Annotated in this window: 55 protein-coding genes (2 of these 55 cut by a window edge); 33 read left to right on the forward strand and 22 right to left on the reverse strand. The window is 69.2% G+C overall.

The annotated features are described in order from the left end of the window. Both flgG and flgF read right to left on the reverse strand, forming a co-directional pair. Window positions 1-305 carry the start of a flagellar basal-body rod protein FlgG gene (flgG, locus tag C8P69_RS17080; protein ID WP_108178648.1) on the reverse strand. 484 nt of this gene lie to the left of the window's left edge, so only the first 305 of its 789 coding nucleotides appear in the window; the start codon lies at window positions 303-305; its stop codon lies off the left edge, out of view. A gap of 12 nt (window positions 306-317) precedes the next feature. After that, window positions 318-1,067 (reverse strand): flagellar basal-body rod protein FlgF, encoded by a 750-nt coding sequence (gene flgF, locus C8P69_RS17085; protein ID WP_108178649.1) that lies wholly within the window; start codon window positions 1,065-1,067, stop codon window positions 318-320. Window positions 1,068-1,388: 321 nt separating this feature from the next. On the opposite strand from flgF, the gene fliL reads away from it, so the two are divergent. From fliL to C8P69_RS23925, 5 genes are all read left to right on the forward strand, one after another. Then, complete coding sequence (gene fliL, locus C8P69_RS17090) at window positions 1,389-1,901, forward strand: flagellar basal body-associated protein FliL (protein ID WP_108178650.1); 513 nt, start codon at window positions 1,389-1,391, stop codon at window positions 1,899-1,901. Between the two features lie 56 nt (window positions 1,902-1,957). Next, on the forward strand, window positions 1,958-3,070 hold the full coding sequence (gene fliM / locus C8P69_RS17095) for a flagellar motor switch protein FliM (RefSeq protein ID WP_420541484.1): 1,113 nt from the start codon (window positions 1,958-1,960) through the stop codon (window positions 3,068-3,070). Beyond that, the gene (locus C8P69_RS17100) at window positions 3,070-3,552 is read left to right on the forward strand and encodes a DUF6468 domain-containing protein (protein WP_211353840.1); all 483 of its coding nucleotides are present in this window, start codon (window positions 3,070-3,072) and stop codon (window positions 3,550-3,552) included. Before fliM ends, C8P69_RS17100 begins: the two co-directional genes overlap by 1 nt. 10 nt (window positions 3,553-3,562) lie before the next feature. Further along, window positions 3,563-4,285, forward strand: a complete 723-nt coding sequence (locus C8P69_RS17105) for a MotE family protein (RefSeq protein WP_108178652.1) — start codon at window positions 3,563-3,565, stop codon at window positions 4,283-4,285. 129 nt (window positions 4,286-4,414) lie between these two features. Beyond that, window positions 4,415-8,035 (forward strand): hypothetical protein, encoded by a 3,621-nt coding sequence (locus C8P69_RS23925; RefSeq protein WP_170118282.1) that lies wholly within the window; start codon window positions 4,415-4,417, stop codon window positions 8,033-8,035. Between the two features lie 9 nt (window positions 8,036-8,044). On the opposite strand, the gene fliP is transcribed toward C8P69_RS23925, so the two are convergent. Together fliP and C8P69_RS17120 are read right to left on the reverse strand one after the other, a co-directional pair. After that, window positions 8,045-8,818, reverse strand: a complete 774-nt coding sequence (fliP, locus tag C8P69_RS17115) for a flagellar type III secretion system pore protein FliP (protein WP_108178653.1) — start codon at window positions 8,816-8,818, stop codon at window positions 8,045-8,047. A gap of 144 nt (window positions 8,819-8,962) precedes the next feature. Further along, window positions 8,963-9,937: a flagellar biosynthetic protein FliO gene (locus C8P69_RS17120; RefSeq protein WP_108178654.1), complete on the reverse strand. Its 975-nt coding sequence runs from the start codon at window positions 9,935-9,937 to the stop codon at window positions 8,963-8,965. A gap of 214 nt (window positions 9,938-10,151) precedes the next feature. On the opposite strand from C8P69_RS17120, the gene flgB reads away from it, so the two are divergent. The 7 genes from flgB to cckA all read left to right on the forward strand — a co-directional run bounded on the left by flgB (window position 10,152) and on the right by cckA (window position 16,385). Then, entirely contained in the window at window positions 10,152-10,586 is a 435-nt protein-coding gene (flgB, locus tag C8P69_RS17125) for a flagellar basal body rod protein FlgB (protein WP_108178655.1), read from the forward strand. Window positions 10,587-10,597: 11 nt separating this feature from the next. Beyond that, window positions 10,598-11,014 carry a flagellar basal body rod protein FlgC gene (gene flgC, locus C8P69_RS17130; RefSeq protein WP_108178656.1) on the forward strand — a complete coding sequence of 139 codons (417 nt, stop codon included), beginning with the start codon at window positions 10,598-10,600 and terminating at the stop codon, window positions 11,012-11,014. A 4-nt stretch (window positions 11,015-11,018) separates the two neighbouring features. After that, window positions 11,019-11,327: a flagellar hook-basal body complex protein FliE gene (fliE, locus tag C8P69_RS17135; RefSeq protein ID WP_108178657.1), complete on the forward strand. Its 309-nt coding sequence runs from the start codon at window positions 11,019-11,021 to the stop codon at window positions 11,325-11,327. Between the two features lie 9 nt (window positions 11,328-11,336). Continuing rightward, on the forward strand, window positions 11,337-11,603 hold the full coding sequence (fliQ, locus tag C8P69_RS17140) for a flagellar biosynthesis protein FliQ (RefSeq protein WP_108178658.1): 267 nt from the start codon (window positions 11,337-11,339) through the stop codon (window positions 11,601-11,603). A 91-nt stretch (window positions 11,604-11,694) separates the two neighbouring features. Then, window positions 11,695-12,438 (forward strand): flagellar biosynthetic protein FliR, encoded by a 744-nt coding sequence (fliR, locus tag C8P69_RS17145; RefSeq protein WP_108178807.1) that lies wholly within the window; start codon window positions 11,695-11,697, stop codon window positions 12,436-12,438. A gap of 4 nt (window positions 12,439-12,442) precedes the next feature. Further along, complete coding sequence (flhB, locus tag C8P69_RS17150) at window positions 12,443-13,513, forward strand: flagellar biosynthesis protein FlhB (protein ID WP_108178659.1); 1,071 nt, start codon at window positions 12,443-12,445, stop codon at window positions 13,511-13,513. Window positions 13,514-13,664: 151 nt separating this feature from the next. Next, the gene (gene cckA, locus C8P69_RS17155) at window positions 13,665-16,385 is read left to right on the forward strand and encodes a cell cycle histidine kinase CckA (RefSeq protein WP_245902103.1); all 2,721 of its coding nucleotides are present in this window, start codon (window positions 13,665-13,667) and stop codon (window positions 16,383-16,385) included. Between the two features lie 4 nt (window positions 16,386-16,389). Here cckA and C8P69_RS17160 read toward each other — a convergent pair whose 3' ends face one another. The 4 genes from C8P69_RS17160 to C8P69_RS17175 form a co-directional block, all read right to left on the reverse strand. Next, complete coding sequence (locus C8P69_RS17160; RefSeq protein WP_108178660.1) at window positions 16,390-16,728, reverse strand: hypothetical protein; 339 nt, start codon at window positions 16,726-16,728, stop codon at window positions 16,390-16,392. Continuing rightward, complete coding sequence (locus C8P69_RS17165) at window positions 16,715-17,143, reverse strand: hypothetical protein (protein ID WP_108178661.1); 429 nt, start codon at window positions 17,141-17,143, stop codon at window positions 16,715-16,717. The genes C8P69_RS17160 and C8P69_RS17165 overlap by 14 nt, the downstream gene beginning before the upstream one ends. A gap of 443 nt (window positions 17,144-17,586) precedes the next feature. Continuing rightward, entirely contained in the window at window positions 17,587-19,215 is a 1,629-nt protein-coding gene (locus C8P69_RS17170; RefSeq protein WP_108178662.1) for a fumarate hydratase, read from the reverse strand. Window positions 19,216-19,336: 121 nt separating this feature from the next. After that, complete coding sequence (locus C8P69_RS17175; RefSeq protein WP_245902104.1) at window positions 19,337-19,798, reverse strand: cupin domain-containing protein; 462 nt, start codon at window positions 19,796-19,798, stop codon at window positions 19,337-19,339. A 213-nt stretch (window positions 19,799-20,011) separates the two neighbouring features. Here C8P69_RS17175 and recA point away from each other — a divergent pair, with 213 nt between their 5' ends. From recA to C8P69_RS17190, 3 genes are all read left to right on the forward strand, one after another. Further along, entirely contained in the window at window positions 20,012-21,091 is a 1,080-nt protein-coding gene (recA, locus tag C8P69_RS17180) for a recombinase RecA (RefSeq protein ID WP_108178663.1), read from the forward strand. A gap of 291 nt (window positions 21,092-21,382) precedes the next feature. Further along, complete coding sequence (alaS, locus tag C8P69_RS17185; RefSeq protein ID WP_108178664.1) at window positions 21,383-24,040, forward strand: alanine--tRNA ligase; 2,658 nt, start codon at window positions 21,383-21,385, stop codon at window positions 24,038-24,040. A gap of 50 nt (window positions 24,041-24,090) precedes the next feature. Further along, a complete protein-coding gene (locus C8P69_RS17190; RefSeq protein ID WP_108178665.1) occupies window positions 24,091-25,329 on the forward strand; it encodes an APC family permease in 1,239 nt (412 codons plus the stop codon). 13 nt (window positions 25,330-25,342) lie between these two features. Here C8P69_RS17190 and C8P69_RS17195 read toward each other — a convergent pair whose 3' ends face one another. Next, window positions 25,343-25,786, reverse strand: a complete 444-nt coding sequence (locus C8P69_RS17195) for a GNAT family N-acetyltransferase (RefSeq protein ID WP_108178666.1) — start codon at window positions 25,784-25,786, stop codon at window positions 25,343-25,345. A gap of 155 nt (window positions 25,787-25,941) precedes the next feature. Between C8P69_RS17195 and C8P69_RS17200 the strand changes: the two genes are divergently transcribed. After that, complete coding sequence (locus C8P69_RS17200) at window positions 25,942-26,280, forward strand: hypothetical protein (protein WP_108178667.1); 339 nt, start codon at window positions 25,942-25,944, stop codon at window positions 26,278-26,280. 423 nt (window positions 26,281-26,703) lie between these two features. On the opposite strand, the gene C8P69_RS17210 is transcribed toward C8P69_RS17200, so the two are convergent. After that, window positions 26,704-27,924, reverse strand: coding sequence for an NADP-dependent isocitrate dehydrogenase (locus C8P69_RS17210; protein WP_108178669.1), 1,221 nt, complete (start codon window positions 27,922-27,924; stop codon window positions 26,704-26,706). 291 nt (window positions 27,925-28,215) lie between these two features. Here C8P69_RS17210 and C8P69_RS17215 point away from each other — a divergent pair, with 291 nt between their 5' ends. After that, window positions 28,216-29,406, forward strand: coding sequence for an MFS transporter (locus tag C8P69_RS17215; protein WP_108178670.1), 1,191 nt, complete (start codon window positions 28,216-28,218; stop codon window positions 29,404-29,406). A gap of 4 nt (window positions 29,407-29,410) precedes the next feature. Here the strand turns inward: C8P69_RS17215 and C8P69_RS17220 are convergent, their stop codons facing one another. Both C8P69_RS17220 and C8P69_RS17225 read right to left on the reverse strand, forming a co-directional pair. Continuing rightward, window positions 29,411-30,916 (reverse strand): serine protease, encoded by a 1,506-nt coding sequence (locus tag C8P69_RS17220; RefSeq protein WP_108178671.1) that lies wholly within the window; start codon window positions 30,914-30,916, stop codon window positions 29,411-29,413. A 112-nt stretch (window positions 30,917-31,028) separates the two neighbouring features. Then, entirely contained in the window at window positions 31,029-32,309 is a 1,281-nt protein-coding gene (locus C8P69_RS17225) for an MFS transporter (protein WP_108178672.1), read from the reverse strand. A 134-nt stretch (window positions 32,310-32,443) separates the two neighbouring features. Here C8P69_RS17225 and C8P69_RS17230 point away from each other — a divergent pair, with 134 nt between their 5' ends. Further along, on the forward strand, window positions 32,444-33,679 hold the full coding sequence (locus C8P69_RS17230; protein WP_108178673.1) for a TrmJ/YjtD family RNA methyltransferase: 1,236 nt from the start codon (window positions 32,444-32,446) through the stop codon (window positions 33,677-33,679). Window positions 33,680-33,818: 139 nt separating this feature from the next. Further along, on the forward strand, window positions 33,819-35,126 hold the full coding sequence (locus C8P69_RS17235) for a TadE/TadG family type IV pilus assembly protein (RefSeq protein ID WP_108178674.1): 1,308 nt from the start codon (window positions 33,819-33,821) through the stop codon (window positions 35,124-35,126). Between the two features lie 4 nt (window positions 35,127-35,130). Here C8P69_RS17235 and C8P69_RS17240 read toward each other — a convergent pair whose 3' ends face one another. Further along, window positions 35,131-36,033: a DMT family transporter gene (locus tag C8P69_RS17240; protein ID WP_170118283.1), complete on the reverse strand. Its 903-nt coding sequence runs from the start codon at window positions 36,031-36,033 to the stop codon at window positions 35,131-35,133. A gap of 177 nt (window positions 36,034-36,210) precedes the next feature. Between C8P69_RS17240 and C8P69_RS17245 the strand changes: the two genes are divergently transcribed. Beyond that, window positions 36,211-37,716, forward strand: coding sequence for a flavin-containing monooxygenase (locus tag C8P69_RS17245; RefSeq protein ID WP_245902105.1), 1,506 nt, complete (start codon window positions 36,211-36,213; stop codon window positions 37,714-37,716). 71 nt (window positions 37,717-37,787) lie between these two features. Here C8P69_RS17245 and C8P69_RS17250 read toward each other — a convergent pair whose 3' ends face one another. Next, window positions 37,788-38,108: a DUF1476 domain-containing protein gene (locus tag C8P69_RS17250; protein ID WP_108178676.1), complete on the reverse strand. Its 321-nt coding sequence runs from the start codon at window positions 38,106-38,108 to the stop codon at window positions 37,788-37,790. A gap of 294 nt (window positions 38,109-38,402) precedes the next feature. On the opposite strand from C8P69_RS17250, the gene purC reads away from it, so the two are divergent. The 6 genes from purC to purQ all read left to right on the forward strand — a co-directional run bounded on the left by purC (window position 38,403) and on the right by purQ (window position 42,461). Beyond that, window positions 38,403-39,191, forward strand: coding sequence for a phosphoribosylaminoimidazolesuccinocarboxamide synthase (purC, locus tag C8P69_RS17255; protein WP_108178677.1), 789 nt, complete (start codon window positions 38,403-38,405; stop codon window positions 39,189-39,191). A gap of 7 nt (window positions 39,192-39,198) precedes the next feature. Then, window positions 39,199-39,885, forward strand: coding sequence for a hypothetical protein (locus C8P69_RS17260; protein WP_108178678.1), 687 nt, complete (start codon window positions 39,199-39,201; stop codon window positions 39,883-39,885). 88 nt (window positions 39,886-39,973) lie between these two features. Further along, window positions 39,974-40,567: a hypothetical protein gene (locus tag C8P69_RS17265; protein ID WP_108178679.1), complete on the forward strand. Its 594-nt coding sequence runs from the start codon at window positions 39,974-39,976 to the stop codon at window positions 40,565-40,567. Between the two features lie 106 nt (window positions 40,568-40,673). Then, a complete protein-coding gene (purS, locus tag C8P69_RS17270; RefSeq protein ID WP_108178680.1) occupies window positions 40,674-40,913 on the forward strand; it encodes a phosphoribosylformylglycinamidine synthase subunit PurS in 240 nt (79 codons plus the stop codon). Between the two features lie 95 nt (window positions 40,914-41,008). Then, window positions 41,009-41,713, forward strand: a complete 705-nt coding sequence (locus C8P69_RS17275) for a hypothetical protein (protein ID WP_108178681.1) — start codon at window positions 41,009-41,011, stop codon at window positions 41,711-41,713. 49 nt (window positions 41,714-41,762) lie between these two features. Next, window positions 41,763-42,461 (forward strand): phosphoribosylformylglycinamidine synthase subunit PurQ, encoded by a 699-nt coding sequence (gene purQ / locus C8P69_RS17280; RefSeq protein WP_108178682.1) that lies wholly within the window; start codon window positions 41,763-41,765, stop codon window positions 42,459-42,461. A 229-nt stretch (window positions 42,462-42,690) separates the two neighbouring features. Here purQ and C8P69_RS17285 read toward each other — a convergent pair whose 3' ends face one another. Next, window positions 42,691-43,899, reverse strand: coding sequence for a vWA domain-containing protein (locus tag C8P69_RS17285; RefSeq protein ID WP_108178683.1), 1,209 nt, complete (start codon window positions 43,897-43,899; stop codon window positions 42,691-42,693). Between the two features lie 173 nt (window positions 43,900-44,072). Between C8P69_RS17285 and purL the strand changes: the two genes are divergently transcribed. The 5 genes from purL to C8P69_RS17310 all read left to right on the forward strand — a co-directional run bounded on the left by purL (window position 44,073) and on the right by C8P69_RS17310 (window position 49,283). After that, entirely contained in the window at window positions 44,073-46,283 is a 2,211-nt protein-coding gene (gene purL / locus C8P69_RS17290) for a phosphoribosylformylglycinamidine synthase subunit PurL (protein ID WP_211353841.1), read from the forward strand. Window positions 46,284-46,297: 14 nt separating this feature from the next. Next, window positions 46,298-46,531 carry a BolA family protein gene (locus C8P69_RS17295; protein ID WP_108178684.1) on the forward strand — a complete coding sequence of 78 codons (234 nt, stop codon included), beginning with the start codon at window positions 46,298-46,300 and terminating at the stop codon, window positions 46,529-46,531. A gap of 173 nt (window positions 46,532-46,704) precedes the next feature. Further along, window positions 46,705-47,046, forward strand: a complete 342-nt coding sequence (gene grxD / locus C8P69_RS17300; protein ID WP_108178685.1) for a Grx4 family monothiol glutaredoxin — start codon at window positions 46,705-46,707, stop codon at window positions 47,044-47,046. 197 nt (window positions 47,047-47,243) lie between these two features. After that, complete coding sequence (locus C8P69_RS17305) at window positions 47,244-48,557, forward strand: D-Ala-D-Ala carboxypeptidase family metallohydrolase (RefSeq protein ID WP_146167370.1); 1,314 nt, start codon at window positions 47,244-47,246, stop codon at window positions 48,555-48,557. 111 nt (window positions 48,558-48,668) lie between these two features. Then, on the forward strand, window positions 48,669-49,283 hold the full coding sequence (locus C8P69_RS17310; RefSeq protein WP_108178687.1) for a glutathione S-transferase family protein: 615 nt from the start codon (window positions 48,669-48,671) through the stop codon (window positions 49,281-49,283). A gap of 233 nt (window positions 49,284-49,516) precedes the next feature. Here the strand turns inward: C8P69_RS17310 and rpsD are convergent, their stop codons facing one another. Continuing rightward, window positions 49,517-50,134: a 30S ribosomal protein S4 gene (rpsD, locus tag C8P69_RS17315; protein ID WP_108178688.1), complete on the reverse strand. Its 618-nt coding sequence runs from the start codon at window positions 50,132-50,134 to the stop codon at window positions 49,517-49,519. Window positions 50,135-50,427: 293 nt separating this feature from the next. Continuing rightward, window positions 50,428-51,294 carry a glutamate racemase gene (gene murI, locus C8P69_RS17320; protein WP_425440767.1) on the reverse strand — a complete coding sequence of 289 codons (867 nt, stop codon included), beginning with the start codon at window positions 51,292-51,294 and terminating at the stop codon, window positions 50,428-50,430. A gap of 191 nt (window positions 51,295-51,485) precedes the next feature. Here murI and C8P69_RS17325 point away from each other — a divergent pair, with 191 nt between their 5' ends. Together C8P69_RS17325 and C8P69_RS23580 are read left to right on the forward strand one after the other, a co-directional pair. Continuing rightward, window positions 51,486-52,265 carry an HpcH/HpaI aldolase family protein gene (locus tag C8P69_RS17325; RefSeq protein WP_108178690.1) on the forward strand — a complete coding sequence of 260 codons (780 nt, stop codon included), beginning with the start codon at window positions 51,486-51,488 and terminating at the stop codon, window positions 52,263-52,265. 143 nt (window positions 52,266-52,408) lie between these two features. Beyond that, on the forward strand, window positions 52,409-52,696 hold the full coding sequence (locus C8P69_RS23580) for a hypothetical protein (protein ID WP_146167371.1): 288 nt from the start codon (window positions 52,409-52,411) through the stop codon (window positions 52,694-52,696). 38 nt (window positions 52,697-52,734) lie between these two features. Here C8P69_RS23580 and C8P69_RS17330 read toward each other — a convergent pair whose 3' ends face one another. From C8P69_RS17330 to C8P69_RS17350, 5 genes are all read right to left on the reverse strand, one after another. After that, on the reverse strand, window positions 52,735-53,289 hold the full coding sequence (locus C8P69_RS17330; RefSeq protein ID WP_108178691.1) for an RBBP9/YdeN family alpha/beta hydrolase: 555 nt from the start codon (window positions 53,287-53,289) through the stop codon (window positions 52,735-52,737). A 3-nt stretch (window positions 53,290-53,292) separates the two neighbouring features. Then, entirely contained in the window at window positions 53,293-53,703 is a 411-nt protein-coding gene (locus C8P69_RS17335) for a type II toxin-antitoxin system VapC family toxin (RefSeq protein WP_108178692.1), read from the reverse strand. Then, window positions 53,700-53,957, reverse strand: coding sequence for a type II toxin-antitoxin system Phd/YefM family antitoxin (locus C8P69_RS17340; protein ID WP_108178693.1), 258 nt, complete (start codon window positions 53,955-53,957; stop codon window positions 53,700-53,702). The genes C8P69_RS17335 and C8P69_RS17340 overlap by 4 nt, the downstream gene beginning before the upstream one ends. 51 nt (window positions 53,958-54,008) lie before the next feature. Continuing rightward, complete coding sequence (purB, locus tag C8P69_RS17345; RefSeq protein WP_108178694.1) at window positions 54,009-55,316, reverse strand: adenylosuccinate lyase; 1,308 nt, start codon at window positions 55,314-55,316, stop codon at window positions 54,009-54,011. 68 nt (window positions 55,317-55,384) lie between these two features. After that, window positions 55,385-55,682, reverse strand: partial view of a hypothetical protein gene (locus tag C8P69_RS17350; protein WP_108178695.1) — the 3' portion only. 290 nt of this gene lie beyond the right edge of the window; the window shows 298 of its 588 coding nt (coding positions 291-588); the start codon falls outside the window, past its right edge — the gene reads right to left on this strand; its stop codon occupies window positions 55,385-55,387.

Consider the following 55,682-nt stretch of genomic DNA (forward strand, 5'->3'; position numbering starts at 1 on the left):
AAGCCCTCACCGCGGATGGCGACGTCGTAGTCCTTCTCCGTCGCCAGCACGTTGCCCTGGGTCATGATGCGCGAGGTGCCGGCGGGTTTGACGCCGGAGCCGATGGAGATGCCGACCGGCAGGAGGTTGCCCTGCTGCGAGTTCTGCGTGCCGGCGCGGCGCTGGTGGTCGTAGAGCATGTCCTGGAACTCGGCCCGCTGGCGCTTGAAGCCGGTGGTCCGCATGTTCGCGATGTTGTTGGAGATCACCTCGACGGTGAGCTCCTGGGCCTTCATGCCGCTGGCGGCGGTGTGGAGCGCGCGCATGGGTCAGGTTCCTCAGGAGGTGGGGTTGCCGAGGGAGCGGATCGCATCCCGGCGCATCTGGTCGTGCCGCTCGAGATTGGAGGCGAGCGACTGGTAGGCGCGGGTGACCTCGATCATCCGCGACAGGGCAAGGACGGGAACGACGTTCGAGCTTTCGAGCGCGCCCTGGCGCACGTCGGTCAGCGCGACCGTCTCGGCGCGGCGGCCCTCGCGGAGGCGGAAGAGGTTGTCGCCCTCCTTCTCCATGGCGCGCGGCTGGTCGCCGTCGACGATGCGCAGGCGGCCACGGATGCCGCCGGAGGAGGAGACCGAGCCGTCGCGGCCGATGGTGATGCCGACGTCGCGGGCCTCGAAGACGATGGGGCCGCCTTCGCCCATGACGAGCTGGCCCTGCTTGGTGACGAGCTGGTTCTGGGCGTTCAGCTCGAAGGAGCCGTTGCGGGTGAAGCGCTCGCCCTCGGGCGTCTGGACGACGAAATAGCCGCGGCCGTTGATGGCGACGTCGAGCGCGTTACCGGTCTGGGTGATGCCGCCCTGGCCGAGATTGGTCGCCGTGGCGCGATCCCAGACGAAGGACATGCGCCGGTCGGCACCGCGCTGGAACGTTTCGTCCCGCGCGACAGGCATCAGGTATTCTTCGAAGACAACGTCGTCCTGCTTGAACCCGGTGGTGTTCAAGTTGGCGAGGTTGTTCGCAATGACGTCGAGCTCGCGCTGCAGGGCGACCTGCCGCGAAAGACCGACCAGACCAATGTTCTCCATCGGACCGATCCCCTGATATCCCGGCCTTGATGGACCATCTCTCCCAAGATGATCCGGGGCCGGTGCTCCCCAGCTGGACCGCCTTGCCGTTCTCCCAAACGGGTCCGGCGATCCGCAAAGGTCTTCGCAGGAGCCGTGCCAAAGGGTCGAGTAAAGGAAAATCAACCACTTAAGTCAGGAAAGCGGTAACCTCCCACTAGGCACGAACGACCAAGGGGGCGCATTCGTCCCGGCAAATCTTGCCGGTCCTTAACGGTCGTAAACGGGCCGTTAACCATTTTGGCGCCACTGTCCCAACATGAGAATCCGGGGCGCTAAGTGATGGCGAAGAAACCCAAAAAGGCCGAAGGCGAAGCCGAGGACGGCGAAGAGGGCGAAGCCCCGGCCGAAGGTGGTGGCAAGAAGAAGCTCATCATGATGGGCGGGGCCGCCGTGCTCGTGCTGGCCCTCGGTGGTGGCGGCTGGTTCTTCTTCCTGCGCAAGAAGCCGCAGCAGGTCGCGGCGCCGGCGCCCGTCGAGGTCGCCAAGCCCGTGGCCTTCGTCGACCTGCCGGACATGACCGTGAACCTGTCGGTCGGCCAGGACCGCCCGCAATATCTGCGGGTGAAGGTCGCCCTCGAGGTTTCCGACACCAAGGTCGCCGACCAGATCAAGCCGATCATGCCGCGCGTGGTGGATGCCTTCCAGCTGTACCTTAGGGAAATGCGCCCCTCGGACATCGAGGGCTCGGCCGGCATCTTCCGCCTGCGCGACGAGCTCACCCGGCGCGTCAACACCGCCGTCCATCCGGCACGGGTGAACGCCGTGCTGTTCCGCGAAATCGTCGTGCAGTGACGGGCTGATCGATGGCAGGCGATATCGACCAGGACGCCCTTGCCGCCGAATGGGGCATGGCGCTCGAAGAGCAGGGCGCCACCGGCAACGACGCCGCCCAGTCCTGGGAGACCGTCGGCGAAGACGGCATGGCCCATGTCGGTGTCGGCTCCAAGGGCGGCGCCGAGCGCATCCTCAACCAGGAGGAAATCGACAACCTCCTCGGTTTCTCCATCGAGGACCTGGCGCTTTCCGACAATGGCGGCATCCGCGCCATCATCGACTCGGCGATGGTCGCCTACGAGCGCCTGCCGATGCTCGACATCGTGTTCGACCGCCTGGTGCGGTTGCTCACGACCAGCCTTCGCAACTTCACCTCCGACAACGTCGAGGTCTCGCTCGACCGCATCCACGCGGTGCGCTTCGCCGATTACCTGAACTCGATCCCGCTGCCGGCCATCCTCTCCATCTTCAAGGCGGAGGAATGGGACAATTTCGGCATCGCCACGGTCGATTCGAGCCTCATCTACTCGATCATCGACGTGCTCCTGGGCGGCCGCCGCGGCGTCACGGCCATCCGCGTCGAGGGCCGTCCCTACACGACCATCGAGATGGGCCTCGTCAAGCGCATGGTCGAGGTGATCCTCGCCGATGCCGAGGCCGCCTTCCGTCCGATCTCGCCGGTCAACTTCAAGATCGACCGGCTGGAGACCAACCCGCGCTTCGCGGCGATCTCGCGCCCCAATAACGCGGCGATCCTCGTCCGCTTCCGCATCGACATGGAGGAGCGTGGCGGCTCCATCGAGATGCTGCTGCCCTATGCGACGCTGGAGCCGATCCGCGATCGCCTGATGCAGACCTTCGTCGGCGAGAAGCTCGGCCGCGATCCGGTCTGGGAGGGGCATCTCTCCACCGAAATCTTCCAGGCCCGCACCCATGTCGAGGCCGTGCTCTACGAGAGCGAATTCCCGCTGCGCAAGCTGATGAACCTCAAGGTGGGGGACACGCTCGTCCTCGACATGAAGCCGGACGCCCTGGTGAAGGTGCGCTGCGGCGACGAGACCCTCACCGAGGGACGCATGGGCCGGGTCGGCGACAAGGTCGCGGTGCGCATCCAGAAGCCGCTGCGGCGGGGCCGAACCACCATGGCGCAGTTCGAGCAGGTGTCCTCGGGCGGACAGGAGACGTGATGAGCAGCTTCACCGTGTCCATGATGATCGAGTTGCTGGTGGCGGGCCTGCTGGTGGCCACCATCGCCTACTGCGTGGCCCTCAACCGGCGGCTCATGCGGCTGCGCTCCGACGAGCAGTCGCTGAAGGCGACCATCGCCGAGCTGATCACCGCCACGGAGATCGCCGAGCGGGCGATCCAGGGCCTCAAGGTCACGGTGCGCGAATGCGACGGCACGCTCGGCGAGCGGCTGCGCACCGCCGAGCGCTTCCTCGTCGACATCGAGCGCGAGGTGAAGGCCGGCCAGGTGGTCGTCGACCGCATCAGCCGCATCACCGAGGCCGCCCGGGACGCCGGCAAGGCCCGCTCGCCCATCCCGGCGGTGGAGCCCATCGTGCCGGTCCTGGTCCGCGAGCCGGTGGACGGGCAGGGCGCGAGCGCCGCCTCGACCCTCGCCGCCGCCAAGGCCTTCGCCGCCCGCGTCCAGACGCGCGCTGCCTGAGGAGGGCTCCATGCGGGACCTGCGCCTTCTGCCGATCGTCACCTTCGCCGCCGGCGGCCTGCTCTTCCTGAAGGCCGTCGGGCTGCTCAGTGGCGACATGGCCGGTCCCCGCACGGTGAGGGCGCAGGACACCTCGATCCCGGGCATCGAGTCGCCGGCCGACGCCAATCTGGTGACCGGCGCGACGCCAGCCGCCGCACCGGCTGCAGCCGCGCCGCCCCCGCCGCCGCCCCAGGCCGTCCCGGCCAATCAGCCGCCGGCCATCTCCTCGTCCGAGCGCGCCATCCTCGAGCGCCTGCAGGAGCGCCGCCAGGAGCTGGACACCCGCCAGCGCGAACTGGAAATGCGCGAGAACCTGCTGCGCGCCACCGAGCGGCGCATGGAGCAGCGGATCAACGAGCTGCGCGAGCTGGAATCCCGCATCACCGGGCTGGAGCAGCGCCGCGACGAGGCCGAGCAGGCCCGCTTTCGCGGCGTCGTCAGCATGTACGAATCCATGCGGCCGAAGGACGCGGCGCGCATCTTCGACAGCCTCGACATGAGCGTCCTGATCGAGGTGGCCCGCGCCATGCGTCCGCCGAAGCTCGCCGACGTCATCGCCCAGATGCAGCCGGAGCCGGCCAAGCGCCTGACCACCGAGCTTGCCCGCCGGCCGCAGCAGCAGGCCGCCGCCGACCCGCGCTCGGTCTCGCCGGACACGCTGCCGAAGATCGAAGGCCGCCCTACCCGGTGACCGCAACGCGGTGTTAATCACGCCTGTCCATGATGCGCCGACAGCGGGGGCATGGAGCGCCTGCAAGCCTGTTCCCCGGAACAGGCGGAAGGGTCGAGTGGCGATCCCATGGACGGGAACGCATGGTGCGTGAGGCGTTTGACGCGGGCCGGCCTGACAGCCGCCCTGTTTTGTCATGTCTCCGTCGCCGCCGTCGAAGCCCAGACCGCCCGGCCCGCGCCGCCTGCGGCAGCCCCTGTCGCGCCCGCCGCTTCTGCCGCGCCGACCCCGCCTGCCGCCAAGGCTGACGTTGCTGCCTCGACCTCCGGCGGCCATGCCCGCCTGGTCTTCTCCTTCGACCAGCCGCTCTCCGCCGAGGTGAAGGTCACCGGCGGCGTGCTGGTGATCAGCTTTCCCCGCGCCGTGGAGATGCAAGTCAACCAGCTGACCACGCAGCTCAGCGACTATGTCACCGCCGTCCGGCGCGATCCCGACGGCAAGTCGCTGCGCTTCGCCCTGTCCCAGCGCGTCACCGTGAATTCCATGGAGGCCGGCGAGCGGCTCTTCGTCGACCTGCTGCCCGACAGCTGGCGCGGCGGCCCGCCCGGCCTGCCCAACGAGATCGTCGAGGAGCTCACCCGCCGCGCCCGTGATGCCGAGCGCCGCGCCCGCCTGGCCGAGGCCCAGCGGGTGGCGCGGGCCCTGCCGCCCGTCACGGTGCGGGTCGGCAACCATCCGACCTTCTCGCGTTTCGTCTTCTCGCTGCCCGAGCCGGTGGGCGTCGCCATCGACCGCGCCGGCGACCGGCTGACTCTGCGTATCGCCAAGCCCTTCACCGCCGAACTGAAGCATGTGCGCGACGCGCTGCCGCCCTTCGTGAGCGAGATTGAGGCCGATACCGGCGCCGACGAGCTGGTGTTCCGCATGGCGGTCTCGCCGCAGGCGGATGTGCGCGCCTTCCGGGAGGAGGGGACCTATGTCCTCGACCTGACCATGCGGGGCGGCCAGCCGACGCCCGGCGGCCGTTCGTCTGCGGCGGCCCCCGCCGCCCGCGCGCCCAGCGCCGCGCCGCCCTCGGCCATGGTCCTGCCTGGCAACGTGCCGACCCCGCCGCTTGCCCCGCCGCCGGTTCCGCCGATGGCGATGCCGATGCCAGCGCCGCCTCCCGCGCCGCGCCTTGCGAGTGCACCTCCCGCTCCGCCCGCCGCCCCGGCGGTGATGGCGCCGGCCGCTTCCGCGCCCGTTGCGGCCGCACCGCTCCCCGTCGAGCGCTCGCCGGCGCCCGCGCCCGAGCATCCGCCGGTCGAGACGGCCGAGCCCGCGCCTCGCCCCGCCGCTACCCCGGGTCCGGCCGGTCCCGTCGCCGTCCAGGCGCGCCGCGCGGGTGGCACGATCCGCATCCTCGTGCCCTTCACCAAGGAGACGCCCGGCGCGGTGTTCCAGCGCGGCGACACGCTGTGGCTGGTCTTCGACACGCTGGAGGACGTGGCGCTGGCCGGCCTGCAGGCCGAGGCCGCCGGGATCTTCTCCTCCGTCGACGCCTCGCGCTCGCGCTCCGGCATCGCGGTACGGATCGGCCTCGAGCGCGCCAGCCTCGCCTCTGCCGGCCGCGACGGACTGGCCTGGATCGTGACGCTGGCGGACACCGTGCTGGAGCCGCCTCGGCCGGTGCATCTCACCCGCGCCAGCGACCAGGGCGACCGCCTCATCGCGACCGTCGACTTCCCCAATGCCGGCTCGGTCCATCGCCTCACCGATCCGCTGGCCGGCGACACGCTGCTCGTCGTCACCGGCGCGGGACCGGCCCGCTCCTTCGTCCAGCAGCGCGACTTCGTCGAGTTCTCGGCGCTCGCCGGCAGCCATGGCCTCGTCGTCCAGCCGATCGCCGACGACCTGCAGGTGACCATTTCCGGTGACAGCGTCGCCATCGGCCGGCCCTTCGGCCTGCAACTGAGCGCCGGCCTTGCCCGCCCGCCCTCCGTGCAGCGCATGGTGCGCCGTCCGCGCACCATCGCCTTCGATCTCGAACTCTGGGCCGCCGACGAGCGCGCCGCCTTCCGCGACCGCGAGAGCGACCTTCTCGCCAATGCCGCCGCCGTCCACGAGACCCAGCGTACCGCCAAGCGGCTGGAACTCGTGCGCTTCTACATGGCGCAGCAGCGCTGGGCCGAGGCCAAGTCCGTCCTCGACGCCATCGTCCGCCAGGATCGCCGCATCGCCGAGGACGGCACGATCCAGGGCCTGCGCGGCGTCGTCGCCATCATGATGCACCGGCCGGCCGATGCGCTGCGCGAGTTCTCCCATCCGGCCATGTCGGCAGCGCCCGATATCGCGATGTGGCGGGCGACGGCGCTGGCCATGGACGGACGGTCGAAGGAAGCGCACGATGCCTTCGAGGCGGCCGACGTGTCGCCTGCGACGCTGCCGAATCCGCTCGCCCGTGCGGTTCTCACCCGCGCAGTCTCGGCGGCGCTCGATTCCGGTGCGGTCGACCGCGCCGACAAGCATCTCGCCGAGCTCCAGGAGATCGGCGTGCCGCCGGAGGCCGAGCAGCAGTTCGCCCTGCTGCGTGGCCGCCTCCTCGAAGCCAGGGGCCAGGAGCGCGATGCGCTCATCGCCTATGCCCGCGCCGCCAACGGCCCGGACCTGCCCTCGCGCGCCGATGCCGACCAGCGCCACCTCGCCGTGCGCCACAAGCTCGGCGACATCGACCGCAAGGCGGCGATCGAGGAGCTGGAGGCGCAGAGCTATGCCTGGCGCGGCGACGACATCGAGGCGCGCACGCTCGCCCTGCTCGCCAAGCTCTATGCCGACCAGGGCCAGTTCCGCGATGCCTTCACGACGATGCGGCTCGCCATGCGCGTCCATCCGCGTTCGGAATCGGTGCGCGGCATGCAGGACGATGTCGCCCGCCATTTCGAGCGGCTGTTCCTCGAGGGCAGCGCCGACCAGATGAAGGCGGTCGATGCGCTGGCGCTCTACTACGACTTCCGCGACATGACCCCGCAGGGCCGCCGCGGCGACGAGATCATCCGCCGCCTCGCCGACCGGCTCGCGGGCATGGACCTGCTCGACCAGGCGGCCTCGCTGCTGCAGCACCAGATCGACCGCCGCCTCACCGGCGCGGCACGCTCGCAGGTCGCCGCGCGCCTTGCCCTCGTCCATCTGATGAACCGCAAGCCGGCCGCAGCGCTCCAGGTGCTGCGCACGACGCGCCTGTCCGAACTGCCCGAGGAGCTGCGCAACCAGCGCTACCTGCTCGAAGCCCGCGCCCATGCCGACATGAACCGGCCGGAGCAGGCCATGGAGATGATCGCCGGCATCCGCACGCCCGAGGCGGAGATGCTGCGCGCCGACATCCTGTGGGGCGCCCAGCGCCATCGCGAATCGGCCGAGCAGAGCGAGCGCTGGGTCGCCTCGCGCAGCGCCGGGGCCCTCGGCGACGAGGAACGCCGCCACATCCTGCGCGCTGCCATCGGCTATGCGCTGGTGGACGACACGCTCGGTCTCGACCGGCTGCGCGGCCGCTATCGCGCCGCCATGCGCGGCACGCCGGACGAGCGCGCCTTCGACGTGGTGACCTCGCCGATCGAGGCGCGCGGGGTGGAATATCGCGAGATCGCCAAGTCGATCGCCGACCGCGACACGCTCGACGCCTTTCTCAAGAACTACCGCGAGCGCTATCCGACCGAGACGCCGGGCGCCTCGCAGCCCACCGCCTCGACGCCGCAGCAGCAGTCGGGCGCCGGCGGCGCGCCGCGGCCGGGCTGAGGCAAGCCTCTAGGGTCCGAAACTTCGGACCAGGCTTCCCGCGACGAGGTTCCACCCGTCGACGAGGACGAAGAAGATCAGCTTGAAGGGCAGCGACACCGTCACCGGGGGCAGCATCATCATGCCCATGGACATGAGGACCGAGGCGACGACGAGGTCGATCACCAGGAAGGGCACGAAGAGCAGGAAGGCGATCTCGAAGGCCCGGCGCAGCTCGGAGATCATAAAGGCGGGCACGAGCACGCGGAAGGACACCTCCTGCGGTGTTGCAGGAACGGCCTCGCGGGAGAGTTCCTGGAACAGGGCGAGGTCCTTCTCGCGGACATGCTTCAGCATGAACTCGCGGAAGGGGCCGGAGGCGCGCTCGAAGGCCTGCGGCGCGTCGATCTGGTTCTCGATGAGCGGGCGGATGCCGAGGTCGTAGCTCTGCTGGAGCGTCGGCGCCATGACGAAGCCGGTGAGGAACAGCGACAGGCCGACGATGACAGCGTTGGGCGGCGCGGTCTGGGTGCCGATGGCGGTGCGCAGCAGCGACAGCACCACGGCGATCCGCACGAAGCTCGTCACCATGATGAGGATGGAGGGCGCCACCGACAGGACGGTGATGAGCGCGATGAGCTGGATGACGCGCTCGTTCACGCCGGCGCCCTGGCCGAGATTGATCGAGACGTCCTGCGCGACAGCCGGCCCCGCGACGAGCGCCGACGCGGCGAGCAGGGCAAGGCCGGCCAGCCGGCGTGCCGGGCGGGCGTCGGTCCTGCGGGGAGGGGTTTCTGCGGCCATGGCCGTCCTGCGTCGGGGCGAATCGTCGCCGGAGTCTAGCAGGTCGCGGCGGGTGGGCCTGTGGACGGCCACGCGGCGGCAGGTCGCGGAACGACAAAGGGCTCCCGGTGGGGAGCCCTCGCGTCATCGGCGCTGTGGTGTGCCTCAGCTCTTCGGCGGCGTCGGGCCGCGGCCGAGCAGGGCGGCCATTTCCTCTTCCAGGCTGTCGAAGACCGATTTCTCGTCGGGTGACAGGCTCTTCGGCGCCGTGGCGGGCGACGGAGATGCGCCCGGCCGCGGCGCGGGAGCCGGCGGGGCCGCCGGGCGGGCCGGGGCGGGGCTCGCGGCGGCGGGCGTCGCACCGATCGGCTTCTTCAGCGCCGCCTCGAGACGGGCCGCGACATCATCCGGGACGGCGCCGGCGGCAGGGGCGGGGCTCGCCGGACGGGCGGGCGCGGCGGGCGGCGGGGTCGGCGTTGCCGGCCGCACGGGCTGGGTGACGACGGGCGTGATCTTCGGCACGTCGGGACGGGCGACTTCAGGCCGCGCCACGGGCGGTGCCGGCGGCGGAGGCGGCGGGGCCCGCGTCGGCTCGGGTCGCATGGTCGGCTGCGGCGCGGGCTGTGCGGCCGGGCGGGCCGGTTCGGGACGGGCCGGCTCGGGCATCCGCAGCGAGGCTTCGGGGCGCAGCGCCGGGGCGGGGGCCGGCAATTCGCCGGCTGCCTGGCGCGCAGCCTCGCGCAGGGACGCCCGCTGCGGCGGCATGGGCGGGTCAGGCTCGACATAGACGGGGGCCTGGGCCGCCGCGACCTCGCGCAGGGCAGCGGCCTGGACCGGGGCGCCACGGACGATCGAGGTCTCGACCACGACATCGGTCGGGCCGCCGAGAAGCAGCAGATGCTCCACATTGTCGCGGCGGATCAGCACCAGCTTGCGGCGCTGGTCGACGTCGGCATAGTCGAGCACGGCAAGGCGCGGCTGGCGGCCACGGCCGCCAGAGCCAATGCCGAGGCCACGGCCGCGGACAATGCGGAAGATCCACGCCGTCAGTCCGATCAGCACCAGAACGGCGGCGAAAGCGACGATGAACGTCGCGGCCAGCGGCGCGTTCGGGCCGAGCAGATTGGTGATATAATTCATCGAGACCGATCCCGTGGCATTCCCGACGCCCGCCCCCGAGAGCAGGCCTTAAAACTATGTTGAGGTTAACAGACCCGGCAAGCCTTGCCGATCTCGACCTCGCCGGATGGTTAACCCGCCGGGCCAGAGGTTGAAAGTCCCTTAACGGTTAACCGGTCGTTAACCATGTGGTGGGCATCCTTTGCCTACCACAGGGGCGGGGACATCGGCTGCCATGGCCACCAGCGACGTGCCGATCTTCTCCATGCTCCGCAACCGGATGCGGTGGCACCAGGACCGGCAGAAGCTGCTGGCCGAGAACGTCGCCAATGCTGACACACCGAACTACCGGGCCCGCGACCTCGCGCCCCCGAACTTCGATTCCATGCTGCGGGGCGGGGTGCGCGCCGCGGCCTCCGCCGGCGCCAGCACGGGTGTCGGGCCGGTGAGGACCGATCCGGGCCATATCGGCGCGACCGGCTCCACCGTGCAGAACCGCTTCGAGGTCCGGCGCAATACCGGCCTCGTCGCCACCCCCGACGGCAACCGCGTCAACCTCGAGGACGAGATGCTCAAGGTCGCGCAGAACCAGATGGACTACCAGGCCGTCGCCGGCCTCTACCAGCGCTCGCTGGGCCTGATCCGCACCGCTATCGGCAAGAAAGCCTGAGGAGACGACGCATGTCCGAGGATTTCCTCAAGTCGATCCGCATCGCCGCCGGCGGCATGCGCGCGCAGGCCGGGCGCATGCGCGTGTCGGCGGAAAACATCGCCAACGCCAATTCGACCGCGGGGACGCCGGGCGGCGATCCCTACCGCCGCAAGATCCCGACCTTCCGCACCACCTTCGACCGCGAATTGCAGGCGACCACGGTGCAGCTCGGCCCGGTCCGGCAGGACCAGAGCGAGTTCCGCACCCGCTACGACCCCAACCATCCGGCAGCCGACCCGCGCGGCTACGTCAAGGTGCCCAACGTCAATTCGCTGGTGGAGAGCATGGACCTCCGCGAGGCCCAGCGCAGCTACGAGGCCAACCTCAACGTCGTCACCTCCACCCGGCGCATGATCCAGCGCACGATCGAACTCCTGAGGTCGTAAGGCCATGTCCTCCTCCTCGATTGCCGCCAATGCCTATGCAACAGCGGCCCGGCTTTTCGCCCCCAACACCTCCGCGACGCGCCCGACAGGGCAGGGCGGCAGCTTCGGCGACCTCCTGCGGGGCGCCGTGCAGAACCTCGACCAGACGGCGCGCCAGACCGACCAGCGCACCGCCGCCATGGCCGCCGGCCGCGCCGACCTCATCGACGTGGTCACCGCGGTCGCCGAGACCGAGGTCGCCGTCGAGGCGCTCGTCTCGGTGCGCGACAAGGTCGTGCAGGCCTACGAAGAAATCATGCGGATGCAGATCTAGGAGAGATCGATGAGCCCTGCCGACATTCTCGACGTCGCCCGCGACGGCATCCTCACCGTCATCCTGGTCTCTGCTCCGCTGATGGTCGTCGGCCTCGTGGTCGGCGTGATCGTCTCGCTGATCCAGGCGCTGACGCAGATCCAGGAGCAGACCCTGGTCTTCGTGCCGAAGATCCTCGCCATCTTCGCCACCATGATCATCGCTCTGCCGTTCATGGGCGACATGATGAACGGCGTCACCGCGCGCATCATGGCGAAGGTGGTCTCCGGCGGGTGAATCAGCTTGGATCCGGCGCGTCCGCGTAGTGCGGGCGCCGCCGGCCGCTCCAGGAGGGGCGATTCCCGTGACCCTGCCGCTCTCGCCCGAGATGGTCGTCGTCTTCCTGCTCGTCTTCGCGCGGGTCGGGACGATGATGGCGCTGATGCCGGGCCTCGGCGAGAGGTCGCTTCCCGTGCGCGTGCGCCTAGGCGTCGCCCTCCTCCTCACCCTCGTGCTCTTTCCCCTCCACCGCCCGCTCTACGAGGTCGACCTGGCGCGCCCGGCCGGCGTCTTCATGGTGCTTTTCATGGAGATCGCGGTCGGCTTCACGCTGGGCATGGCCGGCCGCATCGCGGTCTCGGCGCTGCTGACCGCGGGTGTCGTCATCGCCCAGGCCATGGGCATCGGCTTTGCCATGCAGGTGGACCCCACCCAGGGCCAGCAGGGCGCCGTCATCGGCACGTTCCTGTCGCTGGTCGGCGTGGCGCTGGTCTTCGCCACCGACCTGCACCACCTCGTCATCGCCGCCATTTCCGACAGCTTCACCATCATCCGGCCGGGCGTGCTGCCGGCCTCGGGCGATGCGGCGCAGTTCCTGACCATGGTCATGGCCAAGGCCTTCGTCATCGCCATCCAGCTCTCGGCCCCCTTCCTCGTCTTCGCCCTGGTCTTCAACATCGGCCTCGGCGTGCTGTCCAAGCTCATGCCGCAGATGCAGGTCTTCTTCATCGCCATGCCGGTCACCATCGGCGTCGGCTTCCTCATCCTCCTCCTCGTCCTCTCGGTGATGATGGCCCACTACATGGGCTCGCTCGAGGGCGTGCTGGGGGAGATGGCGGTCAACCGGAGGTGATGCGGTGGCCGAGGGCGATGACGACAAGGACCAGAAAACACACGACCCCACACAGAAGAAGCTCGACGACGCTCTGAAAAAGGGCGACGTCGCGAAAAGCCAGGACCTCGTCGCCTGGTTCCTGCTGTTCATCTCCACCCTCGTCATCGCCACCATGGGGGCGAGCAGCGCCGGCAGCCTTGCCGTCCCCATGAAGAACCTGCTCGCCAATGCCGACCTGCTGCAGGTCGACCGGTCGGCGCTGATGCAGCTTCTCATCTCGATCATCATCGCCATCGTCGTCGCGGTGGGCCTGCCGATGCTGGCGCTGTTCCTGACCGGCGTCGGCGCCAATCTGATGCAGCACCGCCTGGTCTTCTCGACCGAGAGCCTGAAGCCGAAAATGTCCAAGATCTCGCCGCTGGCGGGGTTCAAGCGGATCTTCGGGCTGGATGCGATCGTCAACTTCGCCAAGGGCGTCGCCAAGATCAGCATCGTCGGCACGGTGATCTTCGTCGTCCTCTGGCCGCAGCGATCCAGCGTCGACGCCATGGTCCGCATGGACGTGGAGATGCTGCTGCCCCACACGTTCGCGCTGGTCATGAACGTGCTGATGGCGGTCGTGGCGATCCTCGCCATCATCGCCATTGCCGACTACGTCTACCAGTACCAGCGCTGGTACACGCGGCAGAAAATGTCGATCCAGGAGCTCAAGGAGGAGTTCAAGCAGTCCGACGGTAACCCGGAGATCAAGGCGAAGATCAAGCAGATCCGCCGCGAACGCTCCCGCAAGCGGATGATGGCCAACGTTCCCAACGCCACCGTGGTCGTCACCAACCCGACCCACTTCGCCGTGGCGCTGAAATACGAGCCCGGCATGGCCGCGCCGGTCTGCGTCGCCAAGGGCATGGACCTCGTCGCCCTGAAGATCCGCGAGATCGCCACCGCCAACGACGTGCCCATCGTCGAGAACGTGCCGCTCGCCCGCGCCCTGCACGCCAGCGTCGAGATCGACCAGCCGATCGAGGAAGAGCACTACCGCGCCGTCGCCGAGGTCATCGGCTACGTCATGCGGCTCAAGGGGACGCTCCGCTGAGGCCAGCCGCCCCGGCGCTCCCGGCGCAATTTGCCCCTCGCCGTGGCCCTGCCGCCCTTGCCTCGGGGGCGGCGAAGCGGCACCACTAGAGTTGAGAATCACTCGCCGGGATTCTCGCGTCCGATCCAGCAACAGCGGCACACCCGACGCCATGGCCTTCGCCGAAAAGACCGCCCGTGCCGATGCCGCCGCCCGCGCCGGCGGACGCCGTTCCGTGGACCGGTCGGATCAGGCCGGCTCGACCGCCATGGTGCTCGTCGTCGCGGTGGTGCTGGTCGGCGCGGCCCTGTTCTTCCTAATGATCGGCCGCGACAATGCCTATCCCTATGTGATCGGCCTTCTGGCGACGCTTGCGGTCTGCGGCGTCTTCTCGCTCTTCGCCTATGCCTCGGGCATCCTGCGCTTCGCCACCGAGGACGGGCGCAACGACGTGACCAAGGCGATCGCCGCCAGCGCCGGCGAGGCGCTGGTGGTCAGCGAGCCCTCGGGCCGCGTCCTCTATGCCAACCCCGCCTATCTCGCCATGACCGGGGCGACCGGCGAGGACGACGTGCGCGGCGTCGAGCGCGCCTTCACCGGGGCACCGGAAATCTCCGAGGCCATCTACCGCCTGTCGCAGGCCGCCCGCGAGGGCCGCCGCCACCAGGAGGAGGTCCGCCGCGCCGACGGCCCCGAGCCACGCTGGCTGCGCCTCAAGGTCCGTCCCCTGAGCGGGGAAGGCGCCGAGCGCGTCCGCGGCGCCGCCCGCGCCAGCGTCTGGACGGTCGAGGACATCACCCGCGACCGCGCCAGCGCCGAGAGCGCCTTCGAGACGCTGCAAAAGGCCATCGACTTCCTCGACCACGCGCCCGCCGGCTTCTTCTCCATGGAGCCGGATGGCGAGATCGGCTACATGAACGCCACGCTCGCCGGCTGGCTCGACCACGACCTGACCGAGGTCGGCCCGGGGGGCCTGGCGCTGGCCGACATCCTCGCCGCCGATGCGGCGGCGCTGTTGCGCACCGTTCCGGCCAAGCCCTCCGACGTCACCACGGCGACCTTCGACATCGACATGAAGCGCCGCTCCGGCGAGGCCCTGCCGGTGCGCCTGCTCCACAAGGTCGCCTTCTCCGCCGACGGCACGCCCGGCGCCTCACGGACCCTCGTCATCAACCGCGGCCGCGGCACCGACAGCGGCGACAGCCTGCGCGCGGCGGAAGTACGCTTCGCCCGCTTCTTCAACTCCTCGCCGCTGGGCATCGCCACCGTCGACCGCGACGGCCATGTGGGCCGCGCCAACCCGATCTTCGCGCGAATGCTGGCCGAGGTCGCGCCGACCACCGAGGTCGGGCCGCGGTCGATCCTGTCGCTGGTCAAGGAGAGCTCGCGCCCGCTCCTCATCCAGGCCATCGGCGAGGCCGCCGCCGGCAAGGGCGACCTGGCCCCGGTCGATGCCGCCTTCCAGGGCGACGGCAACCGCTTCTGCCATTTCTTCGTGGCGCCGGTGGACGATCCGGAGCAGCCCGGCGAGGCGGCCATCGTCTATGCCGTGGAGACCACCGAGCTGCGCCAGCTGCAGGAGCAGTTCGCCCAGTCGCAGAAGATGAACGCGGTCGGCCAGCTTGCCGGCGGCGTGGCGCATGACTTCAACAACGTGCTGCAGGCCATCATCGGCCATGCCGACCTGCTGCTGATGGACCACAAGCCGGCGGACCCGTCGTTCAACGACGTCATGCAGATCAAGCAGAACGCTAACCGCGCGGCGAGCCTGGTGCGCCAGCTGCTGGCCTTCTCGCGCAAGCAGACGCTGCGGCCGCAGGTCGTGCAGCTCGGCGACGTGCTCTCCGACATTTCCATGCTGCTGCGGCGCTCGCTCGGCGAGCGGGTTGGCCTCGACATGGTCCATGGCCGCGACCTCTGGCCGATCCGCGCCGACGTAACCCAGCTCGAGCAGGTGATCCTGAACCTTGCGGTGAACGCCCGCGACGCCATGCCCGATGGCGGCAAGCTGACCATCCGCACCGCCAATGTCCCGGCGGGCGAGGTGGCGCGCCACCGGTCCAAGGACGATCCGGTGGAGATGCCGGAGACGGATTCGGTGATGATCGAGGTGACCGACACCGGCACCGGCATTCCCGACGACATCAAGCAGAAGATCTTCGACCCGTTCTTCTCTACCAAGGATGTCGGCAAGGGCACCGGCCTCGGCCTCTCCACGGTCTATGGCATCGTCAAGCAGTCCGGCGGCTACATCTTCGTCGACAGCCAGGTCGGCCGCGGCACGATCTTCCGGATCTTCCTGCCGCGCCATGTCGAGGGCGAGGAGCCGGTCGTGGTCGCGCCGCCGGTGGCGCCCGAGCGCACGCCGGCCGCCCCCGCCGCCATGCTCGTCTCGGGCGGCGACGAGGCCGCCCCGGCGGCCCCGCCTATCGCTCCGGCGGAGCCGGCTCCGGCCGCCGAGGCCTCCGCCGCGCCCTCCGAGGCCGCCGCGCCGCCGCCGCCACCCGCTGCCCGCGAAGAGACGGGTCCCGGCACGATCCTGTTGGTCGAGGACGAGGAGGCGGTGCGCGCCTTCGCCTCGCGCGCCCTCATCTCCCGCGGCTACACCGTGCTGGAGGCCGGTTCCGGCGTCGAGGCGCTGGAGGTCATGGCCGAGCATGGCGGCACGGTGGACCTCGTCGTCTCCGACGTGGTCATGCCGGAAATGAACGGCCCGACCCTGCTCGGCGAGCTGCGCAAGTCCAATCCGGACATCAAGGTGATCTTCGTCTCCGGCTATGCCGAAGAGGCATTCAAGAACGACCTGCCGGAGGGTCAGTCCTTCGCCTTCCTGCCGAAGCCCTTCTCGCTCAAGCAGCTGATCGAGGCGGTGAAGGAGCAGACCCGCGCCTGACGGATCAGCGGCAGTTGCGGGCGATGATCTCGTTCCAGTCGGCGATCGAGCCCTGCATCTGCCCGATGTTCTCGCGGGCGGCGAAGCCGGTCAGGCAGCGTCGGAACGTGTCGCTCGCCGCCTGCATCACCCGGACATGATCGCGGAAGACGAGGCAGCGCTGCGGCATGGGCCGGTTGGCGCTGGCCTCGAGCCTTGAGAGGGCCTGCCGCAGCTGGCCGTCGGTTGCGGCAAGGTCGGTGTTGCACTGGCCGGCGGCCTGCGCTGGCGCGCCAGCGGCGAGGATGGCGATGATCAGCAGGGCCGGGCGCATGAGGATCGATGGCCGCTCAGCGGCATCCATGGGCTACGACGCCCTGCCATTCCATGCGGGACTGGCGTAGGAGGCCGATCTTGGCGGTCCGCTCGGCGCCGGAGGTGCAGGCGTCGATGGCGCCGGTCGCCAGGGTGAGCGAGGCGAGATGCGCCTTGGCGGCGGTGCAATGGTCGGCGGCCGTGGCATCGCCGAGGCTCTCCGCGGCGGTGAGGCTGCGGTGCATCTCGGTCTCGACCGCGGCGAGCCGCTCGCCGCAGGGTAGCGTCGAGGCCTGCGAGGGCCAGGCGGTGAAGACCATGGCGAGGAAGGCGACGGCGGTGGCGGCCACCAGGGCGGCGGCGATTAGGGCGAGGCCATGGGCGTCGGCGCTCTGGGCGCGGGCCTTGGCGAAGGTCGGCTTGCCGAAAGCCTGATGGGCGATGGCGGTCTGGGCGATGCGCATGGCGTGTCCCTCCGGGTCTGGCGTCATGCATGAACCCGTGCCGTTTCTCCGATGTTCCGGGCCGGCGACGGCATGTTTCGCAACGGAAACGCAACGGATGAGCGCCTGGCGGCCGAACAGCCGTCTCCTGCCCGCCGCTCGGCCGCCAGGGGGCGGCCTGCGGTGACGCTGCGCAGCCGCGCAGGGATCGCCACGATGGGCGGTCTGAACGCCGTCGCGCGCGGCGAGATGGGAAGGCTCAGTCTGTGCGCCGGCATGGCTCCCGCACGGGGCGGGAGATCGGCCGATGGCATGATGCGCTGCTGCGGCACTGCCTGGAGGACACTGACCAGGACCAGGAGAGGATGCGCCTGCCGCGATCCTCCCGTCACCCGGCCGAATCAGGCCTCAGCATCAACAGTATTCCCTCGCTCATGCGCTGTGTATTCGGAATTGTCCGCGGGTCAGCCGAGGTTCAGCTCCTTGAAGAAGTCATTGCCCTTGTCGTCGACGACGATGAAGGCGGGGAAGTCCTCCACCTCGATGCGCCAGATCGCCTCCATGCCGAGCTCGGGATACTCAAGGACTTCCACCTTCTTGATGCAGTCCTGGGCGAGGCGGGCGGCCGGGCCGCCGATGGAGCCGAGATAGAAGCCGCCATGCTTGGCGCAGGCCTCGCGCACCTCGCGGGAGCGGTTGCCCTTGGCGAGCATGACCATGGAGCCGCCGGCGGCCTGGAACTGGTCGACGAAGCCGTCCATGCGGCCGGCCGTCGTCGGGCCGAAGGAGCCGGAGGCATAGCCCTCCGGCGTCTTGGCGGGGCCGGCATAATAGACCGGGTGGTTCTTGAAATAGTCCGGCATGGGCTCGCCGCGGTCGAGCCGCTCGCGGATCTTGGCATGGGCGGCGTCGCGGGCGACGATCATCGGGCCGGTGAGCGAGACGCGCGTCTTGATCGGATGCTGCGACAGCGTGCCGAGGATCTCGGACATCGGCCGGGTCAGGTCGATCTTGACGACATCGCCGCCGAGCGCGGCCTCGTCGACCTCGGGGAGGTACTGGGCGGGATGATGCTCCAGCTCCTCGAGGAAGACGCCGTCGCGGGTGATCTTGCCCAACGCCTGGCGGTCGGCCGAGCAGGAGACGGCGATGGCGATGGGCAGCGAGGCGCCATGGCGCGGCATGCGGATGACGCGGACGTCGTGGCAGAAATACTTGCCGCCGAACTGCGCACCGACGCCCATGGCCTGCGTCAGCTTGTGGACCTCGGCCTCCATGGCGAGGTCGCGGAAGGCATGGGCGAATTCCGACCCTTGAGTCGGCAGGGCGTCGAGATAGCGGGCCGAGGCGAGCTTCGCCGTCTTCATCGTGTGCTCGGCGGAGAGGCCGCCGATGACGATGGCGAGGTGATAGGGCGGGCAGGCGGCCGTGCCGAGCGTCAGGATCTTCTCGTGGAGGAACTTGATCATCCGGTCATGGGTGAGGATGGACGGCGGGGCCTGGAAGAGGAAGCTCTTGTTGGCGGAACCGCCGCCCTTGGCCATGAACAGGAACTTGTAGGCGTCCTCGCCCTCCGCATAGATCTCGATCTGGGCGGGCAGGTTGTTGCGGGTGTTCTTCTCCTCGAACATGGAGATCGGCGCCACCTGCGAGTAGCGCAGGTTCTTCTTGGCATAGGCGTCCAGCACGCCCTGGCCGAGCGCCGCCTCGTCCTCGCCCTCGGTCCAGACCAGCCGGCCCTTCTTGCCCATGATGATGGCGGTGCCGGTGTCCTGGCACATGGGCAGCACGCCGCCGGCGGCGATGTTGGCGTTCTTCAGGAGGTCATAGGCGACGAACTTGTCGTTGGCGGTCGCCTCGGGGTCGTCGAGGATGCGGCGGAGCTGCGCGAGATGGCCGGGGCGCAGCAGGTGGTTGATGTCGATGAAGGCCTGCTCGGACAGAAGCCGGATCGCCTCGCGCTCCACCACCAGCACCTCCTTGCCGAGGACGGTCTCGACCCGCACGCCCTCCGAGGTCAGCTTGCGGTAGGGGGTCTCGTCCTTGCCGAGGGGGAAGAGCGAGTAGGAGCCGGCGGCGAGCGGAGCGTTCATGGGCGGAGCCTCTGCAGGAGGTGCCGCGGCCAGCGCTCGGCGGGCGGTCGGCGGCCCGGCACCGCGGCTTCTCTAGCCCAGCGCCGGACCGAATTGAAGTCGTTCCAAAGTGCGTACGAGGTCAGGCCGGGGAGGCGAGGGGCTTGGCCTTCTCCACCACGAAGGTGCTGACGATCTTGACCTTGGCCGCGCTGGCCTTGCCGCCGCCATGGACCGTGCCGGGCGGGATCTGGAAGGCATCGCCGGCCTTGAGGTTGCGCGTGCCGACGCCCTGGATCGGCAGCTCGACCTCGCCCTCCAGCACATAGCCGGTCTCGATGCCGGGATGGGTGTGGGGCGCGACCACCGCGCCGGGGCTGATCTCGACCTCGGCGATGATGGTGACATAGCCCGGCGCCGGGCCATCGGTCTGCGACAGGACCTTGCGGGTGAGGCCGCCGGCGGGCGGCGCGCCCTGGGCTGAGGCCGATGTGGCGAGGCCGGTGGCGGCGAAGCCGGCGACGGCGCAGAGGGCGCAGCCGGTGAAGACGCGGCGGTTCAGTCGGGGCCGGCGCGCGGCCTTCGGTTCGGTCATGTCGGTCATGGGTTCCTCCGGTCGGGCCGGCCTCTTGAGGGGCCGCCTCGGCGACGAGAATGGCACCTGCGGCAGCCCGCCGCATCAGGGCTGCCGGGACCGGCGGATCGGCCGTTCGGACGAGAACGAAAAAAGAACTTGCGAACGAGAACAAAGCATGTACATTGTGGGGTATCAGAGGTTTTGGGCCGAAGGCCTTGCCAGCGGAGGGGAACGACAGCCATGAGTCAGGCCGCACTGCGACTCGTCGAAGGTTCATCCATGGACAAGACCAAGGCGCTGGACGCCGCTCTCTCCCAGATTGAGCGCGCCTTCGGCAAAGGCTCGATCATGCGGCTCGGCAAGAGCGACAAGTCGATCGAGATCGAAACGGTCTCGACCGGCTCGCTCGGTCTCGACATCGCGGTCGGCATCGGCGGCCTGCCGCGCGGCCGCATCGTCGAGATCTACGGGCCGGAATCCTCGGGCAAGACGACGCTGGCGCTGCACACCATCGCCGAGGCGCAGAAGAAGGGCGGCATCTGCGCCTTCATCGATGCCGAGCATGCGCTCGACCCGGTCTATGCCCGCAAGCTCGGGGTGAACCTCGACGAGCTCCTCATCTCCCAGCCCGATGCCGGCGAGCAGGCGCTGGAGATCTGCGACACGCTGGTGCGCTCCGGCGCGGTGGACGTGGTGGTGGTCGATTCGGTCGCGGCCCTCACCCCGCGGGCCGAGCTCGAGGGCGAGATGGGCGAGAACCAGCCGGGCATGCAGGCCCGTCTGATGAGTCAGGCGCTGCGCAAGCTCACCGCCTCGATCTCCAAGTCGAACACGATGGTGATCTTCATCAACCAGATCCGCATGAAGATCGGCGTCATGTACGGCTCGCCGGAGGTGACCACCGGCGGCAACGCGCTGAAGTTCTACGCCTCCGTGCGCCTCGACATCCGCCGCATCGGCGCGATCAAGGATCGCGAGGAGGTGGTCGGCAACCAGACCCGCGTGAAGGTGGTGAAGAACAAGCTGGCGCCGCCCTTCAAGCAGGTCGAGTTCGACATCATGTACGGCGAGGGCGTCTCGAAGATGGGCGAGCTCATCGACCTCGGCGTCAAGGCCGGCGTGGTCGAGAAGTCCGGCGCCTGGTTCTCCTATGACAGCCAGCGCGTCGGCCAGGGCCGCGAGAACGCCAAGGCCTTCCTCAAGCAGAACCCGGACATGGCCGCCAAGATCGAGGCCGCGATCCGCCAGAATGCCGGCCTCATCGCCGAGAAGATCCTCGGCGAGGTCGATCCGGACGGCGACGCCGACAGCCCGGATTGAGGCTGTTCCCGTCCGTCCAGTCCCCCTGTGGGGCATGGCGACAGCGTTATGAGGCAAGGCCGGGTTAGTCCCGGCCTTCGTCGTTTTCGGGACCGGCGAGGGGGCCTTGGGGCGCGACCCGCGCGCTCCCGCTCACCAGGCTGGCCTCGGCCCGTCCCTTCCGAGGGCGATGCGCTGCGACGCCGTCCCCCGCGATAAGCGGTTCCGTTTCGAAAAAAATGCTCTAGAACACCCGCCGACCTTTTTTCTCAGGCGGCCCCCGATCGGGGCGGCCCAACCAGCGTTTCGGCCATGACCGGCGTCAACCAGATCCGCAAGACCTTCCTCGATTTCTTCGGCAAGAACGGCCATTCCGTCGTCGAGTCCTCGCCGCTCGTGCCGCGCAACGACCCGACGCTGATGTTCGCCAATTCCGGCATGGTGCAGTTCAAGAACGTCTTCACCGGCGTCGAGAGGCGGCCCTATTCCACCGCGACCACCGCGCAGAAATGCGTGCGCGCCGGCGGCAAGCACAACGATCTCGACAATGTCGGCTACACCGCCCGGCACCACACCTTCTTCGAGATGCTCGGAAATTTCTCGTTCGGCGACTATTTCAAGGATCGCGCCATCGAGCTCGCCTGGAACCTCATCACCAAGGAGTACGAGCTTCCCGTCTCGCGCCTGCTCGTCACCGTCTTCTCCGAGGACGACGAGGCGTTCGGCCTGTGGAAGAAGATCGCCGGCCTTCCCGATTCCAAGATCATCCGCATCCCGACCTCCGACAATTTCTGGCGGATGGGCGACACGGGTCCCTGCGGCCCCTGCTCGGAGATCTTCTACGACCACGGCGACAAGATCTGGGGCGGCCCGCCCGGCTCGGCCGAGGCCGACGGCGACCGCTTCATCGAGATCTGGAACCTCGTCTTCATGCAGTACGAGGAGCAGGCCGGCGGCATCCGCACCAACCTGCCGCGTCCCTCCATCGACACCGGCATGGGCCTGGAGCGCATCTCCGCCGTCCTGCAGGGCACCCACGACAATTACGAGATCGACCTGATGCGGGCGCTGATCGGCGCCTCGGCGGTGGAGACCGGCGTCGAGCCGGACGGCGCCCAGAAGGTCTCGCACCGGGTCATCGCCGACCACCTGCGCGCCTCCTCCTTCCTCGTCGCCGATGGTGTGCTGCCCTCCAACGAGGGCCGTGGCTACGTGCTCCGCCGCATCATGCGACGCGCCATGCGCCATGCCTCGCTGCTGGGCGCCAAGGATCCGCTGATGCACAAGCTCGTGCCGACGCTGGTGCGCGAGATGGGCCAGGCCTATCCCGAGCTGGTTCGCGCCGAGGCGCTGATCACCGAGACCCTGAAGCTCGAAGAGACCCGCTTCCGCAAGACGCTGGAGCGCGGCCTCACCATCCTCGACACCGAGTCGGCCGGCCTTTCGGAGGGCGCGACCTTCTCCGGCGAGACCGCCTTCACCCTCTACGACACCTACGGCTTCCCGCTCGACCTGACGCAGGACGCGCTGCGCCCGCGCGGCATCGTCGTCGATACCGGCGCCTTCGACGCCGCCATGCAGCTGCAGAAGCAGAAGGCGCGTGCCGCCTGGGCGGGCTCCGGCGAGGCCGCCACCGACACGGTCTGGTTCTCCGTCAAGGAAAAGACCGGCGCCACCGAGTTCCTCGGCTATGACACGGAAACCGCCGAGGGCCAGATCCTCGCCGTGCTGAAGGACGGCGCCGAGGTTGCCGCGCTCGCCGCCGGCGAGACCGGCCTCGTCGTCGTCAACCAGACGCCCTTCTATGGCGAATCCGGTGGCCAGCAGGGCGATCGCGGCACCATGGCCGGCGAGGGCTTCCGCGCCGAGGTCACCGACACCCAGAAGAAGCTCGGCGATCTCTTCGTCCATGTGGTTTCCGTCACCGAGGGGCGCCTCGCCCCCGGCCAGCCTGTGCTGCTCAGCGTCGACCATGCTCGCCGCTCCGCCATCCGCTCGAACCACTCGGCCACGCACCTCCTGCACGAGGCGCTGCGCCAGGTGCTCGGTGACCATGTCGCGCAGAAGGGCTCGCTGGTCTCGCCCGACCGGCTGCGCTTCGACTTCTCCCACAACAAGCCGATCGGCGATGATGAGCTCGCCGCGGTCGAGGACCTCGCCAACCGCGTGCTCCTCGCCAACACCCCCGTCGTCACCCGCCTGATGGGCCAGGAGGAGGCGGTGGCCTCCGGCGCCCGCGCGCTCTTCGGCGAGAAGTACGGCGACGAGGTTCGCGTCGTCTCCATGGGCCCGACGCCGGAAGGCTCCAACGCCTCCGGCTGGTCGGTCGAACTCTGCGGCGGCACCCATGTCGCCCGCACCGGCGATATCGGCCTCGTCACCGTGGTGGGTGAGGGCGCGGTTGCGGCCGGCGTGCGCCGCATCGAGGCCATGACGGGCGATGCCGCGCGCCGCCACCTTGCCGAGCAGGCCCGCAAGCTCGAGGCCGTCGCCGCGCTGGTGAAGACCTCCGTCGGCGATGTCGAGGCGCGCGTCGAGGCCCTGGTCGAGGATCGCCGCCGGCTCGAGCGCGAACTCGCCGAGGCCAAGAAGAAGCTCGCCATGGGCGGCGGCGCGGCCGGCGCCGATCCGATCAAGACCGTCGGCAGCCTCAAGCTGCTGGCCAAGAGCGTCACCGGCATCGACATGCGCGACCTCAAGGGCCTCGCCGATGCCGGCAAGGCGCAGGTCGGCTCCGGCGTCGTCGCGATTGTCGGCGTCACCGAGGATGGCAAGGCCGGCATCGTCGTCGGCGTGACCCCGGATCTCGCCGGCCGCGTCAACGCCGTGGACCTCGTGCGCCTCGGCTCGGAGGCGCTGGGCGGCAAGGGCGGCGGTGGTCGCCCGGACATGGCCCAGGCCGGTGGTCCGGACGGCAGCAAGGCCGACGAGGCGCTGGCCGCCATCGAGAAGGCGCTCGCCGCCGCCTGACCTTGCGGGGCGTCAATCGACGCCGCCATCGTTTTGCGCCAAGGTGGGTGATGATCCACCCATCCCCGCCTGCGCCCCCCGGTCCGCCGGCCCTCAAGCGGCGGCTGGGCCTCACGCTCCTCGTTCTCTATGGCGTCGGCATCACCGTCGGCGCCGGCATCTATGTCCTGGTCGGCGCGGTTGCCGGACGGGCAGGGCCCCATGCGCCCTGGGCCTTCGCCATGGCCGCCATCGTCATGGCGCTGACGGTGGCCTCCTATGCCGAACTCTGCACCCGCTTCCCCGTCAGCGCTGGCGAAGCCGCCTATCTGCGCGAGGCCTTCGGGTCGCGGCTGGTCTCGATCCTGACCGGGCTCATGACGCTGCTCGTCGGCATCGTCTCATCGGCCGCGGTGACCCTCGGGGCTGCCGGCTACATCCACGCGCTCACCGGATGGCCGCGGGAGGCGATCATCGTCGTGGTGGTGCTTGGCCTTGGCCTCGTCGCGGCCTGGGGCATCCTCGAATCGGTCGTGGTGGCGGCGGTCTTCACCGTGCTGGAGGTGGGCGGCCTGCTGATGGTCATCCTCGCCGCCGCGGGCGCAGGCGTTCCCTTCGGCGCCGCGATCGTCACGCTGCCACCGGCCGATCTCTCCATCCTCTCGGGCATTGCCGCCGCCAGCCTGATCGCCTTCTTCGCCTTCATCGGCTTCGAGGACCTCGCCAACGTGGCGGAGGAGGCGCAGGAGCCGCACCGCACCCTGCCGCTTGCCATGGTTCTGACCCTCATCATCGCCACGGTGCTCTATGTGGTCGTCGCCGCCGTCGCGGTGACCGCCGTCCCGCCGACGGAACTCGCCGCCTCCGAGGCGCCGCTCAGCCTCGTCTTCCAGCGCCTTGCCGGGACCGGACCGGTGACGCTCGGCCTCATCGCCATCGTCGCGACGCTCAACACCGTCCTCGCCCAGATGACCATGGCGACGCGGGTGGTCTATGGTATGGCGCGGCAGGGCGACCTGCCGGCACCGCTCGCCGCGGTCCATGCCGGCACGGGAACGCCGCTGCGGGCGACGGCGCTGGTCGCGCTGGCGGTCCTGATCCTGGCCCTCGGCGTCGGGCTGGAGCGCCTTGCCGCCGGCACGTCCTTCGCGACGCTGCTGATCTTCGCGCTGGTCAATGTCGCGCTGCTGCGCCTCAAATGGCGCGGCGTCATCACCGCCGCGCCCCATGTCACCGTGCCTGCCGTGGTGCCGGCGGCGGGGCTCGCGACCTGCCTCGCCATGGCGGCGATGGCGCTGCTGCTCGGCTGAGCGCCGCGCCGCCTCAGAAGATCTTGCGGTACTGCACGAAGCCCGAGCGGTCGGCGATGCGGTCGTAGAGCAGCATGGCGTGGCTGTTGGTCTCGTGCGTCAGCCAGTGGACGCGGCCGGCGCCCTTCTCCCGGGCGATGGCATAGACCTTTTCGATGAGGGCGCGTCCGGCGCCGGTGCCGCGCAGCTCGGGATCGACGAAGAGGTCCTGCAGGTAGCAATAGTCCTCCACCGTCCAGCAGGAGCGATGGAGAATGGCGTGGACGATGCCGACCATGCGCTCGCCGTCGAAGGCGCCATAGGCCCACATGGGCTCGGCCGGATCGTGGAAGCGCGCCCAGGTCACGTCGGTGACGCTCGTGGGAATGTCGACCTTGTAGAAGGCCTGGTAGCCACGCCAGAGCGGCTCCCACTGGGCGCGGTCGGCGGGCGTGAGCTCGCGGGTGGTGACGGTCATGGCAGGCCTCCTCCGGCCTGAGTGTGCCGATGGCGCGAGGAGCGTCCAGCGCGCTTTTCTCATCGCGGCCATCAGCGGCGGCGATGGGCGCGGCCCCGGCAAGGGTCCGTTAAGGGCTCTTGGGCATGAATGGGGGCGAGGAAAGGATTTCCGCCATGGTCTCCAGTCTCGGCCCGAGTGCCTGGGACACGATGCAGTCCTACAGCACCCGCCGCAGCTATGGCGCGGCGCAGGGGTTGGCGAACTCGTCCGCCATGGCCAGCCAGCTCTTCGGCGCCGATCCCTCCACCAATGCCGCCCTCGCTATTTTCGGCGTCGATACGGGCTCGTCCGATGCCCTTTTCGCCTCCACCAACGAGGGCCGCGAGGCCTCGATGACCATCGCCATGGCTCGGGCCGCCTGGGCCAAGGACACGCCGACCAAGGCGGACGAGGTCACGGCCAAGGCGCTCGCCGGCGACGGGCTCGGCGACATTTTCGACTTCTTCGCCTGAGGGGCAGGGGCGGCCTGTAACGGGCTGAGGCCGTCATGCATGGGCGTGGCGGGTCCTGACGACTGCCGCCCTGCAAATCCCAAGTGCGTCCTTCGAGGCTCGGGCTAACCGCCCTCGCACCTCAGGATGAGGATGGTGGCGCCTGGCATCAAGGACAGGCCGAGGGGCCGTCGCTGCCTTCATCAGACCCTCGTGCCATCCGCCACTGTCCTCATCCTGAGGTGCGAGCGCATCGCGAGAGGCGAACGCATCTCGCGTTCGCTCGATGCTATGGCGAGCCTCGAAGGACGCACTTGGGTCATGCAGGGCATGGAGCCCCGCTTTTCGGCCACAGGGATCGGCCCCCCAAACGACTAGGGCCGCCCGGATCGCTCCGGACGGCCCTGTCACACAGCGGCCGGACCGCTGGTCAGTTCAGACGTGTCAGTTCCACTTGCCCATGGCGGCCGAGAGATTCTCGGACACCTTGTCGAGGAAGCCGGTGGTGGAGAGCCACTTCTGGTCGGCGCCGACGAGGAGGGCGAGGTCCTTGGTCATGTAGCCGGCCTCGACGGTGTCGATGCAGACCTTCTCCAGCTCCTCGGCGAAGCGCTTCAGCTGCGCGTTGTCGTCGAGCTTGGCGCGATGGGCGAGGCCGCGCGACCAGGCGAAGATGGAGGCGATCGAGTTGGTCGAGGTCTCCTTGCCCTTCTGGTGCTCGCGGTAGTGACGGGTGACGGTGCCGTGGGCGGCCTCGGCCTCGACGGTCTTGCCGTCGGGGGTCAGCAGCACGGAGGTCATCAGGCCGAGCGAGCCGAAGCCCTGGGCGACGATGTCCGACTGCACGTCGCCGTCGTAGTTCTTGCACGCCCAGACATAGCCGCCGGACCACTTGAGCGCCGAGGCGACCATGTCGTCGATGAGGCGGTGCTCGTAGTGGATCTTCTTCTTCTCGAACTCCGCCTTGAACTCGGCGTCGAAGATCTGCTGGAAGATCTCCATGAAGCGGCCGTCATACTGCTTCAGGATGGTATTCTTGGTCGACAGGTAGACCGGATAGCTGCGGGCCAGGCCGTAGTTGAACGAGGCGCGGGCGAAGTCCTTGATCGACTCGTCGAGGTTGTACATGGCCATGGCGACGCCGGAGCCGGGGGCCTTGAAGACCTCGCGCTCGATGACCTGGCCGTCCTCGCCGACGAACTTGATGGTCAGCGTGCCCTTGCCGGGGAACTTGAAGTCGGTGGCGCGGTACTGGTCGCCAAAGGCGTGGCGGCCGACGACGATCGGCTGGGTCCAGCCGGGGACGAGGCGCGGCACGTTCTTGCAGATGATCGGCTCGCGGAAGATGACGCCGCCGAGGATGTTGCGGATGGTGCCGTTCGGCGACTTCCACATCTCCTTCAGGCCGAATTCCTTCACGCGGCCCTCGTCGGGGGTGATGGTGGCGCACTTCACGCCGACGCCGTGCTTCTTGATCGCGTTGGCAGCGTCGATCGTCACCTGGTCATTGGTGGCGTCGCGGTGCTCCACGCCGAGATCGTAGTACTCGAGGTTCACGTCCAGATAGGGATGGATCAGCTTCTTCTTGATCAGATCCCAGATGATGCGGGTCATTTCATCGCCGTCGAGCTCGACGACGGTGCCCGTGACCTTGATCTTCGACATGGGTCGGCCTTGCAGGGGCGCTACGGATCGTGAGGACTCAGCGTCGGGGCATCCGGTCGCGCGCCCTCCGACGTCCGGCGCCGCCGCCACTGGCGCGGGCCTCTTAGCAGAGGCAAGGGCCGGGGGACAGGGAGAAGAAAGGAGGGGAGGGGGCTGTTTTGCCCGAAAAATCCCGCTTCCGATCTGTTCATTCGCGCTTGTCCGGATAACAGCCTCCCGAAAGACCCGCTGACCGGCCGCGGCGCGATCGGCTAAGTCCAACGCCCCGTCCGGCGCGATCCCCTGGCCCCCATGCAAACCTTCGCCGCCCTGCTCTTCGCCTACGTGCTCTCCATCTTCTTCCGCTCGTTCCTGTCGGTGCTGGCGACGAAGATCATGGCGGATATGGGCATCGGCGCCACCGAGCTCGCCGCCATGAGCTCGGCCTGGTTCATCGTCTTCGCGGTGATGCAGTTCCCCGTCGGCTGGGCGCTCGACGCGCTGGGACCGCGGCGGACCGTCATTCCGCTGATGCTGGTCGGCGGCATCGGCGTCGTGCTCTTCCCCTTCGCACCCGACGCCACCACCGGCGCGTTCGCCATGGGGCTCATCGGGGTTGGCTGCGCGCCGGTCTTCATGGGGGCGCTCTACATCTTCGCCCGCACCGCCGAGCCGAGCCGCTTCGGCCTCCTCGCCTCGCTGCTGCTCGGCTTCGGCTCCATCGGCAACCTCATCGGCACGACGCCGCTGGCGCTGGCCGCGGAGGCCTGGGGCTGGCGGCAGGCGATGATGGGCCTTGCCGTGCTCTATGGCCTTGCCTTCGTCATGGCCGTGCTCTTCCTGAAGGACCCGCCGCGCATCGCCGCGCAGGCGGGGTCCGGCGTCCTTGCCGGGCTCGGCGAGATCCTCCGCCAGCGCGTCATCTGGCTATTCATGCCCATCGTGCTGTTCAGCTACGCCATCACCGTGACGCTGCGCGGCCTGTGGGTCGCGCCCTTCCTCGAGAAGGTGGTCGGCCTCGACACGCTGGCGCAGGGCGATGTCGCCCTCGCCATGGCCATCGCCATGACGCTGAGCGCCTTCCTCTTCGGCGCCATCGAGAGCCGCATCGGCCGCGCCAAGGCGCTGGCGCTGGGCGGCAACCTCGTCATGGTCGGCGTGCTCGCCGCCCTCGCGGCCGTGGGCAAGCCGACCGTCCCGGCGGCAACGCTGGCCTTCATCGTGCTGGGCTTCTGCGGCTTCGGCTACACGATCCTCATGGCCCACATGCGACCGCTCTTCCCCGACCATCTCGTCGGGCGCGGCATGACGCTGATGAACTTCCTCTTCATCGGCGGCGCCGCGCTGGTGCAGACCGGCTCCGGCTGGCTCATCGACCAGGGCCGCACCGCCGGGATCGGCGAGGTCGAGACCTTCGCGCGGATGCATCTGGTGCTCGCCGCGGTGCTGTTCGCGGCGACGCTCGTGTACCTGCTGACGCCGCCGGGACCGAAGCGGCGCTGAGGCGTCACTTCTTGATGCAGGCGACCTGGTGGACGGCGTCCTTGGTCGCGGCGACGATCTCCGCCGCCTCGCGCTTGGCTCCCTCGGTGGAGGCCACGGTGAAGGCGATCCCATGGCGGCGCAGGAAGAGCTCCGCCAGTTCCGAGCGGATGGCGAAGTTCACGGATTGCGGAATGTCGCCCGTGGAGCGCGCCACCCGCGTGGCGTTGAGCTTGCCGGTGACGATGCCGACGAGGCGGCCGGAGCGATCGAGCAGCGGGCCGCCGGAATTGCCCGGCTGGACCGCTGCGCTGATCTGCAGGAAGCGCGTGTCGCCGCCGATCCCCGCCAGCGCCGACACATCGCCGCGGGTCATGTTGAGGCCATTGGCCAGGATGTTCTGCAGCGGGAACCCGAGGGCAATGATCTCCTCGCCGATGGTCGGCGAGCGTGGCGCGAAGGTGAGCGGCGTTGCCGGCACGACGGCTCCGACCTGGAGCAGCGCAATGTCGTTGGTGGCATCGGCATCGACGAGGCGGGCCGGACCGAAGACGCCGATGGCGATCGAGGCGCAGTCCGTCACCCCATGGGCGTTGGTCAGAAAATAGCCGGAAGAGCTGACGAGGAAGCCGGTGCCCGTCGACAGGCCCTGACGGATCGGTTCGGACGGGCCGCCGACGCCGGACGGGGTGCCCGCGGGCGCCGCCGGCTGCGGTTCGGAGGCTACCGGAGGCAGGGGCTGCAGGTTCTGGCTCGGCGGCAGCGAGGCCTGCCGGCTGCGCAGGTTACCGACATCGGCCTGGGATTCCGCCACGCTCATGCCGTTGGCGTCGGGACGGAAGTCGCTCGACATGGCGGAGACCACCGGCCCGAGGATCGGCGTCAGCATGGGATCGTAGCTGATGGCGAACCCGCGCAGCGCGCCGCCGGTGTCGTGCATCCGGACGTAGTAGGAGCGCCCCGAGGCTTCGGCGCCGGCGATGACGAACCAGTTGCCGCGGAAGACCTTGTAGTGCGCCGGCGGCCGGTTGCGCAGCGTCATGTCGTAGTGCTCGCCAAGGCTGCGCTCGGCCCGCGGGATCTCCATGGTGACGATGTCGATGTCGCCGTTCGGCGAGCGCAGGCGGGTGCCGCGGCGCACGCGTTCGGTCGTGGCGATGAGGTTGGCGGGCACGCCGACGACGGTGCCGGTGGCATCATCGCGCAGCGTCCGATAGCCGACCCCGTCCCGCACCCGCTTGGCGTCGGCGAGCAGGCGGTCGAGCTCATCGGCGCGCAGGATGCCGGTCTGCGGCCGGCCGAGCCGGGCCTGGTATTCCCGAATGGCGTTGATGGTGCGCGGGGTGATGTTGCCGTCGGCGATGGCGGGGAAGGTATTCACCCAGATGAGGGAGCGCTGCAGGCCGATCCGCGCCGAGAGGTCCATGCCGCCATAGAAGCGGATGGCCTCCTCGTTGGCCTGCGCAGGCAGGGCCGCAAGCCCGAGAAGCAAGCCCACCACGGCCGCGATGCGTTGGATGTGCCGGATCATGTCGCGCCCCGTCCCAGAGGCCACGATTATTCGAAAGTTCCCTGCGGGAAGACAAGGGGAAATCCTGCCGTCCACAACCGGGACGCGCTGCGGTACTGGGTTCTTCCTTGTCTCACGCCGGCTTCACACGCCCCGCCACGGCGCGGATCTGCCGCGGCCCGGCCATCCAGATGGCGGCGGCGGAGGCAAGGCTCACCGCGATGCCGATGAGGAAGGCGAGGCGGTAGCTGCCGGTGAGGTCGTGGATGAGGCCGGTGACATAGGGCCCGGCGGCGCCGCCTGAAAGCGCCACGAACATGACCGTGCCGAAGATCGTGCCGAAATGCCGGCCCTGGAAGATCTCGGCCACCACGGCGCCCATGATCGAGGTGAGGCCGTAGCCGAAGAAGCCCTGCACCGCGACCATGGCATAGACGAGGACGAGGGAGGGGGCGCTCTCCAGCGCCACCAGGGCGACGAAGCAGAGGGCGAAGCCGCCGACCGCGATGGTCCAGATCCATTCGCGGCCGATGCGGTCGGAGAGCGCGCCGAGCGCAATGCCGCCGGGCACGCCGAGCAGGCTGACGATGCCGAGGGCCCAGGCCGCGGCCGTCGAGCCGAAGCCGATCTCGACGAGATACTTGGTCTGGTGGACCTGCACGGCGTACCAGACATAGAGCCCGCCGAAATAGCCAAGCGACAGCCACCAGAACCGGGCTGTCCTGAGCGCCCGGGCGAGCGTCCAGTCGGTGGCTGCCCAGGCCGTGTCGATGATGTTGGAGGGCGGCGGGGTGGCGCCGGCGAGCGGCCGCGCGTCGCCGTCCGGCTCGAGGCCCATATCCTGCGGGCGCTTGCGCAGGAGCAGGTTCAGCGGCGCGAGGACGACAAGGATCAGGATGCCCATGGCAAGGCTCGCCTGACGCCAACCGGCGCCGTCGATCATGGTCTGCACCCAGGGCAGCAGCGTCACCGAGCCGAGGCCGACGCCGGCGAAGGCCATGCCGATGGCAAGGCCGCGGTTGCGGACGAACCAGTTGGGCAGGAACAGGGACTGGCCAGAATAGCCGAGGCAGACGGAGCCCGAGCCGACGAGGACGCCGATGGTGAGGTAGAGGTGCCAGGGCTGCGAGGTGAGCGGGGCGAGCAGCAGCCCCGCGCCCATGAGCATCACGCCGAGCTCCATGACCGTGCGCGGGCCGGTGCGGTCCATGAGCTTGCCCATGAGCGGCGAGAGCACGGCCGAGACGAGGAAGCCGAAGGAGAAGGCGCCGGCGGTGAGGCCGCGGTCCCAGCCGAACTCGTCGATGATCGGCGCATAGAGCAGGGAGAAGGAGGTGCGGGCGTTGACGCCGATGCCCATGGTGACGAAGGTCACCGCGACGATGACCCAGCCGTAATAGAAGGGCAGGCGCATGGGTCTCTCCCCGGCGCCCGTGATGTTCTGTCCTTGGCGGGCACCGTCGGCATCATGGCCCGGGGCCTGCCTGAGGCCAATTCCCTCGAAGGTCATTGGCGAGGTTCATTTGCGGGCCGGACAGCTTTGCGGCTATGAGGCCGCCTGCCTCCACCACTGACGAGCCCGATCCCGCCGTGACCCTGCCGCCCGCGCCCGCCGCGACGCCCGTCGTCGTCCTCGTCGAGCCGCAGATGGCGGAGAATATCGGCACGACCGCCCGGGCCATGGCGAATTTCGGCCTGTCGCGGCTGCGCCTCGTCGCCCCCCGCGACGGCTGGCCCAATGCCAAGGCCTATCCGGCCGCCTCGGGCGCGAACCGGGTGCTCGACGAGGCCGAGCTCTTCGATACGCTGGAGGAGGCAATCGGCGACCTGACCTATGTGCTCGCCACCACCGCCCGCCAGCACGACCAGGCCAAGCCCGTGCTCGGCCCGCGCGAGGCGGTCGGCGAACTGGTGACGCGCATCGGCGGCGGCGCCGAGGTCGGGGTGATCTTCGGCCGCGAGCGCAATGGCCTTCTCAATGGCGAGGTGGCGCTGGCCGATGCCATCCTCACCTATCCGGTGAACCCGGATTTCTCCTCGCTGAACCTCGCCCAGGCCGTCCTGGTGCTCGGCTATGAATGGTTCACCCAGGCGCGCGGCGGCGTGCTGCCCTATGGCGCGCCGCATGGCTCGGAACCGGCCACCAAGGCGCAGATGCTGGCCTTCTTCCGTTCGCTGGAGACCTCCCTCCACCGGGTGGAGTTCTTCCGCCCGCCGGAGAAGCGCGAGGGCATGGTCATCAACCTGCGCAACATCTTCCAGCGCATGGCGCTGACCCGGCAGGACGTGGCGACGCTGCACGGCGTCGTCACGGCGCTTGCCGAGGGTGCGCAGGGGCCGGCCCGCGGCGGTACGCTCACCCCGGACGGGGCGGAGGCGCTGCGCAACTTCCTCGCCGATTCCACCCGCGGCCTCACCGGCGGCACCGCGCCCATCCGCGGCATTTCCCGCCTCATCCGCCGCAATCCCACCGAGGCCGAGAAGGCGCTGTGGGAGGTGCTGGTGAAGGACCGGGGCTTTGCCGGCCGCGGCTTCAAGCGGGCGGTGCCGATCGGCCCGCATGTCGCCGACCTCGTCTCCTTCGACGAGCGGGTGGTCGTCGATTTCGAGCCGCACACGCAGGGCGATGCGGCCGCCGGCCGGCGCGAGGAGAAGCGTGTCTGGCTCGCCGAGCGCGGCTATCGCATCATCATCATGGAGGCGCGGGTGGTGGAGGCCGATCCGCCGGCAGCGCTCGAGGACCTGCGGGCGCGCCTCGCGGTGCTGCCGCCCCCGTCGCGCTAAGGAACCGTTCACCCTCGATTGTAACTCTGCGTTGCAAAGAGGGCCTGAACACCGTTGCAACCGCTTTTGGCGGTTTCGTTTTACCAATCATCAGCCCTGATCGGCGCAAGACTCCGTTTAAGTCGATGGAGTTTTTGCGATGTTGGGTCCTGTTGCCAGCACAGTCGCCGGCCTTTTCGGTCGCGTGGTCGGGTTCGCCGGGCGCTTTCGCGCCTCCCGGTCGGGCGGCGTCGCCATTCTCTTCGCCGTCGCCCTGCCGCCGCTGCTCGGCGTGGTCGGTTCGGCCGTCGACTACACCTTCACCTCGCGCGCCAAGGCCAAGCTCGACGGCGTCGCCGACATGGCGGCGCTCACTGGCGTGAAGATTTCCGCCAGCCTGCCGACGGCCACCGTGGCGAAGGCCAATGCCATCGCCTCCTTCAACGCCAACAACGACGCCATGTCGCGGGTGACTCTGACCAGCCTCGACATCACCGTCGTCGACAATGGCCTGGTGCGGACCGCGACGGTCACCTACACGGCCAGCGTCCAGACCGCCTTCATGGGCCTGTTCGGCTTCAACACCATGCAGATCGGCGGCACGGCCAAGGCCTCGTCGAACCTGCCGACCTATATCGACTTCTACCTGCTGCTCGACAATTCGCCGTCCATGGGCATCGGCGCCACCAATGCCGACATCTCCACGATGATGGCGAACACCCCGGACAAGTGCGGCTTCGCCTGCCACGACCTCTCCGATCCGTCCGGCAACTATTACAAGCTGGCGAAGAAGCTGAACGTCACCATGCGCATCGACGTGGTGCGGCAGGCGACCCAGCAGCTCATGGACACGGCGCAGACCGCCCAGGTCGTCAGCGGCCAGTTCCGCTCGGCCATCTACACCTATGGGGAATCCTGCACGACCATCGGCCTGACGCAGATCTCGGCGCTGACGGCGAACCTGTCCAACGCCAAGGCGAAGGCCAATGCCATCGACCTGATGACGATCCCCAAGCAGAACTACAACAACGACCAGTGCACCGATAACACCGGCAACCTCACGGCCATCAACCAGCTCATCGCCACGCCCGGTGACGGCTCGACCTCCGGGGCGCCCCAGAAGGTGCTGATGCTGGTGGCCGACGGCGTGACCGACGCCAACTATTCCTCGACCTGCACCCGCCCGACGGCGAGCGGCGGCCGCTGCCAGGAGCCGCTCAATCCGGCTGTCTGCGAAGCCATCAAGGCCCGCGGCATCCGCATTGCCGTGCTCTACACGACCTATCTGCCGCTGGACAATGACTGGTACCGGAACTGGATCGCGCCGTTCCAGCCGACCATCGGCACGAAGATGCAGAGCTGCGCCTCGCCGGGCCTCTATTTCGAGGTGAGCCCGACGCAGGGCATCTCCACGGCCATGACGGCGCTGTTCCAGAAGGCCGTCGCCACCGCCCGCCTGACCCAGTGAGGCGTCACGCCCGGATGGCGATGGTCATGCCGGTCATGACCACCGCCATGCCGATGAGCTCGGAGGCCGAGGGCCATTCGCCCAGCAGGATGGCGCTCGCGACCGCCGTGATGGCCGGCACCAGCGGCAGGAAGAGCGAGGCGCGGGCTGCGCCCAGCCGCTGGTTGGCCGTGGCATAGAGGAAGACCGAGGCGATGCCGACCAGCAGGCCCTGGTAGATCGCCTGCAGCGCGATGGCGCCCATCCCCGCCGAGGCGATCTTCAGCGGCACGGCCAGCGCGAGGAGCGGCAGCACCGCCAGCGACAGGATCGACAGGGTGATGGTGATGTCGAGCGCATCCGCCTGCCAGCGCTTGGCGAGGATGCCGAAGATCGCCCACATGGTCGAGGCGAGGACGAAGAGCAGGTCGCCGCGCCAGGCGCCGTCCGAGGCCCCGGCAATGAGCCCCTGGCCGGCGACAAGGGCGATGCCCGTGACGATGAGCACGAGGCCGAGAATGCGCGCGGGCGGGCTCGTCTCGCGATAGGCGGCATAGGCGATGAGCGCCGTCACCACGGGAATGAGGCTCGGCGCGATGACTGCCGTGTGCAGGGCGGGCGCGAAGGTCGAGCCGCCGACGAGCACGGTCGAGAAGGGCGCGCCGGCGAAGAGGGTGAGGACGAGCGAGCGCTTCCAGCCGAGCCGGCCGACGGGGAAGGGCTTCAGCCGCATCAGCCCGAAGGGGATCAGCACCGCCGCGGCGGTGAGGAAGCGCAGCAGCGTCACGTCGACGGGCCCGAGGCCGTCCCCCACGGAACGGCGCGAGACGACCGCCTGGATGCCCCAGATCAGCGCCGCGCCGGCGCCGCAGGCGAGCCCCATGAGGGCGTCGCGGGAGGCGGGGGCTGCGGGTCGGGTCTCGGCCATGGGACGGGTCGCCTTGCGCCATCGGGCGCGGAGGATGGTCATGGCCCGGGGGGCTGCACGTCGGCAACCCGACTGACAGCAGGGCAGGGGCGCGACGGCCCCCGCCGTTCCGCCGATGTTGACCCGTCACGGGCGACCGATAGGCTTCCTCCCCGGTACCCGCGAGGTGGCACGCCCATGGACGCGACGGCCCTTCCCGAGATGAGCGTGCCCGCGTCGGCGCCCGACGAGATCCTCGACGTGCTGATCGTCGGTGCCGGCATGTCCGGCATCGGCAGCGCCTATCACCTGTCGAAGAGGCTGCCGCACCTGACCTTCGCCGTGCTGGAGGCGCAGGACGGCTTCGGCGGCACCTGGCGCACCCATCGCTTTCCCGGCATCCGCTCCGACAGCGACCTGCACACCTTCGGCTACAGCTTCAAGCCCTGGACCGGGCCGCCCATCGCCACGGCGGCCGAGATCAAGGCCTATCTCGAGGGCATCATCGCCGAGAACGGCCTCGACCGATTCATCCGCTATGGCCGCCAGGTGCTGGCGGCGGACTGGTCGGAGGCCGATCGCCGCTGGACCGTGACGGTGCGCGAGCGCGCAACGGGCGCCACGCGGCGGATCGCGACGCGCTTCCTGTGGATGTGCCAGGGCTATTATCGCCACGATGCCGGCCATGTGCCGGACTGGCCGGGCATGGCCGATTTCGCCGGCACCATCGTCCATCCGCAGAGCTGGCCGGAGGATCTCGACACCACGGGCAAGCGGGTCGTGGTCATCGGCTCGGGCGCAACAGCGGCGACGCTGGTCCCGGCGCTCGCCGGGCGCTCGGCCCATGTCACCATGCTGCAGCGCTCGCCCACCTATTTCCGCACCGGGCGCAACGCCATCGAGCTTGCCGAGACGCTGCGCCAGTTGCAGGTCGACGAAAGCTGGATCCACGAGATCGTCCGGCGGAAGATCCTCTTCGACCAGGACGCCTTCACCCGGCAGACCTATGAGCAGCCGGAGCGCGTGAAGGCCGAGCTGATCGGCGCCATCCGCGCCATTCTCGGGCCTGACTACGACGTCGAGACCCATTTCACCCCGCGCTACCGGCCCTGGCGCCAGCGCATCGCCTTCGTGCCGGACGCCGACCTGTTCCACGCCATCCGCCGTGGCGAGGCCTCGGTCGTCACCGGCGAGATCGAGCGGTTCACCCCAGGCGGGATCAGGCTGCGGTCGGGCGAGGAGATCGACGCCGACATCGTCGCCACCGCCACCGGCTTCCGCCTCAGCGTCATGGGCGACATCCCCTTCAGCCGCGACGGCGTGCCCATCGACTTTGCCGAGACCGTGACCTGGCGGGGGACGATGTTCACGGGCGTGCCGAACCTCGTCTGGGTCTTCGGCTATTTCCGCGCCAGCTGGACGCTGCGTACCGATCTCGTCGCCGATCTCGTCTGCCGCCTCCTGCCGCACATGGCGGCGCGGGGCGCGGATGTCGTCGAGCCGGTACTGGCCGAGGGCGATGCGGGAGCCCGCGGGCCGTGGACCGACCCGGAGGACTTCAACCCGGGCTATCTCCTGCGCGACCTCGACCGCCTGCCGAAGACGGGCCCGGGCGAGGCCTGGCGGCACAGCCAGAACTACTGGGCCGACAAGGACGCCTTTCCGGCCATCGACCTCGACGATCCGGCCTTCCGATACACCTGACGGGTCCCCGGAATGACGAAGGCCGCCGGACATGAGCCCGGCGGCCTTGATGTCTCCGAGAGTCGGAAAGCTCAGCCGGCCTGGATCTGGGCGATGGCGGTGGCCATCAGCTCGTCCATGGTGCGGCGAATCTGGTGCTCGGACTGGCCGGCATTGGCGGCGTCGAGGTCGGCCTTCACCTTACGGAACACGTCGTCGTCGCCCGCCTCCTCGAAATCCGACATGACGACGGACTTGGCATAGGTCTCGGCGTCGGCGCCGGTCTTGCCCAGGAGCTCCGCAGCCCAGAGGCCGAGCAGCTTGTTGCGGCGGGCGGTGGCCTTGAACCGCAGCTCCTCGTCATGGGCGAACTTCTTTTCGAAGCCTTCCTGGCGCTGGTCGAAGGTGCTCATCGGTGGCTCCTGGCTCGTCTGTCATCAGCATGGCGGATCGCCGATCCGCCGGGAAGGGGTCGTCCCCGCCGGCCTTGCATATAGTCGTCCGATCCCCACCTTGGCGAGAGCCTTGGCGTCGCATCACGCCGCTTTGCCGTCCCATCCGGGCGCGTCCTGCACCGATTCATTGTGCAATGGCGAACGATCGGATAGGAAGGCAAGGCGGGCAAAGGCGTCAGCGCGCCCGATTCTGCGGGTCGCGCGCCCAATGCTTCGTCGCCGGAGACCGGCAAACCGGAAACCTGGTGAGAGATGGATTTCCTCAAGACACGGTATGTCCCTATGAGCCGCCGTCGCCGCATTTATGAAGGCAAGGCCAAGGTTCTCTATGAAGGCCCGGAACCGGGAACCCTCATCCAGCACTTCAAGGACGATGCCACGGCGTTCAACGCCAAGAAGCACGAGGTCATCGACGGCAAGGGCGTGCTCAACAACCGCATCTCCGAGTATCTGTTCTCCAAGCTGAACGACATCGGCGTGCCGACGCATTTCATCCGCCGGCTGAACATGCGCGAGCAGCTCATCCGCGAGGTGGAGATCATCCCGCTCGAGGTGGTGGTGCGCAACGTCGCCGCCGGCTCGCTGTCGACCCGCCTCGGCATCGAGGAGGGCACCCAGTTGCCGCGCTCGATCATCGAGTTCTATTACAAGAACGACGCGCTGAACGACCCGCTGGTCTCCGAAGAGCACATCACCGCCTTCGGCTGGGCGACGCCCCAGGAGATCGACGACATCATCGCGCTCGCCATCCGCGTCAATGATTTCCTCTCCGGCCTGTTCCTCGGCGCCGGCATCCGCCTCATCGACTTCAAGATGGAATGCGGCCGCCTCTGGGAGAACGACATCATGCGGATCGTCGTCGCCGACGAGATCTCGCCGGATTCGTGCCGGTTGTGGGACATCCGGTCCAACGACAAGATGGACAAGGACCGGTTCCGCAAGGATCTCGGCGGGCTGATCGAGGCCTACACGGAAGTCGCCCGCCGCCTCGGCGTCATGGGCGAGAACGAGCGCCCGACCGGCCCGGTTCTCGTCCAGTAAGGGCGCCGTGCGCCCTGGCGGCACCGCTGATGCTCCTGTCTCGCCCCGCGGCACCGCCGCGGGCGAGGTCTTTGCGCTCCTGCGGGCCGGCTTTGTCGCCGTCGTGGCGACCGTCATGCTCGCCTCCTGCGCCTATGTGCCTGTCGCGGTCGATGGCGTCGCCGTCCGCCCCGATGTCGCCGCGGCGCCTGCCGCTGACACGCCCTGGATCTTCGTGCCGGCCAATGGCTGGATCACCCGCGATACGGTGACCCCGGTCTCGGTCGGCGCCTGCGCCGACCCGTCCTGCTCGCAAAAGGTGGCGGTGGCGGTGATCGAGGCGCGGGGCGCCGAGGCGCGCACCCTCCTGCGCAGCCTCAATGATCCGCGCGGGCTGGCGACCCGGGTCATCGAGGGCAACCGCCGCCGCATCGCGCTGGTCACGCAGGCGCAGCGCGGCGTGCCGCGGGCGACCGCCGCCCGCCGCATTCCCCTGCGCGTCACGGCCCGCACCGCCGGCTTCCGTCACCGCGATCTTCGTGGCTTCACGCTGGAGATGCGCCGGGCTGCCGCGGGCCGAAGCGATGCCCGTCCGGCCCATGCTGCCGTGCTCGCCCGGCCGCGCGGGGGATCGGTGAAGCTGGTGCTCGTCATCGGTGAGCGGGCAGGGCCGGTGCAGGCCACCGCACGGGCCGTCGCCGACGCCAATCTCTGACGCCCCGCCGCCTTTTCGCCCGCCCCTCGCCGTCAAACGGAAATGTTCCGGTGCGATGAGGGCGTGTCGTCCCGCCCCCAGGTGCCCCATGATTCGCCGCCTCGTCCTTGCCTTCGGCCTTGCCGCCGCCTCCCTCGGCCCCGCGCCGCTCGCCCTCGCCCAGGAGGCGCCCCAGGCCGCCGTCGTGAATGTCGATGGCTGGGAGCGGCAGGTCGCGCAGACCGGCACGATCTTCTACCGCTGCAAGCCGGGTGGCACCTGCGCCGCCGGCTCCACGGTGAGCTATCGCGGCCAGGCCGTGGCGCCCGTGCCGACCGTCGCCGTCTACCGCGAGCGGCAGGAGGGCCTGAACCGCCGCATGGTCGAGCAGAGCAATGGCCGCCTCTCGGCCGTCGAGATCATCGAGGTCGCCGAATCGACCCGCGGCAGCGCCAAGGTGCTCACCGCGGTGAAGGCGCTCGTCGCCGCGAACGGTCCGCGCCAGTTCCTCGCCACCAGCCTCGTCGCCGATGGCGACCGGCACCTCTCCATCGTCTCCACCGCCGGGACGGAGGCCGCCGCGCGCGCCAATATCGCGACCTTCCTGCCCGTGCTGCTCGCCGCGCCGCGCAGCGCCACCACGCCGCCGGCGGCCCCGGCCGGCCAGCCGGCGCGTCCCGCCGAGCCCCGCCGCAACCCCTGAGGCGGGGAAAGAGGGCGTTTCGGCCGCGAGACGCCCATTCCTCCATTGATCGCGGCGGCGCGGCGGTCTAGACGGACCCCCATCCGAACCCGCCGAGGAGCGCCCGATGAAGGCCCGCGTCACCGTCACGCTGAAGACCGGCGTTCTCGATCCGCAGGGCAAGGCGATCGAGGGCGCGCTGAAAAGCCTCGGCGTGGAGGGCATCGGCTCGGTGCGCCAGGGCAAGGTCTTCGACCTCGAGATCGCCGACATGGACCGCGCCGCCGCCGAGGCCGCGATCAAGGCGGCCTGCGAGAAGCTGCTGGCCAATACGGTGGTCGAGAATTACCGGATAGAATTCGTGTGATTTTTCCGTCACATCGACGGGCGATCGTCGCAGGGCGGATGGACGGCCGTAGGTAATTGTACGAAGAAACCACCTGTTCGCATCAGGGGGCTTCCGTGGTCCGCGTCATCATTCTCGCCATCGCTGCCGCCGCGCTCGCCGGCTGTTCGCAGACCGCGTCGCGCAGTGGATATCGCGCCGTGGATCCCAATGCTCCCATCGCCCCGGGGGCGGTGCGCATTGCCGAACGCCCGATCGATCCGGACAAGTGGGCCATGCGGGGCGGGGTGTTGCGTCTCGCCAACCGCCCACCCCAGCGCGCCACCCTCCATGTCTGCCGCCCGGCTGCCTGCGCCGAGCCGGCCTTTGCCGTGGTGGTGATGACGCCCGGTGCCCCCCGCGCGCCCGATCGCGAGGCGCTGAAGCGCATCGCCACCGAGCAGATCCCCAGCCAGAACGAATTGAACCAGCTCATCGCCTCGGCCAATCCCTCGGCTGCGGCAAGCCGCGTGGTGTCCAGCAATGTCGCGACCCTCAAGGGCCAGCCGGGCATCGTCATGGAGATCGAACGCCGCGCCGCCAATGGCGGCAGGACGGTGCACCAGTTCGGCGGCTTTGCTTTTGCCGGCGGCATGATGATTTCGGTCCAGTCCTATTCGACCGACCGGGAGTTCGCCCGCCGCAACCGGGACCTCATCCTGGAGCGGATCGACATCCGCGAAGGGCCGCGGGTGGATACCGGCACGGTGGTGGAGACCACGGTTCCCGCGACGCCCGCCGCGCCCGCCCCCACACCGCCCGCGGCGCCTCAGCGACTTTGACCTCGGGCGATCAGTCGGCTAGCAGGAGGCTTGCCCCAGGAGCCTCATCATGAAAGCCGCCGTCATCGTCTTTCCCGGGTCGAACCGCGAGCGTGACATCGCCTATGCGCTGGAGCTGACCTCGGGCCAGAAGCCTGCCCTGGTCTGGCATGGCGACCGCGACCTGCCCGCCGGCACCGACCTCGTCGTCCTGCCCGGCGGCTTCTCCTATGGCGATTACCTGCGCTGCGGCGCCATCGCGGCGCGGGCGACCGTGATGGACGCGGTGCGTGCCCATGCGGCGCGCGGCGGCCTGGTGCTCGGCGTCTGCAACGGCTTCCAGATCCTCTGCGAGGCGGGGCTGTTGCCGGGCGTGCTGATGCGCAATGCGCAGCTCAAGTTCATCGCCCGCAACGTCCACCTCAAGGTCGAGCGCTCGGATACGCCCTTCACCCGCCGCTACAATGCGGGCGCGGTGATCGAGGTGCCGGTGGCGCATGGAGAGGGCAATTTCATCGCCGATGCCGAGACGGTGGCAAAGCTCGAGGGCGAGGGCCGGGTGGTCTTCCGCTATTGCGACGCCGCCGGCCAGGTGACGGCGGGGGCCAATATCAACGGCGCCACCAATGCCATCGCCGGCATCGTCTCGGAGAACCGGCGCGTGCTCGGCATGATGCCCCACCCCGAGAACCACGTGGACCCGGCCATCGGCCCAACCGACGGCCGCGGCCTCTTCGAGAGCCTCGCCGAGGCGCTGCAGACGGCGTGAGCCGGTGGGGGCCGCGCGGTCCCGGCCTGAAGCGCCCTTTTTCCGGACGCGACCGGGTTGCCTTGCCCCTCACCCTTCCCTCTCCCCGCTCGCGGGGAGAGGGGGCAACAGCGTTCCGGTTCATCCGACAACGGTTGAGCCTGGCTGTTCGGCCCAGATCACCCTCGACGTCGAAGTCCCCCTCTCCCCGCGAGCGGGGAGAGGGAAGGGTGAGGGGCCACGAGACCCATCACGCTGACAGCCGCATCCGCTTGATCATGCTGGTGATCGCCTTGAAGGCGTCACCGATGCCGCCCGAGTTCGTCACGTTGAAATACATGGACGGGTCGGTGGCGCAGGCGCGCAGCAGCGCCGCATTGCCCTCGATGACGCGCACCGTGAACAGCGTCACGCCCGCGGCCTTCACCGCATTGCAGGCGAGCGCCGTGCGGGCGTCGATGGACGAGGTGGTGCCTGTCCAGCGGTTCTGGGTGTTGTCGCCATCGGTCAGCAGGATCATGTAGCGCAGCACGTCCGGGGTCGTTTCGCTCTGGGCGAAGGGCGCGCCGGGGGAGGCGACCGCGAGGCCCGTCTGCAGGCCGATGGTGATGTTGGTGTTGCCCGCCGGCTGCATGGCGGCGATGGTCGCCCGCGCCAGGGTGAAATTGGTCGAGAGCGGCTGCACGGCGGCGAGCAGGCCGGTGGCGCATTTGGCGGCGCGATAGCGGGTCGGGTCGGAGGTCGGCGCGACATCGGTTGTGTCGGCGGGCTGGTCACGGTCGGTGAGGCAGCCGGTCCAGTCGGTGCGCGTGGTGACGAGCGAGGTCGCGATGGCGGTGCCGTCGAAGCGGATCCAGGACTCGTTGCGATAGCCGGTGCCGATGTTCACCTGGGTGTCGAAGGGAACGACGGCGATCTTCACCTGGTCGGAGGACACGCGATTCGCCTCGAGATCGGCGATGAGGTCGAGCGCGGCGGTCTTTAGCGCCGCCATCTTGCCGCTCCAGCCCATCGACCCGGTATTGTCGAGGACGAGGGTGATCTCGATCTTCGGCTCGTTCCACGAGGCCTGCGAGGCCACGCCGATGGGCATGGTGCTGACGCCCATGGTGGCGGCAATGGTGGTCTTGAGGCTGCCGTCCACGGCGAGCCGGATCGTGTTGCCGGTCCGCAGGACCTGAAGGGTGCCGAGGCTGAGGTCCGCGGGGCTGGTGAAATTGCCGGCGAAGGCCTTGTTGGCCGCATCCTGCAGGGCGGCGTCGGACAAGCGGCGCGAATCCTTGGCCACCGCCAGGGAGGCCGCATCCAGCGCCGCCTGGATCTGGGCGGTGGTGCGGGAGGCGCGGGTATAGTCCACCGCCGCGCCGATCATGCCGAACAGAGGCAGGGCCGCCATGGCGAAGAGCATGGCCACGTTGCCGCGGGTATCGGACCCGAATCGAGACACCTTCGTCGTCATCTGTGCCGCTCCCGGACGTCCGCCCCGTCCGGCGGCGTCCTCGCCCTCAAGGCTTCAAGCGGCGTGCCGAGACTGGGGTCTCGCTGCGGGAAACTGCCTTTCGCCGTTGCGAAACGGGGGCGCGGGGGCTAAGTGCAACGCTTCACGGACTGGCCCGCGGGACGGACGACGGCATGATCCCCAACGAACCGAAGATCACCCCCGAACTGGTCGCCAGCCACGGCCTGAAGCCGGATGAATACCAGCGGATCCTGGAGCTGATCGGCCGCGAGCCGACCATCACCGAGCTCGGCATCTTCTCGGCCATGTGGAACGAGCACTGCTCCTACAAGTCGAGCCGCCTCCATCTGAAGACGCTGCCGACCAAGGCGCCCTGGGTCATCCAGGGCCCGGGCGAGAATGCCGGCGTGATCGACATCGGCGACGGGCTCGCCGCCGTCTTCAAGATGGAGAGCCACAATCACCCGTCCTATATCGAGCCCTATCAGGGCGCGGCGACGGGCGTCGGCGGCATCCTGCGCGACGTCTTCACCATGGGCGCGCGGCCGATCGCGGCGCTGAACGCCCTGCGCTTCGGCGATCCCGAGCATCCGAAGACCCGCCACCTCGTCGCGGGCGTCGTCGCCGGCGTCGGCGGCTACGGCAATTCCTTCGGCGTGCCGACCGTCGGAGGCCTCGTCGGCTTCCACACGCGGTATGACGGCAATTGCCTGGTCAACGCCATGGCGGTCGGCCTCGCCCGCACCGACGGCATCTTCTACGCCAAGGCGACCGGCGTCGGCATGCCCATCGTCTATCTCGGCTCCAAGACCGGCCGCGACGGCATCCACGGCGCCACCATGGCCTCGGCCGAGTTCGGCGAGGGCGCCGAGGAGAAGCGCCCGACCGTGCAGGTCGGCGATCCCTTCGCCGAGAAGCTGCTGCTCGAGGCCTGCCTCGAGATCATGGAGAAGGACTGCGTCATCGCCATCCAGGACATGGGTGCGGCGGGACTGACCTGCTCGGCGGTGGAGATGGGGGCCAAGGGCGACCTCGGCGTCGAGCTGCACCTTGAAAACGTGCCGACCCGCGAGGCCGGCATGACGGCCTATGAGATGATGCTGTCGGAGAGCCAGGAACGCATGCTCATGGTGCTGAAGCCCGAGAAGGAAGAGGAGGCCAAGGCCATCTTCCGCAAATGGGGCCTCGACTTCGCCGTCATCGGCCACACCACCGATGACCTGCGCTTCCGCATCAAGCTGAAGGGCGAGGTCATGGCCGACCTGCCCATCAAGGAGCTCGGCGACGAGGCGCCGCTCTATGACCGGCCGCATGTGCCCACCCCGAAGAAGCCGGTGATCGAGGCCGCCTCCGTGACGCCGCCGCTGTCGAACCGCGACGCGCTGCTGAAGCTCATCGCCACGCCGGACCTGTCGTCGAAGCGCTGGGTCTACGAGCAGTACGACTCGATCATCCTCGGCAACACCGTGCAGCGCCCCGGCGGTGATGCCGCCGTCATCCGCGTCGAGAACGGCCCGAAGGGCCTCGCCATGACCTGCGATGTCACGCCCCGCTATTGCGAGGCCGATCCGGTCGAGGGCGGCAAGCAGGCCGTGGCCGAGACCTATCGCAACCTGTCGGCGGTCGGCGCGCGGCCGCTCGCCATCACCGACAATCTCAATTTCGGCAATCCCGAGCGGCCGGAGATCATGGGCCAGCTCGTCGGCTGCATCCGCGGCATCGGCGAGGCCTGCCGCGAGCTCGACTTCCCCGTCGTGTCCGGCAACGTGTCGCTCTACAACGAGACGCAGGGCCGGGCGATCCTGCCGACCCCGACCATCGGCGGCGTCGGCGTGCTCGACGATTTCGCCACCAGCGTCACCATCGCGCCGAAGAGCGCGGGCGAGCAGGTCTTCCTGCTCGGCGCGACCACGGGCTGGCTTGGCCAGTCGGTCTATCTGCGCGACATCTGCGGCCGGGAGGAGGGCGCACCGCCCCCCGTCGACCTCACCGCCGAGCGCCGCCACGGCGAGTTCGTCCGCGCTCTCGCGGGCGAGGGCCTGCTGACGGCCTGCCACGACATTTCCGATGGCGGTCTTGCCGTCGCGCTGGCCGAGATGGCCATGGCGTCGGGCCAGGGCATCACGGTCGAGACGCTATCGCATGACGTGCCGGCCCATGGCTTCTGGTTCGGCGAGGACCAGGGCCGCTACGTACTGGTGGTGCGCGAGGCCGATGTCGAGACGCTGGCGAGCCGCGCTGCCGGCGCCGGCATCGAGCTCACCCGCCTTGGCGAGACGGGCGGGCCTGCGTTGACCCTCCCCGGCGAGGAACCCATAGTGGTGAAGGACTTGAGGCAAGCCTTCGAGTCGTGGCTGCCGGCCTACATGTCCCGCGCGGCCTGAGGAGAGACCCAGCCATGCCCATGGCCGCTGCCGATATCGAGCGGATGATCAAGGAAGCGCTTCCCGACGCCACCGTCGAGATCAAGGATCTGGCGGGCGACGGCGACCACTATGCCGCGACCGTCGTCTCCGAGGCCTTCCGCGGCAAGTCGCGCGTCCAGCAGCACCAGCTCGTCTATGCCGCGCTCAAGGGCAAGATGGGCGGCGTTCTGCACGCCCTGGCGCTGACCACTAGCGCCCCGGCCTGAGGGCGCCCGGCAGGGCCCGACACCGGCACGGAGCCGCTTGTCCGGCGGCCTTGCGATTCGCGCCGTGACGGCATGCGTCGAAAACACGCTTGCAAGGACTCGACCGAAGCGCGATCAATGCCCACCTGACGCATATCCGGGTCTCAGCGAGCCCGCTCCAGCGAGAGAGTGCCATGACCAATCCCGCCCACGACAAGATCGACGCCGAGGTGAAGGCCAATGACGTCGTGCTCTTCATGAAGGGCACCGCGCAGTTCCCGATGTGCGGGTTCTCCGGCCAGGTCGTCCAGATCCTCGACTATCTCGGCGTGCCGTTCAAAGGCGTGAACGTCCTCGACTCCGACGAGATCCGCCAGGGCATCAAGGACTATTCGAACTGGCCGACCATCCCGCAGCTCTACGTCAAGGGCGAGTTCGTTGGCGGCTGCGACATCACCCGCGAGATGTTCCAGTCGGGCGAGCTCGTTCAGCTGATGAAGGAGAAGGGCGTGCCGGTCCGCGAGGCCACGGCCTGATCCCTTCCCTCCGCGCCGGGCGGACCTGCGACATCCTGCCCGGAAGTTGCCATGATCGGCTGCGAGAGGCATAAGGCAGCGGGGCACCGATAGGGGCCCCCGTTCATTGCGCGGCATGTGCCGCGTTGCCCCGGCCTTCGGGCCAGCCCATGGCCGCCCGCGCGGCGGCCGCAAGCCACGGGACCGCGTCGCCCCGCATGACCAGAGCCGTCCGACGATTGCGCGCCGCGCTTGTCCTTGCGTCCCGCCAGCCGCTGCGGGCCGCCGCCATCGGTGCCCTCGTCGCCGCGTCCACCCCCTGCCTTGCCCAGCAGAGCCTCGGCTTCCAGGCCGGCTCGGCCCCGGCCGGCACCACCGGCGGTGGCCAGCCGCTGAACCTCCTGTCGCCCACCTTCATCGCGCCCCTGCCGCGGCAGGCGACCCCGCCGCGGGGCGGTTCGGTTCCCGGCGCTGTCGCGGCCCCCGCCGTCGCCGTGGCTCCGACCATGACGGCGCCGCTGCCGCTGCCGCGCCCGGATGCTGCGCCCCGCGCCGTCATCACCCAGGCCAGCGCGCCTGCCGCCGTCGCCGCGGGCATGGCGCCGGCCATGTCCGCTCCGGCCATGTCGGCTCCGGCCATGTCCGCTCCCGCGCTGGCCGCGCAGCCGCCTGTCGCCAGCGCCCCGCCGCCGGCCGCCACGGCCGAGGCGCCGCCGCTGCTCCGCCCCTCGATGGATGAGTGGCCGCAGGACGAGGATCGCAGCCGCATCATCATCCCCGGCGCCTACCAGCGCCCGCAGCCCCAGCCGCAGACCGGCATCGAGGCCATCGCCGCTGCCGCGCCGCAGCAGGCCCGTCCGAACGAGCCGCAATTGCCGGCCCGCGCCGTCGCCTTCCACGCCCCGGTGCCGACCGTGCGGCCGGGCGCCACGACCATCGTCCCGGTCTCGGCCGGCCCTGCCACGGTGTCCGCTCCGCAGCTCGCCTCGGCCGGCTCCGTGCCGGTGAGCCTCACCACCCAGGGCAGCGCCACCACCACCGTCGTGCCGGCTGCCCCGGCGGGAAGCCTGCCCGGCGCCCAGCAGGCCATCATCCAGACGCGGCCGACGCCGGCGACCGGCCCGGTCCTCGCCGCCCTGCCGCCGGATGGCGGCGCCCGTGACTGGCCGCGCTACGTGCCCGGCGCCCGCGGCACCGATCGCAACCTCGGCATTGCCGGCGAGCGCGTCATGGCCGATCCCGGCGTGCCGCTGACCTGTCTTCCGGCGCCCGTGCGCCGCGCGCTCAACGACGTCGCCCTGCGCTTCGGGCCGATCATCGTGCGCTCCACCCATCGCGGCAACGGCACGTTCGTGCGCACCGACGCCTGGCGGGGCTCCTATCACCGGGACTGCCGCGCCGCCGATTTCCGTGTCTCCGGCGAGCCCTCGGCAATCCTGGCGTTCCTCAGGAGCCGCCCCGACCTCGGCGGCGTGAAGCGCTACCGCAACGGGCTCTTCCACATCGACAACGGCCCGCGCCGGTCCTGGTGACATCGCCCGCGCCGATCCATTCGCGGCGATGATCAGCCCATCAGAACCGTGAATTTGCCTCCTGCGGCCGATCCAGCCACCCTCCCGGTCCATCACCCCCGGGAGGACCTGATGCTGCTCGTCGGAATGCTCGACAGTCCCTATGTGCGCCGCGCGGCCATCGCCGGCACGGCGCTGGGGATCCCCTTCGACCACCAGTCGGTCTCGGTGTTCCGGCACATGGACCGCTTCCGCGCCATCAACCCGCTGATCAAGGCGCCGTCGCTGGTCGCCGAAGACGGCACGGTGCTGATGGAATCGCAGCTCATCATCCAGCACATGGAGGATGTGGCGGGCAAAAGCCTCCGGCCGGCCGATCCTGCTGCCCGGCTCGCCGACCTCAGGGCGACGGCGCTCGCCCTCGTCACCTGCGAGAAGGCCATCGCCATCGAATATGAGCGCAAGCGCCCCGAGGCGATCCGCTATGCGCCCTGGGCCGACCGCGTCGCGGACCAGTTGCAGGAGGCGCTCGCCGCCGTCGACATGGTGGCGGGCGAGCGCTGGCGGGCCTTGCCGGAGGCCTGGACCCACGGCGCCATCGGCGCGGCGGTGGCCTGGGGCTTCATCCGCTTCACCATCCCCGACGTGGTGGCGCCCGATGCCTTCCCAGCGCTCGCGGCCCATGCCGCGCGCTGCGAGGCGACGGAGCTCTTCAAGCATTGGCCGATCGATCGCGAGAGCCCGTGAGCTCCATCGGGTCTTCGTCCCGCACTACCGCGTCATGCCCGGCCTAGTGCCGGGCATCCACGACTTGACCACTGCGCTGCGAGAATTCGTGGATGCCCGGGACAAGCCCGGGCATGACGGAGAGGACAGTGCCTGCGCAGATATCGTGTCCTTGGCGCCGTCGCACTAGCCCCAACAGCAAAAAGGCCGCCCGGTGGGGCGGCCTTTTCCATGTCCCGCCGAAGCGGTGAAAATCAGCGCGAGTAGAACTCGACGACCAGCGAGGGTTCCATCTGCGTCGCGTAAGGAACCTCGGAGAGGGTCGGAACGCGCGACAGCTTGGCAACGCCCTTGCCGTGATCGACCTCGATGTAGTCAGGAACGTCACGCTCGCCGGACTGGATGGCCTCCATGTAGAGGATCATCTGGCGGGAGGTCTCCTTGACCTCGACCACGTCACCGACCTTCACCTTGTAGGACGGGATGTTGACGCGGCGGCCGTTGACCTTCACGTGGCCGTGGTTGACGAACTGGCGGGCAGCGAAGACCGTCGGCACGAACTTGGCGCGGAAGACGACGGCGTCGAGGCGGCGCTCCAGCAGGCCGATCAGGTTCTCGCCGGTGTCGCCCTTCACCCGGACGGCCTCGGTGTAGACGGCGCGGAACTGCTTCTCGGAAATGTTGCCGTAGTAGCCCTTCAGCTTCTGCTTGGCCTTCAGCTGGGTGCCGAAGTCGGAGAGCTTGGACTTGCGGCGCTGGCCGTGCTGGCCCGGGCCGTACTCGCGGCGGTTCACCGGGCTCTTCGGACGACCCCAGATGTTCTCGCCCATACGGCGATCGATCTTGTACTTGGCATTATGACGCTTCGACATCGCGTGTCCCTTGTCGTTCGTGTTCGATAGGAGACGCGCCCTCCTCTTGTCCGGTCGGTCGGGAGAAATGCCTCGGCATTTCCCGACCGGGTCCCATCTCGCATTTTCGCGCCTCGAGAGGCGAAAATGCGAGAGACGGGCCAAAGGCGACATGCGTTCGCATGTCCTTGCCTTTGGCGCCCGCAGACACGACAGGTCGGTCACAGGGACCGGCCGCGGGTGCGCAATCCCGCCGGCTCGCCCGGAAGCGACCCGTCAGGAAGCGGCGTCCTTAGCCGCGACGGCCTGCGATGTCAATGAAGCGGCAGGGATTCCACCCGCGTCTCGCCGAGGCCGAAGCCGGCGAAGACGGTGGCAAGGCCGGCAAGCGCCGCCCCGCCGGTGAGGAGGGCGGTGGCGGGCGGCGGCACATGGCCGGGCTGGGCGGGGCCGAGGATCTGCGTGACGCGCCGGGCGATGGCGGGGGCCGGGTCGATCCAGGCGACGGGCCAGGGCGCGATCTCCGCGAAGATGTCGGCGAGCAGGGGATAATGGGTGCAGGCGAGCACCACGGCGTCGGTGCGGCGGCCGTCCACATCGACGAAGCAGGGGGCGATCTCGGCGGCGATGGCGGCAAGGTCCGCCGGTTCGCCGCGCATGGTGGCCTCGGCGAGGCCCGCAAGGCGCGGCGAGCCGACCAGCGTCACGGCGCAATCGCCGCGATATTCCGCCACCAGCGCCCTGGTGTAGTCGCGCGCCACGGTGCCCGGCGTCGCCAGAACGCTGACGAGGCGGCTCACCGAGGTCTCGCAGGCCGGCTTCACCGCCGGCACGGTGCCGACCACCGGCACGGTGAAGCGGGCGCGCAGATGCGGCAGCACGAGGGTGGAGGCGGTGTTGCAGGCAATCACGATGCAGTCCGGCGCGTGGGCCGCCACCAGCCGCTCCATGACCTGCAGCACGCGGGCGACCAGATGCTCCTCGGAGAGCGCGCCATAGGGGAAGGCGGCGTCGTCAGCGCAATAGACGAAGCGGGCGTCGGGACGGGCGCGCACCAGATCGCGGTGCACGGTGAGGCCGCCGAGGCCGGAATCGAAGACCAGGATGGTCGGGGCACGGCCGCCGCGCGGGGCGGCGGAGGGCAGGGGCTGTTTCATGCCGGCCAGGGGATCGAAGGCGATACGCATCACGCACCTTCACGCGGAGAGACGGCGGAAGTCTGGCGGCAAAGCGTTAAGGTTTCGCGAGTCTTGCGGGCATTGCCGCCGCACAAGGCTGCCGCGCGGGGGGCGGCGTTGACGGGCAGGGCCGGGGCGTCCCATCACTAGCCAAAAGCCGGGGCGCGAGGCCTCCGGACCCGAGGGAGGATGACATGCACCAGCCGCCGAAGCCCTACGAGCTCGCCCGCCGCCTGCGCGCCGGCGAGAGCCTGTTCACCGCCTGGATGAGCATGCCCGAGCCGCTGCTCGCCGATCTGGTGGCGCGCGAGGGCTTCGACGCTGTCACCTTCGACATGCAGCATTCCTCGGTGGACCTGCTCTCGGCCATGCGCGGCATCTCCGCGGTGAACCATGCCGGCAAGCCGGCGGGCGTGCGCATCGCCCTCGACGCCTTCGGCGACGGCGCCCGCCTCCTCGATGTCGGCGCCGAGATCATCATTGCGCCGATGATCAACTCGGTGGCGGATGCGAAGAAATTTGCCTCGGCCGTGAAGTACCCGCCTCTCGGCGACCGTTCCTGGGGCGGCAACCGCTTCCAGCAGCTCATCGGCATGAACCCGCAGGACTACCTGCGGCAGGCCAACGAGATGACCGTGGCGCTCGCCATGATCGAGACGACGGCGGCGCTTGCCGCGGTCGACGACATCCTCGCGGTGCCGGGCATCGACGGCGTCTTCGCCGGGCCGTCCGACCTCTCCATCACCCTGCTGAAGGGCGAGAAGCTCGATCCGAACCACCAGGTGGTGAAGGACGCCTTCGCCAAGATCCTCGCCGCCGCGAAGAAGGCCGGCAAGCTCACCGGCTGCTACGCGCCGAGCCCGGAGCGGGCGAAGGAACTGGCGGCCGAGGGCTGGGGCTTCATCACGCTGATCAATGACAGCCTGATGGTGCGCGGCGGCGCGCAGCAGGCGCTGAAGGCGGTGAGGGCGTAAGGGCCTGAACACGAGGGGAGGGCGGCCTACTTTTGCTCAAGAACGCACGTTGGCAAATGCGCTCTCCCCCAATAGTTGCTCTTCGGTGTTGACTTATACTATGGCGTGCGCTTTCTTCATTCCTCAAGCATAGGGAGGATCATATGAAGAAGGCTGTTTTCGTCGGTCTATTGGTTGTCTTTGCTACCCCCTCGTTTGCTCAATACTATGGTTCGGGGCAGCGTGGGTATGGCGGATATGGCTCAAACACGTATGGGTCAGGCTCGAATTCGAGCAGCCATACGGTGCAGCCGCACATCACCAATCAAGGGACTTTTGTGCCGGGGCATCAGCGGACGAACCCGAACTCCACCCAATACGATAACTACGGCACCCGTGGGAATGTGAATCCCTACACCGGACAGCAGGGCACGCGGACCCCCCGCTGGTGAGTGAGCCTATTAGGGACTTCTCACAGATGTCCTAAACCTCAGCCCAGCGCTTTCAGGAACCCCGCAAAGCGCATGAGCCCCTCCGGCCAGGGACCGTGGCCGGAGGCGGCGTTGATATGGCCGGCATCGCCGGCATCGGCCACCGCCGCGCCCCAGGCGTAGCCGATGTCTTCGGCGCGGCGGTAGTCGCAGTGCGGGTCGGTGCGGCTCGCCACCAGCACCGAGGGGAAGGGCAGGGGATCGCGCGGGATCGGCGCGAAATGCCGCTCGACCTCGGGGATGTTGGCATGTTCCTCGATGTCGGGGAGGCCGACGAGGAAGCCGCCGCGCACCACCCCTTGCGGAAACAGCGGCGCCGCATGGGCGATGGTGACGACGCCCAGCGAATGGCCGACCAGGATCACCGGCCGCGTGCAGGAGGCAACGGCGGTGGCGAGATTGTCCACCCAGCGCGCCTTCTCCGGCTTGTGCCAGTCGCCGAGATGGACGCGGCGCGCCGTGGGCAGCTTCGCCTCCCAGCGCGACTGCCAATGGTCGTCATCGGAATTGGTGAAGCCGGGAACGATGAGGATGTCGGCGTCGGCGGTGCGCATGGGTCAGAAAACTTCCACGGATTCCTGCCCGGCGGCCCGGCGCAGCTTGGTATCGAGGGTCGCTAGGGGAAGGCCGCGGCGGCGCGCCAACTCCAGGTAGCTGGCATCATAGGCCGAGAGATGGTGCCTGCGGGCGAGGTCCGCTACGCGCCCCCATGGAGCGGATGCACCGTCCGGGTCGATGGTCACCACAATCTTGGCGAACTCGCCCAGCAACGTTTGAAGCACGTCGGCATCAAACCGGCCGCGACGATGGGCCTGGAGCATCCCGTTGACGACTTCGAGCCGCCAAATGGCCGGCACGATGGTCCCTGCCGTCAGAGCCGCCTCGACGATGTCTGCCGCTCCGCCAATCATCTCATCGGGCAGGAAGGCCGCCAGCATGCAGGAGGCGTCCAGAACGATCGGTGTCATCGCCGACCGTCGTCGCGCCAGTCGAGAACCTCTTCGACTGTGACCGCGCCACCCTTCAGCGCTCCAGGCTGGCCAAGACGGGCACGGATCCGCTGGAGGGCACCGATCCCCGGATTGCTCGTCTCTTCGTGGTCCGGCACAAGCCTGACGACGTGCCTGCCGTTCCGGGTGATGCGAACCTCCTCGCCGCGTTCGACGCGGTCGATGAGTTCAGACAGCCGCTGCTTCGCCTCGAAGATACCGACGATGGTCACGACGCGCCTCTATCCAACAAGGCTGGATAGTATCACGCAGACCCGTTCCCGTCACGCTTCCCCGAAAACCCGGCGGAAGATCGTGTCGACATGCTTGAGGTGATAGCCGAGGTCGAACTTCTCCTCGAGCTCGGCTTCCGAGAGCGCCGCGCGCACCTCGGGGTCGGCCTTCAACAGGGTGAGGAACTCGCCCTCGCCGCGCCAGACCGGCATGGCATTGCGCTGGACCAGCCGGTAGGAATCCTCGCGGCTGACGCCCTTCTGGGTCAGCGCCAGCAGCACGCGCTGCGAATGGACGAGGCCGCCGAGCCGGTCGAGGTTCTTCTGCATGTTGGCGGGATAGATCAGCAGCTTGTCGATGACGCCGGTGAGGCGGACCAGCGCGAAGTCCAGGGTGACGGTGGCGTCGGGGCCGATCATGCGCTCGACGGAGGAGTGCGAGATGTCGCGCTCGTGCCAGAGGGCAACGTTCTCCATCGCCGGCATGGCCATGCCACGAACGAGGCGGGCAAGGCCGGTGAGGTTCTCGGTCAGCACCGGGTTGCGCTTGTGCGGCATGGCCGACGAGCCCTTCTGGCCCTCCGAGAAGAACTCCTCGGCTTCCAGCACCTCGGTGCGCTGGAGATGGCGGATCTCGGTGGCCAGCCGCTCGATGGACGAGGCGACGACGCCCAGCGTCGCGAAGAACATGGCGTGGCGGTCGCGCGGGATGACCTGGGTCGAGACCGGCTCGACCTTGAGCCCCATGGCCTTGGCCACGTGCTCCTCCACCCGCGGGTCGATCTGCGCGAAGGTGCCGACGGCGCCGGAAATGGCGCAGGTGCGGATCTCCTCGCGGGCCGCCTCGAGGCGGGCAAGGCAGCGGTCGAACTCGGCATAGGCCTGGGCGAGCTTGACGCCGAAGGTGGTCGGTTCGGCATGGATGCCGTGCGAGCGGCCGATGGTCGGCGTCATCTTGTGCTCGAAGGCGCGGCGCTTGAGGGCGGCGAGCAGCGCCTTCACATCGGCGATGAGCAGGTCGGAGGCGCGCACCAGCTGGACGTTGAAGCAGGTGTCGAGCACGTCGGAGGAGGTCATGCCCTGGTGGACGAAGCGGCTGTCCGGCCCGATGAACTCGGCGAGGTGGGTCAGGAAGGCGATGACGTCGTGCTTCACCTCGCGCTCGATGGCGTCGATGCGGGCGACGTCGAAGGTCACGTCCTTGGCCTTGGCCCAGATGTTGGCGGCGGATTCCTTCGGGATGACGCCGAGCTCGGCGAGCGCGTCGCAGGCATGGGCCTCGATCTCGAACCAGATGCGGAACTTGGTCTGCGGGTCCCAGATGGCGGTCATTTCGGCGCGGGAATAGCGCGGGATCATGGGACTGGCCTCGGCGGGTGGAAAATCGCCCGCGGCTTAGCAGGGACGGGCGCGGGCGGCAATCGGCCTCAGGCCGGCCGGCGGAAGGCGCGCCAGGCGAGGACCGTCGCCACGACCGGCAGGGCGATGCCGAAGGGCCACCAGAGGCGGAAGGCCGTCGTCGCCCAGAGGTAGAGCGCCGAGCCGATGCCGAAGAGGTGGTGGATCACGCCCATCTCGCCCTCATGGTCCTCGGCGAAGGCGGCGGACCGCTGGAGGACCGCGAAGACGAGGCCGGGGGCGACCAGCATCACGCCCAGCGTCCCGACGAAGGCGAGGCCGAGCCAGAAGGCCAGTGGCGGTCCGGGAAAGCGGGCACGCAGGGCC

It is taken from the genome of Phreatobacter oligotrophus (assembly GCF_003046185.1).
Taxonomy (GTDB): Bacteria; Pseudomonadota; Alphaproteobacteria; order Rhizobiales; family Phreatobacteraceae; genus Phreatobacter; species Phreatobacter oligotrophus.

Bases quoted from the DNA above. Each gene is read 5' to 3' on its own strand.
- flgF (WP_108178649.1), bottom strand. From the start codon at position 1,067: ATGGAGAACATTGGTCTGGTCGGTCTTTCGCGGCAGGTCGCCCTGCAG.
- fliL (WP_108178650.1), top strand. From the start codon at position 1,389: ATGGCGAAGAAACCCAAAAAGGCCGAAGGCGAAGCCGAGGACGGCGAA.
- fliM (WP_420541484.1), top strand. From the start codon at position 1,958: ATGGCGCTCGAAGAGCAGGGCGCCACCGGCAACGACGCCGCCCAGTCC.
- C8P69_RS17100 (WP_211353840.1), top strand. From the start codon at position 3,070: ATGAGCAGCTTCACCGTGTCCATGATGATCGAGTTGCTGGTGGCGGGC.
- C8P69_RS17105 (WP_108178652.1), top strand. From the start codon at position 3,563: ATGCGGGACCTGCGCCTTCTGCCGATCGTCACCTTCGCCGCCGGCGGC.
- fliP (WP_108178653.1), bottom strand. From the start codon at position 8,818: ATGGCCGCAGAAACCCCTCCCCGCAGGACCGACGCCCGCCCGGCACGC.
- C8P69_RS17120 (WP_108178654.1), bottom strand. From the start codon at position 9,937: ATGAATTATATCACCAATCTGCTCGGCCCGAACGCGCCGCTGGCCGCG.
- flgB (WP_108178655.1), top strand. From the start codon at position 10,152: ATGGCCACCAGCGACGTGCCGATCTTCTCCATGCTCCGCAACCGGATG.
- flgC (WP_108178656.1), top strand. From the start codon at position 10,598: ATGTCCGAGGATTTCCTCAAGTCGATCCGCATCGCCGCCGGCGGCATG.
- fliE (WP_108178657.1), top strand. From the start codon at position 11,019: ATGTCCTCCTCCTCGATTGCCGCCAATGCCTATGCAACAGCGGCCCGG.
- fliQ (WP_108178658.1), top strand. From the start codon at position 11,337: ATGAGCCCTGCCGACATTCTCGACGTCGCCCGCGACGGCATCCTCACC.
- fliR (WP_108178807.1), top strand. From the start codon at position 11,695: ATGGTCGTCGTCTTCCTGCTCGTCTTCGCGCGGGTCGGGACGATGATG.
- cckA (WP_245902103.1), top strand. From the start codon at position 13,665: ATGGCCTTCGCCGAAAAGACCGCCCGTGCCGATGCCGCCGCCCGCGCC.
- C8P69_RS17160 (WP_108178660.1), bottom strand. From the start codon at position 16,728: ATGGATGCCGCTGAGCGGCCATCGATCCTCATGCGCCCGGCCCTGCTG.
- C8P69_RS17165 (WP_108178661.1), bottom strand. From the start codon at position 17,143: ATGCGCATCGCCCAGACCGCCATCGCCCATCAGGCTTTCGGCAAGCCG.
- C8P69_RS17170 (WP_108178662.1), bottom strand. From the start codon at position 19,215: ATGAACGCTCCGCTCGCCGCCGGCTCCTACTCGCTCTTCCCCCTCGGC.
- C8P69_RS17175 (WP_245902104.1), bottom strand. From the start codon at position 19,798: ATGACCGACATGACCGAACCGAAGGCCGCGCGCCGGCCCCGACTGAAC.
- recA (WP_108178663.1), top strand. From the start codon at position 20,012: ATGAGTCAGGCCGCACTGCGACTCGTCGAAGGTTCATCCATGGACAAG.
- alaS (WP_108178664.1), top strand. From the start codon at position 21,383: ATGACCGGCGTCAACCAGATCCGCAAGACCTTCCTCGATTTCTTCGGC.
- C8P69_RS17190 (WP_108178665.1), top strand. From the start codon at position 24,091: ATGATCCACCCATCCCCGCCTGCGCCCCCCGGTCCGCCGGCCCTCAAG.
- C8P69_RS17195 (WP_108178666.1), bottom strand. From the start codon at position 25,786: ATGACCGTCACCACCCGCGAGCTCACGCCCGCCGACCGCGCCCAGTGG.
- C8P69_RS17200 (WP_108178667.1), top strand. From the start codon at position 25,942: ATGGTCTCCAGTCTCGGCCCGAGTGCCTGGGACACGATGCAGTCCTAC.
- C8P69_RS17210 (WP_108178669.1), bottom strand. From the start codon at position 27,924: ATGTCGAAGATCAAGGTCACGGGCACCGTCGTCGAGCTCGACGGCGAT.
- C8P69_RS17215 (WP_108178670.1), top strand. From the start codon at position 28,216: ATGCAAACCTTCGCCGCCCTGCTCTTCGCCTACGTGCTCTCCATCTTC.
- C8P69_RS17220 (WP_108178671.1), bottom strand. From the start codon at position 30,916: ATGATCCGGCACATCCAACGCATCGCGGCCGTGGTGGGCTTGCTTCTC.
- C8P69_RS17225 (WP_108178672.1), bottom strand. From the start codon at position 32,309: ATGCGCCTGCCCTTCTATTACGGCTGGGTCATCGTCGCGGTGACCTTC.
- C8P69_RS17230 (WP_108178673.1), top strand. From the start codon at position 32,444: ATGAGGCCGCCTGCCTCCACCACTGACGAGCCCGATCCCGCCGTGACC.
- C8P69_RS17235 (WP_108178674.1), top strand. From the start codon at position 33,819: ATGTTGGGTCCTGTTGCCAGCACAGTCGCCGGCCTTTTCGGTCGCGTG.
- C8P69_RS17240 (WP_170118283.1), bottom strand. From the start codon at position 36,033: ATGGCCGAGACCCGACCCGCAGCCCCCGCCTCCCGCGACGCCCTCATG.
- C8P69_RS17245 (WP_245902105.1), top strand. From the start codon at position 36,211: ATGGACGCGACGGCCCTTCCCGAGATGAGCGTGCCCGCGTCGGCGCCC.
- C8P69_RS17250 (WP_108178676.1), bottom strand. From the start codon at position 38,108: ATGAGCACCTTCGACCAGCGCCAGGAAGGCTTCGAAAAGAAGTTCGCC.
- purC (WP_108178677.1), top strand. From the start codon at position 38,403: ATGGATTTCCTCAAGACACGGTATGTCCCTATGAGCCGCCGTCGCCGC.
- C8P69_RS17265 (WP_108178679.1), top strand. From the start codon at position 39,974: ATGATTCGCCGCCTCGTCCTTGCCTTCGGCCTTGCCGCCGCCTCCCTC.
- purS (WP_108178680.1), top strand. From the start codon at position 40,674: ATGAAGGCCCGCGTCACCGTCACGCTGAAGACCGGCGTTCTCGATCCG.
- purQ (WP_108178682.1), top strand. From the start codon at position 41,763: ATGAAAGCCGCCGTCATCGTCTTTCCCGGGTCGAACCGCGAGCGTGAC.
- C8P69_RS17285 (WP_108178683.1), bottom strand. From the start codon at position 43,899: ATGACGACGAAGGTGTCTCGATTCGGGTCCGATACCCGCGGCAACGTG.
- purL (WP_211353841.1), top strand. From the start codon at position 44,073: ATGATCCCCAACGAACCGAAGATCACCCCCGAACTGGTCGCCAGCCAC.
- C8P69_RS17295 (WP_108178684.1), top strand. From the start codon at position 46,298: ATGCCCATGGCCGCTGCCGATATCGAGCGGATGATCAAGGAAGCGCTT.
- grxD (WP_108178685.1), top strand. From the start codon at position 46,705: ATGACCAATCCCGCCCACGACAAGATCGACGCCGAGGTGAAGGCCAAT.
- C8P69_RS17305 (WP_146167370.1), top strand. From the start codon at position 47,244: ATGACCAGAGCCGTCCGACGATTGCGCGCCGCGCTTGTCCTTGCGTCC.
- C8P69_RS17310 (WP_108178687.1), top strand. From the start codon at position 48,669: ATGCTGCTCGTCGGAATGCTCGACAGTCCCTATGTGCGCCGCGCGGCC.
- rpsD (WP_108178688.1), bottom strand. From the start codon at position 50,134: ATGTCGAAGCGTCATAATGCCAAGTACAAGATCGATCGCCGTATGGGC.
- C8P69_RS17325 (WP_108178690.1), top strand. From the start codon at position 51,486: ATGCACCAGCCGCCGAAGCCCTACGAGCTCGCCCGCCGCCTGCGCGCC.
- C8P69_RS23580 (WP_146167371.1), top strand. From the start codon at position 52,409: ATGAAGAAGGCTGTTTTCGTCGGTCTATTGGTTGTCTTTGCTACCCCC.
- C8P69_RS17330 (WP_108178691.1), bottom strand. From the start codon at position 53,289: ATGCGCACCGCCGACGCCGACATCCTCATCGTTCCCGGCTTCACCAAT.
- C8P69_RS17335 (WP_108178692.1), bottom strand. From the start codon at position 53,703: ATGACACCGATCGTTCTGGACGCCTCCTGCATGCTGGCGGCCTTCCTG.
- purB (WP_108178694.1), bottom strand. From the start codon at position 55,316: ATGATCCCGCGCTATTCCCGCGCCGAAATGACCGCCATCTGGGACCCG.